Consider the following 55,823-nt stretch of genomic DNA (forward strand, 5'->3'; position numbering starts at 1 on the left):
CAGTTGCACCTGTCCAACGACGAGCACTTGGCTGCGCTGGTGGATGCCGAGCGGGTGCTGGAGCTGGGCAATGCCAGCGCCGCCGATTACCTGGCCCGGGCCAGTTTGTATCAGCGCCTGGATTGCCCGAATGCCGAGCGTTTTGACCTTGAGCATGCATTGATGCTCAGCGAAGACCCGATCCAGCGCCTGCGCCTGACCGAGCGGCTGGGGCATTTGCCGCCTAACTCTGTGGTGCATTGACCGGCTTGGCGTAAGCTGTACCGCCCCATGGATGAGGTTGTCATGCCCCTGCGCTCCCCCGCCGAACGTTACCTCGAAGATTTCCACCAGCGCCAGCCCGGCACCACCAGCGCGGCGTTCGCCGAACTGAGGGCGGTGAAATACAGCTCTTCCTATGCCGCGTTGACGGCGCACGTGCCGGCAACACACAGCCCACTCACCGTCCTGGACCTGGCCTGCGGCGATGGTTATCTGCTCAAGCTGCTGGCCGACCGTCAGCAACCCGGCTTGCAACTGATCGGTGTCGACATGAGCCAGGCAGAACTCGACGCCGCCCGCGAGCGTCTTCCAGTTGAGGTCACCCTGCTCAAGGAACGCGCCCAATCATTGAGTGTGGCTACAGCCAGTGTCGACGTGCTGCTGTCGCACATGGCGATCATGCTGATGGATGACCTCGACCAGGTGCTGCAAGAGGTGCAGCGAGTCCTGCGCAGCAGTGGCACATTGGCAGTGCTGATTGGCAGAAGCTTTCTACTGGGCCCAGTCGGCGTGGCGTTTCTGGAAGCCTTTCGTCCAATCGCCGAGGAAGACCGCCTGCCCAACCTGCAGATGGGCGACCCGCGCACCCGCAATGAAGCCGGCTGGCACACGTTGCTGGAAGACCACTTCAGCGACCTCAGCGTCGAAGATATCGACGTCCATTGGCAGCCTCAGCCAGAGGAACTATGGACGTCATTAAAAGAAACCTACGATATCGACCGGCTGACACCGCCCGCCAAGGCCCGCCTGAAAGAGCGTTTCCTGGCCACCATCACCCACCTTCGGCAGAGTGATGGCAGCGTGTCCACCGGGTGGGGGTTACGCGTGATCAGCGCCCGACGCCGCTAACGCATCAGCGCCTTGTGACACAGTGCTCTTTGGCGAGCGCACCTGGATAATCAACAACGCAGCAATCACCGCCGGAATCGCGCAGAAGAAGAAAATCTGCTGCACCGGAATGTGCATCGCCAGCAGCAGGCTGCCGAACAGCGGCCCCAGGATCGAACCAAACCGGCCGACGCCCAATGCCCAACCGGTACCGGTCGCTCGCACGTGAGCCGGGTAGAAGTTACTGGCGAACGCATTCAGGGTCAGTTGGCCGCCGATGATGCAGAAACCCGCCGCGAACACGCAGGCCACCAGATAGCGCGGATTGTCGTGGTTCAGGCCCAACAGAATGGTGCACACCGCGGCCGCCGCGAGCACGCCGGACAGCAGGCGCACTTTGCTTTTCAGCCGGTCGGCAAACCAGGCCATGCCGATGGCGCCCAAGGTCCCGGCGAACAGGAACATCGAGGTCACGAGGTTGGCTTCGTTCAGGCCCAGGCCGCTTTCCAGCAACAGCGAAGGCAGCCAGCTGATCATGAAATACAGCAGGATCAGGCTGACAAAAAACGTCGCCCACAGCAGCAAGGTCGGGCGCGCATAACCGTGGCGGAACAGCTCCACCACCGTCAGTTTGCTGCCTTGCTCCTGACGATTTTCTGCCTCGCTCGCCGCCGGCGGTTGCCAGCCCGGCAACATCCGCGCGGTGACTTTTTGCAGGCGCGCATACGGCGGTGCATCGCGCAGCAGGCGCGGCAGGGATTCGGGCAACATCCAGGCGAGAAACGGAAACAGCAGCAACGGCGTCACGCCGCCGGCCAGGAACACCGCCTGCCAGCCAAAGCTGTCGATAAACCCGGCGGCCACGAAACCGCCCGCCGCGCCGCCAAAGGAGAAACCACAGGCCGCGAGCGTCACCATCAACGTGCGCAGGCGCGGGGGCGAATATTCCGACATCAAGGCCATGGCGCTGGGCATCGCGCCGCCCATGCCGATGCCGCAGATAAAGCGGGCGGCCATCAAGGTATTCAGGGAATTGGCGAATACCATCAACACCGTGAGGCTGGCGTAGATCAGCACGCAGCACAGCAGGATGCGCCGCACACCAAAGCGATCCGCCAGTGGCGTGACGGCAAGGGAGCCGAGGGTCAGCCCCAGCAGGTTGGCGCTGAACACCGGGCCGAACGCGGCTTTTTCCAGGCCCCAGTCCTTGGCCAGCGCCGGGACCACGTAGCCCAGGACCTGGGCGTCGTAGCCGTCGGTGACCAGCAACAGAGCCAGCAACAAGAGAATCAACCACTGATAGCGCGACACCGGACGGGCGTCGAGTGCCGCACGAAAGCTGGCAATCTGATTGTGCATCGCAAGGGACCTGTGTTGTTTTTATATTTTTTTGGACACGCTGTAGTTCAACTGTGGGAGCTGGCTTGCCTGCGATGGCGGTGTATCAGTAACAGATACCTAACCTGACACATCGCTATCGCAGGCAAGCCAGCTCCCACATTGATTTATGGCGTGTCAGGGGTATCGGGTTGATTCGCCGGATGTGCCTGCATGAACGCCGGATGCTGCGCCGCCAAGGCCGCCACCCGCTGAATGCGCGGATACGCCGCCAACGACACCTTGAACCGCTCCGCCGCATACAACTGCGGAATCAAAAACGTATCCGCCATCCCCGGCTGGTCGCCAAAGCAATAGCCCTGATCACCGATCAACTGCTCCACCGCCGCCAGGCCCTGGCTGATCCAGTGCCCGATCCACTCCAGCACCTGCGCTTCATCGTGCCCCCATTGCTTAAGCAAGTTCTGGGTGCTGGAGTTGTGCAGCGGATGAATGTCGCAACCGATGATCGACGCCACCGCGCGCTCATGGGCACGGGTCGCCAGGTCCCTGGAAAGCAGCGGCACCTGTGGATAACGTTCCTCCAGGTACTCGATGATCGCCGGCGACTGAATCAGCACATCGCCGTCATCGGTACGCAAGGCCGGCACGCGACCCTGGGGGTTGATCGCCAGGTACTCCGGCTGGTGATTGGCGCCGCCCTTGGGCACCAGCAGGTTGACCGGCACCGCGGTGAAATCCAGGCCCTTCAAGGCCAACGCGATGCGCACCCGGTAAGACGAAGTGGAGCGGTAGTAGGTATAGAGTTCCATGGCCCAGCCCTCTCAGCGCGCCGCGACCACGGTACCCCGGCATTCGCCGAAGCCGATGGAGGCAAACCCGTCGCGGGTGCAGCGGGCACGCAGGATGATTTCGTCGCCGTCTTCAAGGAATTTACGCACTTCACCGGAGGCCAGTTCGATCGGCTTTTTACCGCCTTCGGTGATCTCCAGCAGGCTGCCAAACTGACCCGCCTCAGGCCCCGACAAGGTGCCCGAACCAAACAGGTCGCCGGCCTGTAACTGGCAGCCGTTGACGCTGTGGTGCGCCACCATTTGCGCCACGGTCCAGTACATGTGTTGGGTGTTGCTGAGGGTCAGGCGATGGGCCGGCAGGTTCTGCTCACGCATCGAGGCGGTGGTCAGCAGCACTTCCAGTTCGATATCAAAACCACCGGCAGCCTGGTCGCGCTTGTCCAGCAGGTAGGGCAGCGGTTGCGGGTCGCCTTCAGGGCGCGCCGGTTGTGCCTTGCGGAACGGCTCCAGGGCTTCAGCCGTCACCACCCATGGCGAAATGCTGGTGATAAAACTCTTGGACAGGAACGGGCCCAGCGGCTGGTATTCCCAGGCCTGGATATCCCGCGCCGACCAGTCGTTGAGCAGGCAGAAACCGGCGATGTGATCAGCGGCGTCGCCGATGGCAATCGAGTCGCCCATGGCATTGCCCTGGCCGATCCAGATGCCTAGTTCCAGTTCGTAATCCAGGCGGGCGCAGGGGCCGAAGGTCGGCTCGGTTTGACCGGCTGGCAGGGTCTGGCCTTTCGGGCGGCGGACGTCGGTGCCCGACGGGCGAATCGTCGACGCGCGCCCGTGGTAGCCGATCGGCACGTACTTGTAGTTGGGCAGCAGCGGGTTGTCGGGACGGAACAGTTTGCCGACGTTTTGCGCGTGCTCGATGCCCACGTAGAAATCGGTGTAGTCGTTGATTTTGGCTGGCAGGTGCATCTCGCAATCGGCCGCCAGGTGCAGCGCACTTTCCAGTTTGCCTTGCAGGCTGCTGCCTTCCGCCAGCAGTTCCAACAGGCGCTCACGCAGGGCCACGCGCGGGCCACGGCCGAGTTCGAAAAACGCATTCAGTTGACCGCCAGCAGTGGCTTCAACGGCACGCCGGGCTTCGCCCTCAAAGCATTCCACAGCGGCCTGCAGATCAAGAATCTGCTCGCCAATCGCCACGCCACTGCGCGGTGCCGAACCGTTGAGGCTGAACACACCCAGCGGCAGGTTTTGCAGCGGGAAATCCCGGTGACCGTTGGCGGAAGCCACCCAACTGCGGGTGAGATTAGGCTGAGTCATGGGTTATCTCCGATTCGGGTTGAAGGTTGCAGGCAGCGAGGCCCAGCAAGCGTCGTAGGAAGGTTGCAGTTGCGGGCATTCCAGCGCGAACTGTGTAGGACGCAGCACCTGGCTGGTCTCAAACATGAACGCCATGGTGTTATCAATCTTGTGGGGTTCAAGCGTCGCGTTGATGGCCTTGGTGCAGGTCTCGCCATCCGGGCCATGGGCGCTCATGCAACTGTGCAGCGACGCGCCGCCGGGCAGGAAGCCTTCGGCCTTGGCGTCGTAGGCGCCCTGGATCAGGCCCATGTATTCGTTCATCAGGTTGCGGTGGAACCACGGTGGCCGGAAGGTGTTTTCGGCGACCATCCAGCGGGGCGGGAAAATCACGAAGTCGAGGTTGGCCAGGCCGTGCACGCTGGTGGGCGAGGTCAATACGGTGAAGATCGACGGGTCGGGGTGATCGAAACTCACGGTGCCAATGGTGTTGAAGCGGCGCAGGTCGTATTTGTACGGCACGTTGTTGCCGTGCCACGCCACCACGTTCAGCGGTGAATGATCCAGCTCGCAGCCCCACAGTTCGCCGAGGAATTTCTGCACCAGTGTGGTCGGTTGCTTGAGGTCTTCGTAATGGGCGACGGGCGTGAGGAAATCCCGTGGGTTGGCCAGGCCATTGCTGCCGATCGGGCCGAGGTCCGGCAGGCGCAGCGGTGCGCCGTGGTTTTCGGCGACGTAGCCGCGGGCCTGGGCATCCAGCAGTTCGATGCGGAATTTCAGGCCGCGTGGCAGCACGACAATTTCCAGCGGCTCCACGTCCAGCACGCCCAGTTCAGTGGCGATACGCAGGCGGCCCTGCTCGGGAACGATCAACAGTTCGCCGTCGGCGTTGAAGAACACGCGGTCCATGGAGCGGTTGGCGCGGTAGGTGTAGATGCTGATGCCTGAGGGTTTTTCCGACCCGGCGTTGGCGACCATGCCGACAAGCCCGTCGATGAAGTCTGTCGGCTCATCCGGAATATCCAGCGGGTTCCAGCGCAAGCGATTGGGCGTCACGGCGCCCAGCGGGCCACCGGCCAGTTGCCGCTCCAGCTTGACGAACGCCGGGTGATTGGCCGACGGCTGGATACGATACAGCCAGGTGCGCCGGGCTTCGCTGCGGGCCATGGTGAAGGCGGTGCCGGAGAAGAGTTCGGTGTACAGCCCGTAGGGCGCTTTTTGCGGGGCGTTCTGGCCGACGGGCAATGCACCGGGCAAGGCTTCAGTGGCAAATTCATTGCCAAAACCCGATTGGTATTCGAGGGTCATGGATCATCCTCTGAGCGGAAGTTGTTTTTATCGTAATCCAGTTACGCATAACGTAATTTGATACCTGTTGACCGTCAAGCTATAAAGACGCCCATTCGTCTTTCGGATTCATGCCCTCCATGGAAAAGCCGCCCGCTCCCCGCGACACCGGTAAACAGAAAGTCCGCTCGGCTGAAGTGGGCACCGACATCCTCAAGGCCCTGGCTGAACTGTCGCCGGCCACCTCGTTGTCGCGCCTGGCCGAGCATGTGCAAATGCCGGCGAGCAAGGTCCACCGCTACTTGCAGGCGCTGATTGCCTCAGGCTTTGCCGAACAGAACACCGCCACCAACCATTACGGGCTGGGCCGCGAAGCCTTGCGTGTGGGGCTGGCCGCGCTGGGCAGCATGGACGTGCTGAAAGTCGCCGCCCTGCCCCTGGCGGAACTGCGGGATGAACTGAATGAAACCTGCTTCCTGGCCGTCTGGGGCAACCAGGGCGCAACGGTGGTGCATATCGAGCCGGCAGTGCGCGCGGTGACGGTAGTCACGCAATTGGGGTCGGTGTTGCCGTTGCTCAGTTCGTCCACCGGCTTGGTGTTCAGCGCCTTCCTGCCGTCGCGGGAAACCGTGGAGTTGCGTGAGCGGGAGATTCAGGCGGGCATCGCCCATGCGTTGGCGGATGACCAGGCGTACGCCACCACCTGCGCGCAGATCCGCCAGCGCGGCCTGCATTTTGTGCACGGTTTGCTGATGCCCGGCGTGGACGCGTTGTCGGCGCCGGTGTTTAACGCGGTCGGGCAAGTGGCGGCGGTGTTGACCGTGGTGGGGCCGACGTCGTTGTTCCATGCCGATGAAGACGGGCCGGCGGCGAAGCGTTTGTTGGCGGCGACCCAGGCGGTGAGTTGGCGCATGGGTTATCAGCTTCCCTGACACAACGCCGTTCAACTGTGGGAGCTGGCTTGCCTGCGATAGCGGTGCATCAGGTTAGCTATCTGCCACTGACACACCGTCATCGCGGGCAAGCCCGGCTCCCACATTAGCCTGCGTTGATTTCGAGATTAGAGTTCAAGCCATCAATCCCAGCGTCTTGGCCTTGGCCACTGCCTGGGTGCGCCGCTCCACGCCCAACTTGCTATGAATGCGCCGCGCATGGGTCTTCACCGTGTGCAGCGAGATAAACAATTGGCCGGCAATTTCCAGATTGGAATTGCCCTGGGCAATCAGTTGCAGCACCTCAAGCTCACGCTGGCTCAGGGGATTTTCTCCCGCCGCCGCCGGGCATTCCTGCGGCTCCAGCCCCAACGCGCTCAACAACCCCGGTTGCCTGAGCCGCAACTCGCGAATCGCCTGCTGCACCTGGCAACGCCCCGCCAGTTCCAACCCGGCTTCCAGCGAGCGCACGGCCAACGGTCGATCACCGACTTGCCAGGCCACTTCCCCCAGCACCAACTGCAACTCCGCTTCCAGGCACAGCATGCCCCGCTGCCGGGCGGTCTCCAGTAACGCGCTCAGGCGGGCGACGGGTTCTTCAGCACGGCGCAATTTCACTTCGGCCAACACCTGCAAATACTCAAGGCGCGGGATCAATTCAAGGGTGGCCGGCGGCGCCTGTTTGGCCTTGGGCCCACGGTAGTGGCGCAGCACGCGGGTCACTGCTTCCAGGGTCAGTTCGGCGCGGCCTTGTTGCAGCCAGAAATGCCCGCTGAGCAACAGCAGTACAGCGCGGTACACGGTGTCGGGCACCTGGCGTTGTTGCATCAGGCGCTCGGCGTCCCGCAACTGGATAAAGGCCTCGGCGTAATCGCCCTTGTTGGCCGCCAATAACGCCAGGCCGAGGTAGCCATAGAGCACGCGTTTGTCCTGGCTGTGCAGGCACATGCCCAGGCCGGATTCGAAGCATTCGGCGGCCACCGTATCGTGCCCCTGGCGCAGGGCCAAGTGACCACGTCGCAACGAAATCCGGCCTACCAACGGCCCGGCCTTGAGTCGCTGTTGCACCAGCATCCGCTGCACGTTTTCCAGCAGGCTCTGAGCCCGATAGGGCGCGCCACGTTGCTCCAGCAACTGCGCATGATCCAGCTCCAGCAACGCCTCCAGCAGCAATGAGCCATGGGACCGCGCCAGGCACAATGCCTCGCGGTTCAGCGCCTGGGCCACGTCCAGTTCGCCACGCAGCAGGGCCTGCTGGGTCAAGCCCGACAGGCACATCAGGCGCGAGGTCCAGGCGCTCTCGGGCAAGTCTTGCAGGGCTTCGAGAAAATGCTCGCGGGCCCGCACAGCTTCGCCGCCCAGATGCAGCAGCCAACCCCATTGCGCCTGCCAGCGGGCCAACAGGTAGCGCTGCAGGTGCGCGGTCGGTTGCGGGGTGAAACGTGCCAGTTGATCGATGCACAACGCCGCCTGATCGAAGCGCCCGGCAAACAACAACGCCGCCGTCACCAGCCCCACTAACTGTGCCGAACCCAGCATCAATTCATCGCCATGTTGCTCATGCAGGCGCAACAAGAGCACGGCGTTTTGCTGGCGGAACAGGTCTTCGAAACTGAAATGCTGCAACAGGCTCACGGCCACTTCGTACTCTTCGGCCAGCAGCGCCTGTTCAAACGCCGCCTGCCAGTCCTCGGCGGCGGTAAACCATTGGCAGGCGCGACGGTGCCAGGAGCGCTTGGCCGGCCAGGGTTCGTCGCGCAGCAGTTGCGCCAGCGGCGGGAAAATTTGCAGCCAGTCGGTGGCGTCTTCCCAGGGCTCGATAAAGGCGCCCAACGTCTGCAAGTCACGCAGGTAGGCGCCCCCGTCGCCAAAACCGAACAGGTGGTCGCACAGGCTCGGGTTGAAACGTGGCAGGTGCGCAAGCACGCGCCAGGCTTCGGCCAGTTCCGGGGCCAGGCCACTGAACAGCTCGTGCTGCAGGTAGTCGAGCAAGGTTTTGTCGGGGTGCCCGTCGCTTTCAAGCAAGGCGATACGCACACCGGCGCACCAGCCGGCGCTGAACGCCAGCACCTTGTCGGCGCGGGGCCCGGCCAGGTGCTGGAGCTCGGTGTGGTCAAACGCCAACTCGGCCGCGCTGCATTCCCACAGTTCATCGTCGAGCAACAGCCGGGGCCAGTTACACGCCGGGCGCCGCCGCGCGCCGATCCACCAGGTTAAAACGGGACTGCTGGCCGCCAGGATGCGATCGAGTAACGCATCCAGTTCAGGCGCCGGCGCCCGGCAAAAGTCATCGAGAAACAGCCAGGCAGGTGCTTGCCAGCGGTTCAGGGCCAGCAGCAGCGTGGGTTCATCGACAAAATCGAGGCCGAGGCTTTGGGCCAGGCGCTGACATAAATCCAGGGCCGCGCCGTTCAACGGCAACCAATGCACCTGGCAATCCGCAGGCGCTTGCAACGCGCACTCGGCGAGCAGCGCACTCTTGCCACTGCCAGCCGGGGCGCAGAGCAACTTCACCCGCGCGGGAGCGCTGAGCAATGGCCCGGCCAAGCGTGGGCGCAACAGGTGATGGGGCGACAAGCGTGGCATGAATCCAGGACGATCCAGACAACGGGTCATGGCGGTCATTACTGCGTCCCTGTTTTTTATTATTAGGCGGCGTGCCCCCTACCCTAGTCCTGTGGTTGGCGGTTGTTGAGGAGTATTCAGCAGGCTGATTGCCGGGCATAAAAAAGCCGGGAGCGCAAACAGCCACCCGGCAAGAGACTCAGCGTTGAAATGCGTTCCCGTGTGGGAGCTGGCTTGCCTGCGATAGCGGTGTGTCAGGTCAGGTATCTGTTACTGATACACCGCTATCGCAGGCAAGCCAGCTCCCACAGTTTGAGCGCATTTCAATCAGCTTTTAGCGCACGCCTTCAGAGCGCAAGGCTGCCGGCGTGTAGTCGGCCGCCTTGGCCGCAAAGCCGAACACGAAGCTGCTCTTCTCTTCGTTCTTCATGCCCAGCGCGATGTAGCGCCCGGCGATGATGTCGTACAGGGTCTCGACGGTGTAGGCCGGCACCTGGTGGTCATAGTAGAACTGCGCATGCCCTTCGGCGACGCGCCACAGTTGGCCGCGACCGTCGTAGTGATCCACCAGCGCGACTTGCCAGCTGTCTTCGTCGATGTACATGTGGCGCTTGGCGTAGATGTGCCGCTCGCTTGGCTTGACGGTACCGATCACTTCCCAGACCCGGTGCAGCTCGTAGCGGGTCAAATCCTGGTTGATGTGCCCGGCCTTGATGATGTCGTCGTACTTGAGGGTCGGCGAGTCGAGCTTGTAGCTGTTGTAGGGAATGTACATTTCCTTCTTGCCCACCAGCTTCCAGTCGTAGCGATCGGGGGCGCCGGAGAACATGTCGAAGTTGTCCGAGGTACGCAGGCCGTCGGCCGCAGTGCCGGGACCGTCATAGGCCACTTGCGGCGCACGGCGCACCCGACGCTGGCCCGCGTTGTAGACCCAGGCCAGGCGCGGCTCTTTCACCTGGTCGAGGGTTTCATGCACCAGCAGTACGTTGCCCGCCAGGCGCGCCGGGGCAGTCACCGATTGTTTGAAGAAGGTCAGTACGTTGGCGCCCTTGACCGGGTCCATGTCGGGGATCAGTTGCGGCACGGCCACTTCTTCTTCGAAACGGATCGGCGTGTAGCTGCCGTTGGTCTGCGGCGTAGCCTGGGTAATGATGCGCCGCAGGTTGCCCCCGTGGTAACGGGTGATGTGGTTCCACAGCACCTCCACGCCGTTCTTCGGAATCGGGAAGGCGTAGTAGCGATTGCCGGTGAAATTCTCCAGGCCGTTGCCGTCGTTGATCGCATGCACGTTGAGCGCGCTGCGCTTGATCGAGTCATAGATTTCCGGCGGCAGGTTGACCGTGCGGTGGGTCGGGTAGACCGGGATTTTGTAAGTCTCGGGGTAGCGCTTGAACATCGCCACCTGGCCTTCGGAGAGCTTGTCCTTGTACTTGTCGACCGTGGCCGCGGTGATCACGAACAGCGGTTTTTCATTGGCGAACGGGTCGGCGAGGAAGCCCTTGCTGTCCACTGCGCCGGCGTTTTTCGGAATGCCGCCGGTCCATGGAGGGATCGAACCGTCGGCGTTGCCGGCCTTCTCGGCGCCTACCGGGGTCAGGGTGGTGCCCAGCTTGGCCGCTTCTTCCGGCGACACCGCGGCCATCACGTTGGCGGCCAACAGGCTCAATGCCAACACGCCGCATTGCAGAATCATCTTGCGCATAGTCTCTTGTCCTTCTTTAAGCCAAATCAGAAGTTCACGCCAAAACTCAGGGCGATGAAGTCGCGGTCGGTGAGGGTGTTGTAATCCCCGCCAAAAAAGTCGGTGTAGCTCAGGCTCGCGGTGTAGGTGTTGCGGTAGTCCGCATCCACGCCCACGCTGATGGCCTTGGCCCCTTCGTTGAACAGGCCGTTGGGCCCGTAGCCGCTGACGTCCTGGGACCACGACACGTTGGGCTTGAGGTTGACCCCGGCAAACACGTTGTTGTAATCGAGGATGGCCCGGGCGCGATAACCCCAGGAATTGGCCGTGACAAAACCGTCGGTGTCGCCGCCGAAGCCGTATTGGCCGTAGACCGAATCGCGGCCGTAACGCAGCTTGGATTTCGCCTCCAGCCCGCCGACATGCACGAAGGCCGCTTCGCCCACCAACGTCAGGCGTTCAGCGCCCAGGACCTGGTCGAAGAACTGGGTCATGGTGCTCTGGATCTGGGTGATTTCCTTGCGGCGGTAGCCAGCGTTATCGGCACCGAAGGAACTGCTGATCGGTGAGGCGGCGTTCCCGGCAATCGGGTTGACCAGGGCCAGCGTCAGGTCGGTGGTGTTGAGCTGTACGGGCGCATTCGGGCGGTAGCTGATTTCGCCGGTCCAGGCCGTGCCGGTGGGCAAGGTGGTGGAGAAGCTGGCGCCGAACAGGCGGATATTTTCCGGGTAGTCGAGGTAGTACTGGCCACGGCCAAGCATCGTGCTTTGCGCCAGGCCGGAGCCGGAGCCCGGGGCGATACCATTGGCCGCGTTGACGATGCGGCCAATGGTTGCCAGGTTGGTGTTGGCGGTGATGGTACCGACCGTGGGCGTGCGACTGTGGTAGTTCATGAAGTACAGGCCGTACTCCGTGTCATCGCCCAGCCAGCGCAAGGCCATCCCGAACTGGCCGCCATCGCGTGCCTCGCGGTCTTTTGCACGCTGAACCACCACGCCTTCGTTGGTGACCTGGAAGCCCTGGCCAAACGCCGCCGCCACGGGTTGCAACGGTGCAATTGCCGGGCTGCCAACGGTGTAGTTGCCGTTACAACCGTGGGCCACCACGTCGTTACCGAAGAAGGTGCCGCAGTTATCCACCACGGTGTTTTCCCAGTTCAACTGGTAGAAACCTTCCACGCTCAGTTGGTTGGTGAGGCTTTGGGATGCAAACACCATGTTGACCGGAATCAGGCCTTCCTTGATCTCGGCACCGGGCCGGCGAAAGGCTGAGACGTCAATCGGGTTGATGCTGTTGATGGAGTTGCCGATGAACGTACTTTCGCCCCAGCTGACCACCTGTTTGCCGACACGCACGTTGCCCGGCAAATCACCGATGGAATAGTTGTGGTAGACGAACGCATCCAGCAACTCGTACCCGGAAGAGCGCGCGCCCTCGTCGCGGTGGTTGTTGCTGATCTGCTTGAATTCGCGGTCTTCGTCCTGCAGTTCGAAGTCGTACCAGTACTTGCCGCGCACGAACACGCCGCTGTCGCCGTACTTGAGCTCCAGGTCGTGGATGCCCTTGAAGATTTTGGAGAAGGTCTCGCCCTTCTTGAAGTTCAGGCGACCGTCATCACCGGTTGAGGCTTGCCCCGTGCCGCCGTTGGGAATGCCCACCAGCTTTTTGTCGGCGTCGCGCATGCCCCAGCTGGCACCGACCGACAGCGAGGAGTCGAATTGCCCTTCGATCTCGCCGATGTTGAATGAAACAGCCTGCGCCTGGGCACAGCAACCCAAAGCAACCGCAGCGGCCAGCGCCTGTGGCCTGAAGATGGCGCGCATTGTTGTTCTTGTCATGCGTCTTCCCCGGTGGTGTGACAGAAGGCCCCACCCTACTGCCCGCCATCAGGAGCGATAAGCGCACCAAGGAGGTATTCGTGTTGTCGCCCGAAAGGATGACGGGCCGCTCTGGGCGGGGTATTGGCGGAGGCATGGACGAGATGGATGAAGGGTTATCAGGAGGATGGATGAAGCGCTAACGTCACTGTTGCCGGTTTGGTAACAGTCCTTGTCCTGAATCGCTATTTTTCATTCTGTAACAAAAGCCTATTCTTGCTTGGCTTTCAGGGCAAACCGCCCGCTTCCCCACCCGGGAAGAACAGCCAGATTTTATGGATTGATCACTGTTTTCAATCTGTTACCGGTGTTCACTGACGTTGATTTATTGCTCCTTGATCAAACGTCTTACTTCAGCCGCTGCCTTTGCAGTGGCTTTTTTTTGCCCGAAATAAAGCGGGGCGCCATGGCGCCCCGGGTTGATTAAAACTTTTTCATGCAACGATCAGAGGCTGTACTTCTGCAGGTTGGCCATCATCTCCTTCAATGCCTCGATAGTGTCCTTGGGGTGAGCGGCCCCTTCAAAGTCGCAGATTTTCTGCCAGTGAGCGGCGACATCATCCGGCGAGAAACCGGCTTCAGGGTCGAACCCCACTCCCAGGCTGCGCTCCCAGCGGGTCTTGCCGATCCAGCCACCGCCCACCTCAAACAGCCCGGAGGTTTCCTGGCATGCTTCGCTGCCCAGGTACACCACCAACGGGCTGATCAGCTCCGGTTTGAGGCGCTCGAAGACTTGCGGCGGGATCAAGCCCTCGGTCATGCGTGTACCGCCGGTGGGGGCGATGGCGTTGACCAGGATGTTGTTCTTGCGGCCTTCCAGCGCCAGGGTGCGCGTCAGGCCGTACAGGCCGAGCTTGGCCATGCCGTAGTTGGACTGGCCGAAGTTACCGTAGATGCCCGAGGTGGAGGCGGTGAAGATCACCCGGCCGTAGGCTTGTTCGCGCAGGTGGGGCCAGGCGGCGCGAGTGACTTTGTAGGCGCCTTCGACGTGCACGCGGTAAACCAGGTCCCAGTCGCTGTCTTCCATCTTGTGGAAGGTTTTGTCCCGCAGGATCCCGGCGTTATTGACGACGACGTCGATGCGACCGAAGGCGTCGAGGGCGTTCTGGACGATTTTGTCACCGTCGGTGACGGAGTCGTGGTTGGCCTCGGCGATACCGCCGGCCTCACGGATTTCGGCCACCACACGATCGGCCGCCGAAGCGTTGGCGCCTTCGCCCTGGGTTGAGCCGCCAAGATCATTCACCAGCACTTTGGCGCCGTGTTTGGCGAACAGCAGTGCGTGGGCGCGACCCAATCCGCCGCCGGCGCCGGTGACGATCACGACCTTGTCTTGGAACTGCACAGGCTCACTCATTGGGAACTCCAGGGGCGGTTAGGGATAGATGAGTGGAGTGTCAGGCACGGGGCTTTTGGTCACAATAAATACGGTTGGGGGTGAATGGTGTGCGATAAGGCTGGGGGATGATTGGTGTGGCCTAGGGGTGGGTACATATCCGTTATTTGGGTGATGGCTGGTATGGGTTCCGCTCTTACAGCGGGTCACTTTTGAAAGGAGCCCAAAAGTAACCAAAAGGCTCTTGCCCCACCACTCGGCACCTCGCCTAGGCTCGGTGTGCCCTCACTCCGGTACTACTCCGCGGGCCGCCGCGACGGGGCGTCCCTGCCCCGTCGCGGCTAAACCGGCGTCCTGCCGGTTTACCCGCTCCGTACTACCTGCGTTCGGCCAGCGTGGTTTAACGGGGCGCCTAAGATCAAGATCAAAAGCAGATCAACAGCACAGCGGCCTACAGGCCGGCTTGAGTGGTGTGAAGCAAAGGCAACATCAAGATCAAAATCTACAGCGGGCACGGTCAAATGTGGGAGCTGGCTTGTCGGGTCGCCGCATCGCTGCGATAGCATCGCCTCGGTGTACCTGAAAGACCGAGGTGTCTGCATCGCAGGCAAGCCAGCTCCCACAGAAAAGCAGAGCCGCATCAGTTTCAGATTGGTTTTCGCTTTGGCTTTTGATCTGGCTTCTACCACTCAAGCCGGCCTGTAGGCCGCTGTGCTGTAGATTTTGATCTTGATCTGGCTCTGACTGCCCCAATAAGCCCGAGGCCGAACGCAGGGATTGAGGAGCGGGTAAACCGGCAGGACGCCGGTTTAGCCGCGACGGGGCAGGGACGCCCCGTCGCGGCGGCCCGCGGAGCAATGCCGGAGTGAGGGAACACCGAGCCTAGGCGAGGTGCCGACAGGCGGGGCAGAGCCCTTTGCTTACTTTGGGGCTTTTCCAAAGTGAGTCGCTGTAAGAGCGAAACCCTAAGTAGCCGTTACCTAAATAACGGATATGCACTCAAACCAAAATCAAGAATAAGCCACTCGGGAAACCCCTACCCCAAGCCCCTCCCGAAACGCCAAGTAATGCTTCAACACCTGCACCGGCGCCTCAATCTGCGGGTAGTGCCCAATATTCGCCAACACCACCGTATCCGCATGCGGCACCAACTCACGATATCGCTCCACCATATGCCCACCGGAAATCGGATCAACCTCCCCATCAATCACCCGCAACGGCACCTCCCCCCGCTGCATCGCAGCCACCCAGCGATCCCGTTGCTGCCGACGCTGAGGAATGTACGCAATCAACTTGTGCAAAATCCGTGGCCCATCCTGGCTCTCAATCAAACTCCAGAAATCATCCAGCGCACTTTCACTGGGCCGAGTCGCAGGCCCGAAAATTTGCCCAAAACTGTTGGCCAATGCATTGCGCCCAAACGTACGCCCGATCATCCAGCCCAACGGACTCAGCAACAGCTTCTGCACCAACGCCGGACGATGCGTCTCCGGAAACAACCCACCGTTGAGAAACACACCACTGGCCATCTGAAACCGACCTTCGTAATGCCGCGCCAACAACTCCTGCGCAACGCTGTCACCGTAATCATGGGCCAGCACATGCACCGGCTGCTGCACCCAAAGATGCTCCAGCAGCGCCTGCTGCAAATCCGCCTGCTCCAGCAGGCAATAGGTGTGATCCAGCGGCTTGGCCGAATCGCCAAACCCCAGCATGTCGCAGGCAATCACCTGGTAACGTTGGGCCAGCGGCTGCCACAGGTAATGCCAGTCCCAGCTGGCCGTGGGGAACCCATGGATCAGCAGCAACGGCTCGCCCTGCCCCGCCACCCAGTAACGAATGGTGCGGCCGCGGAACTCGAAACTCTGGGCGCGCTGGCGCCAGATACGCAGTGGGATCTCGGCGAGTGGCATCAGCTTTTATACCCGGGGTCGAGTGCATCGAGTTTGCGCAGCAACGCCGGCCATGCCAGCGCGCCGCCCATGCCTTGGGCGCTTTTGGTGACCCCGGCGATCATCGCCCGGGCACCGGCCAGTATCGGTGGTGCGATGCTGATCAATTCGGCGCCACCGTTCTGCGCCATCACCTGAATGTCGCAGGTGCGCTGGAAGATGAACATCATCAGGAAGGTGTCGGCGATGCTGGCGCCACAGGTCAACAGACCGTGGTTGTGCAGCATCAGGAAATTGTTTTGCCCAAGGTCGGCCTGCAAGCGGGCCTTTTCCTCGTGGTTCAGCGCCACCCCTTCGTAGGCGTGATAGGCCAGGCTGGAGAGCACGAACAAGGATTGCTGGCTGATCGGCAACACGCCTTGCTTCTGCGCGGAAACGGCGATGCCGGAAGCGGTGTGGGTGTGCAGTACGCAGACCACGTCGTGGCGTACTTCGTGGACCGCGCTGTGGATGGTATAGCCGGCCGGGTTGACCTCGTAGGGGCTGTCCATCAGCTTGTTGCCCGCCTGGTCGACCTTCACCAGGCTGGATGCGGTGATCTCGTGAAACATCAACCCGTAGGGGTTGATCAGGAAATCTTCGGTGCCCGGCACCTTGGCCGAGATGTGGGTGAAAATCAGGTCGTCCCAGCCATGCATCGCTACCAGCCGGTAGCACGCGGCGAGGTCGACGCGGGCCTGCCATTCGGCCGCACTGACCTGATCTTTTACGCTGTGTGTCGATTGAACTGTGGCTAGGCTCACGGCAATGACCTCCTTGGCGCGTTTTATTATTTTTTTAAGTGAAGGGGCAATCCAGGCAGAAGAGGCAGTCTAGTCAGACCTCGAGGCCGCCGTAGTTGCATTGGCAGCCAGCTTGATGACCGAGCGGGTCAGTCCTGAGGATAGTTCGATTTTGTTCTGTACGTGTCAGAGAAGCGACGCCAATAAAGGCGCGGCAAACAGGTTGAGCAACCCGGTCAGTACCATCACCAGCCCCGCCACAGAGCCTTCCTCGCCGCCCACTTCATGGGCCCGGCTGACGCCCGCGCCATGGGCGCCCACGCCGAATAACGCACCGCGTGCCAACGGCGTGCGCAGCGGCAACCACTTGAGCAGTACGCCGCCGAGCATGGCACCGAACACACCGGTAAACATCACGAACACGGCCGTCAGTTCCGGCACGCCGCCCAGGTCGGAAGACACCGGCATGGCGAACGGCGTGGTGATGGAACGGGGCACCAGCGACATCGTGACCGAACTGTCCAGCGCCAGGGCCCTGGCCAGGCCATAGGAGGTGGCGATAGACGCCACACTGCCCGCCACCATCCCCAGCAACAGGGCAGACCAATGGCGCATCAACAATTGGCGCTGTTGCCAGATCGGAATGGCAAACGCCACCGTCACCGGGCCCAGCACCAGCATCAGCCAGTGGGTGTCGGTGGAGTATTCGGCGTAGGCGGTTTTCATCGGCACGGCCACCGCCAGCAACAGTGCCGGGACCAGAATCAGCGGTGACAGCAGGTAGCGCCCGGTGCGCCGGTAGATCCAGCGGCTGAAGCCGTAGGCCCCCAGGGTCAGCGCCAGCCAGAACATCGGCATCAGTTCAAGCTTCATGGCGCAGCTTCCAGCGGCACACGAATTCCACGGTAAAGGCCGTCACCAGCATCACCGACAAGGTGCTGAAGCCGATCACCAACATGATCCGCCAACCGTCATGGCGCACCAGGCCGCCGTAGTCCAGGAGGCTCATCAACGCAGGAATAAAGAACAGCAGCATCTCCGCCATCAGCACGCCGGCGCCCAGTTGCAGGGCCGCCGGTTTCACCAGGCCAGTGGCGAAGGTCAGCAACAACAAGCCCAGCCCGACCACACCGCCAGGAATAGGCCAGCTCAGCCAGGCCGCCAATTGGCACCCCAGGAAGTAAATGGCCAGCAGGACGATCAGTTCAGCCAGCAACCGGCCGACGAGTTTGAAGGTGAAACGTTTCATGAGCTTTGGGTCCTCGCAGGGCTTCCATTTTAAAGAGGCCCCTGGCATCCCCACAGCGAATTGTTAGACTGCAAGCTATTCCAAACTGGAATCAGGTCAATGGAATTTAAACAGCTGCGCAGCTTTGTCGAAGTCATCCATCGGGGCGGTTTTACCCAGGCCGGCAAAACCCTGCACATCAGCCAGTCCGCCGTCAGCAAGCAGGTGGCCCAACTGGAGCAAAGCCTGGGCACGCCGCTGCTGGATCGTCTGGGTTCGCAGATTCGCCTGACGGCTGCCGGGCAGGTGGTGTTGCAGCGGGCAGAGGCGATGCTGCGCCAGCAAGCCGAGTTGCTCAGTGAGCTGGATGACTTGAATCAACTGACCCGTGGCGAGCTGCGCATGGGCCTGCCGCAATTGGGCGGCGACACGCTGTTCGCCGGGCTGTTTGCCGAATACCGACGGCGGTACCCGAACGTCACCATCCAGTTGCTGGAAGGCGGCAGTCGCAACATCGAGCAGGCGATCTTGAGCGGGGAGCTGGAAGTGGGTGGCAGCCTGATGCCCAGCGACCCGGCATTCGCCTGGCAAGCCTTCTGCGATGAGCCGCTCGACGCCCTGCTGCCGATGGACCATCCGCTGGCCGAGAACGCGCAGATCCGCCTGGAGGAATTGGCTGACACGCCGTTCCTGATGTACCAACGCAGTTTTGTGTTGAACGACCGCCTGCTACAGGCCTGTCAGCAACTGGGCTTTACCCCGAAGGAAAGCGGGCGCAGCGGCCAGGCAGATTTTCTCGCGGCCCTGGTGGCCGCCGGCCAAGGCGTGGTGTTGTTGCCCAGCGTGGTAGCCCGGGGCCTGGTGCGGCCCGGGGTGGTGCGCCTCACGCTCAAGGCGCCGGAATACCTGCGCTGGGACATTGCCTTTATCTGGCGTGAGGGCGCCTATCTGTCGAAAGCCGCCCAGGCCTGGCTGGCGTTATTGCGCGAATTCCCGGTCAACCGCGCAGTGCAGTGACCAACTCGGCCAGCCACGGTTCGGCGTCGGCTTCAGGGGTCACGCTTTCGCTGGCGTCCAGGCGCAGCATCGGCAGCACTTCACGTACGCCCAACTCCGCAAACAGCTCGCGCATTTGCTCGCCGCCGCCGCAGAAGGTGTCGCCATAGCTGGCGTCGCCCAGGCCGATCACCGCGCCCGGCAGCCCGCGCCAGGCGGCCGGCAGTTGGTCGCGAATGGTCGAATACAGCGGCTGCAGGTTGTCGGGCAGTTCGCCCATGCCGGTGGTGGAGGTCACGGCCAAAAAGGCTTCAGGGGCAAAGCCCTGTACGTCGGCGAGGGTTGCACGCGGGTTGTGCCAGGCGTCGAAGCCGGCCGCGTTGAGGATGCTGGCAGCGTGACGGGCGACTTCTTCAGCGGTGCCGTACACCGAGCCGGAAAGGATGGCGACTTTCATCAATCTGATCCTGTAGCTGACTAAAAGCCTGGGATATTAACAGCTGGGGCAAGTGGACAGGCGGCCGGCATGTCTTAAACTGCAAACTCCAACAATAAGCCATGGACCGCTCAATGATTAACGCCAAGCTGATGCAACTGGTGATCAACGCTTCCAACGACGGCATCGTGGTTGCCGAGCGCGAAGGCAAGGACAAGCCACTGATCTACGTAAACCCGGCCTTCGAACGGCTGACCGGCTACACCCTCGACGAAATCCTCTATCAGGACTGCCGCTTCCTGCAATCGGGTGACCGTGACCAGCCGGGGCTGATGGCGATTCGCGAAGCCCTGGACAGCGGCGGCGCCTGCCGGGAAATCCTGCGCAACTACCGCAAGGACGGCACCCATTTCTGGAACGAGCTGTCGTTATCGACGGTTTATAACCAGGCCGACAAGCAGACCTATTTCGTCGGCGTGCAAAAAGACGTGACGGTACAGGTCAAGGCCCAGCAGCGTGTGGCGCAGTTGGAAGGCCAATTGGCAGACCTCAGGGCGGAGCTTGCAGCACTCAAGGCGACGAGCGGATCTAACAAAAACTAGAAAACGCGGTCTTTAGAGAGATAATGGCGTTTTAATACCTCTCCCTTGAGCAAGATCAATGCAACGCGACGCGCTTTTGACGCAGGACGAGCTGGATTTTATTCAGACCATGCACCATAACCCGCAGCTCAACGTGCGGGATGCGTCGTCGAGCCTGACGGTCAACGGCGGTGCGCAGATTCGTGATCTGCTCACCCGCTTGGCCGCCCATGACCATGTCACCCTCCAGGCACAATTCGACAACCAGCAAATGACCTTTCCGCTGCAATTGGTGGAAGACGAGTTTCATGCCGTGCATTTGCGGCTGGGCGTACCGAGCATTTTCGAAGACGGGCCGATGATTCGACCGTGGCGCCTGGCGCTTGAAGAGCCGGTCGCGCTGGAAAATATCAAAGGGCAGCCCGGTGCACTGTGGGTGCATGAGGTGTCGTTCAAGGGGTTGCTGGTGGAAATCCGCGGGCGGATCAAGGCCCCAAAAACCTTTTCCCTGTGGTTCAGCCCGTCCGGCTACGAGCGCATCTCGGTGCGCGGCACCCTGGAACGGGAAAATGCCCGAGGGTTGTTCGCCTACCGTTTAAGCCAGAGTGATGTGGATGAAACCGAGCGCCTGCGCCAGTTTATCCTGCAGCAACACCGCTTGTTTCACCCCGAAGTCCACGCCTGAAGTCAGGTATCCAGGCTGCCGCGCAGAAACTGCTGCAGGCGGCGCTGCATCAGTCGACCTTCGTTGCCCAGGCAACCGACGGTCGACCCCCTCAATTGCTCCTGCGCCAACTCCGCCGCATCGCCCGCCAGCAAGAGCGGGCAATCCAGGGTCAAGGCCAGCCGCTCAAGGCGCCGGGGCAATTCCTGGGTAGGCGAGTGGTTGGAGAACACCACGAGGGCCTGTGGTCTGGTTTTTTCGCAGATCAGTGTCAATTCATCCATCGGCTGCCCCACGGCCAGGACCTTGACCGCCAAGTCGTCACCGCTCATCAGCAGGCCTGCGACAAGCAACTCCAGCTCTCGGCATTCCCCGGCGATGGCCGCCAGCAACACCCGCGGTGCGGCTGAGGCACAGCCTGTCTGCAGGCGCTTCCAGGTGCGGCTGCGCAGGAAGCCATCAAAAAACAGCCATTCACTGGCTTGGCCAAAAAGCCCCTGGTGCCGCAATAGCTGCTGCCAGAGAGGCATCAGGATGTCCTGGAAAACCACCGAGACTGGATAGGCCGCGAAAATCTGGCCATACAACCGGTCCAGCTGCCGGTCGTCGAAGGCTCCGACGGCCGTTCGCAATTGCTGCTGCCACTGATTCCATTCATGTTCAGCGCCTGTCGGCACAGCGGCAGCCACTTCCACTGGCTGATCATCACGGGCCAGGATTTTCCCGACCTTGCTCACCGCAACGCCACGCTCGATCCAGTCAAGAATGCGATGAACGGTCTCGATATCGGTGCGCGAATACAGACGGTGCCCACTTTCGGTGCGAACCGGCTGGATCAGCCCGTAACGACGCTCCCACGCACGCAGCGTGACCGGGTTGATGCCTGTCAATCTTGCCACTTCGCGAATCGGAAACAGTTCATCGGAATCAGCGGGGTTGCCAAGCGCCATATCAGGAGAGGGAGCAGTCATTACGGACATCTGGGCACTGAATCATCGATGAGAAGTTGGATCCCATTTAACGCCCATACAGCTGTCTGTTTCAAGTTCTGCGGCGAGCCGACCAATGCCGCTGGCGTATTTTTTCAAAACAGGAATAATCCTTGCCTGTTTTTTCAACGTGGCTGCTTACCCCGCAGCTTCGTTCGTGCGCCCCCTACCCGGCCCGGCGCACCTGATCCTTATGGAGATACACAATGTCTACCTCCCCTGTCACCCTGATGGTTGCGCGCCGCGTGGCCAAGGGTCGCTATGAAGAGTTGATGGCCTGGCTGCGCGAAGGCGAGCAATTGGCCACAGACTTCCCCGGTTACCTGGGCTCCGGCGTGCTTGCACCGCCGCCCAACGATGATGAATTCCAGATTATTTTCCGCTTCGCCGACGAAAAGACCCTGCATGCGTGGGAGTTTTCCGCATCCCGTGGTGCATGGCTCGGTCGTGGCAGCGAGCTGTTTGCCGCGCCGTCGGAACATCGCGTACGCGGCATAGACGGCTGGTTTGGCGCCGCCGCCGCACGACCACCGCGCTGGAAGCAGGCCGTGGCCATCTGGCTGGCATTTTTCCCGGTGTCGCTGCTGTTCAATTTCGGCCTTGAGCCGCTGCTCAGCGAGTTGGGTTTGTTGAGCCGCGTGCTGGTCAGCACCCTGGCGCTCACACCGCTGATGGTTTACTTCTTTATCCCGTTGTCGACCCACCTGCTGGCCGGCTGGTTGCATCCGGCTCCGGCCCGGGTAAAGGCCACCGAAGCCACCGCTTGAGTACAAGGGAGGCCGCTCGCTGGTATAGTTTTAGCCTGCCAGCGACCCGAGCCTCCCATGTCTTCCACTCCCGCCCCGATCCTGATCACCGGTGCAGGCCAGCGTGTCGGCCTGCATTGCGCCCTGCGCCTGCTGGACGAAGGGCAGCCGGTGATTTTCAGCTACCGCAGCGACCGTCCCGGCGTGCAGACCTTGCGCGAGCGCGGCGCGATTGGCGTGTTTGCCGATTTTTCTTCCGAGGCCGGCATTCTCGGCTTCATCGACGAACTGCAAAAGCACACCCAAAGCCTGCGGGCGATCATCCATAATGCCTCGGCCTGGGAAGCGGAAACGCCCGGCGACGAGAGCCGCGCCTTTGCCGACATGTTCAGCGTGCACATGCTTGCGCCGTACCTGATCAACCTGCATTGTGCGCACTTGCTGCAACGCTCCACGCCTGCGGATATCGTTCACATCAGTGACGACGTGACCCGCAAGGGCAGCCGCCAGCACATTGCCTACTGCGCCACCAAGGCCGGGCTCGACAGCCTGACCTTGTCGTTTGCCGCGCAGCTTGCACCGGATATCAAGGTGAACGGCATTGCCCCGGCGATGGTGATGTTCAACGAGGGCGACGACGCGGCCTACCGCGCCAAGGTCCTGGCCAAGGCGGCACTGGGCATCGAACCCGGCCCCGAGGTGATTTACCAGAGCGTGCGTTACCTGCTGGATAACCCTTATGTCACCGGTACCACCCTGACCGTCAACGGCGGGCGGCATATCAAGTAAGCCGTTTGCGAGGATGTTGTATGACTTTATCCCTGCCCCACCACTACCGCGAAATTCTCAAGGGCCTGGGTGAAGACCCGGAGCGCGAAGGGTTGCTCGACACACCAAAGCGGGCCGCCAAGGCCATGCAGTACCTGTGTCATGGCTACGAGCAGAACCTGGAAGAAATCGTCAACGGTGCGCTGTTTGCCTCCGACAACGACGAGATGGTGATCCTCAAGGACATCGAGTTGTATTCGCTGTGCGAGCATCACCTGCTGCCCTTTATCGGCAAGGCCCATGTGGCCTATATTCCGACCGGCAAGGTGCTCGGCCTGTCGAAGCTGGCGCGTATCGTCGACATGTTCGCCCGGCGCCTGCAGATCCAGGAAAACCTCACGCGGGAAATCGCCGACGCCATCCAGACCGTGACCCAGGCCGCCGGCGTGGCCGTGGTGATCGAAGCCAGGCACATGTGCATGATGATGCGCGGTGTCGAAAAACAGAATTCAACCATGAACACCTCGGTGATGCTCGGCGCCTTCCGCGAGTCGAACACCACGCGCATGGAGTTCCTGCAATTGATTGGACGGAGCAAGTAGCAATGCCACAACTTCAGCCAGGCATGGCGCGCATCCGGGTCAAAGACCTGTGCCTGCGCACGTTTATCGGGATCAACGAGGACGAAATCCTCAACAAGCAGGATGTGTTGATCAACCTGACCATCCTGTATGCCGCCCAGGAAGCCGTACGCGACAACGACATCGACCACGCGCTGAACTACCGCACCATCACCAAGGCCATCATCGCTCATGTGGAAGGCAACCGCTTTGCCCTGCTGGAGCGCCTGACCCAGGAAATCCTCGACCTGGTGATGGGCAATGCGTCGGTGCTGTACGCCGAAGTCGAAGTCGATAAACCCCATGCGTTGCGTTTTGCCGAATCGGTGTCGATCACCCTTGCGGCGAGCCGCTAACCCTATTGAATCCGTAGTGAGCCCCATGACTGATCAACAACGCCTCGAACTCGAAGCCGCCGCCTTCCGCCGGCTGGTGGCACACCTGGACAGCCGCAAGGATGTGCAGAACATCGACCTGATGAACCTCTCGGGCTTCTGCCGCAACTGCTTGTCCAAGTGGTACAAGGCCGAGGCCGACGAGCGCCAGATCGAGCTCAGCCTCGATGACGCCCGTGAAGTGGTGTACGGCATGCCGTACGCCGAGTGGAAAGCCCAATACCAGCAAGAAGCCAGTGCCGAACAGCAAGCGGCATTCGCCAAAGGAAAAAAACATGACTGACCTGAACACCCTGCGCGCCAGCCTCAACAGCGGCGAACACGTCTTCGCCGACACCCTGGCCTTTGTTGCCGCCGGTTATGACTACCAGCCACAAGCCTTCACCAACGGCAGCGTGGAAAACGCCGCCGGGCAGAACGAAGGTTCGTGCAAGACCCTCGGCCTGGCGTTGCTGGAAGGCTTGAACGACCAGGAAGCGCTGTTGGCGTTCGGTGAGCATTACCGTTCGGTGCAGGCCACGCCTGAGGGCAGTGACCACGGCAATATTCGTGCGCTGATTGAGCATGGGTTGGCGGGTGTGAAGTTCACTCAGCAGCCACTGACCCGCCGCTGATTCAATTGGATAACCCGGTTTAATGTGGGAGCTGGCTTGCCTGCGATAGCGGTGTGTCAGCCAACGCCGCTATCGCAGGCAAGCCAGCTCCCACAGTGATTGGGTTAACACTTCTGGACTGCGGTGCGGCATACATCGCGCGCATAAAAAAACCGGCCTCGCAGCCGGTTTTTTTGTTTCTACGGTTTAGAACGCAGCGTCCTTCAAACCGTCGAGGTAACGCTCGGCATCCAGTGCCGCCATGCAGCCAGCGCCGGCGGAGGTGATCGCCTGACGGTACACGTGGTCAGCCACGTCACCGGCAGCGAAGATGCCTTCGATGTTGGTGGCCGTCGCGTTGCCTTCACGGCCGCCCTGCACGATCAGGTAGCCGTCTTTGGCATCCAGCACGCCTTCGAACAACGAGGTGTTCGGGGTGTGGCCGATGGCGATGAACACGCCGTCGACTTTCAGCTCGTCGAAGCTGCCGTCGTTGTTTTTCAGGCGAGCACCGGTCACGCCCATGTTGTCGCCCAGGACTTCATCCAGGGTGGCGTTGAGCTTGAGGATGATCTTGCCTTCGGCCACGCGGGCATGCAGCTTGTCGATCAGGATCTTCTCGGCGCGGAAAGTTTCGCGGCGGTGAACCAGGGTCACGGTGCTGGCGATGTTGGCCAGGTACAGCGCCTCTTCCACGGCGGTGTTGCCGCCACCGACCACAGCCACCGGCTTGTTGCGGTAGAAGAAACCGTCGCAGGTCGCGCAGGCCGAAACGCCCTTGCCCATGAACGCTTCTTCCGACGGCAGGCCCAGGTAACGAGCGCTGGCGCCGGTGGCGATGATCAGCGCGTCACAGGTGTACACGCCGCTGTCGCCGGTCAGGCTGTAAGGCTTCTTGGAGAAGTCGACCTTGTTGATGTGATCAAACACGATTTCGGTTTCGAAACGCTCGGCGTGTTCTTTCATGCGTTCCATCAGCACCGGGCCGGTCAGGCCGTGGACATCGCCCGGCCAGTTGTCGACTTCGGTGGTGGTGGTCAACTGACCGCCCGCTTGCATGCCGGTGATCAGCAACGGCTTGAGGTTGGCCCGGGCAGCGTAGACGGCAGCGCTGTAACCGGCAGGGCCGGAACCGAGAATAATCACTCGCGAATGACGGGTATCAGACATGACTCACTCCTATCGACCGCCCGGACTACAGAACGGCTGGAATAAAAAAGGACCGCGAAGCACTTGGGGAAGGCTTGAACTCGCAGATCCTGAAAATAATGGGTGCAGCGTATAGAGGGAGGCAAGATTAAGGAAATACGGAATAACAATCCAGCTCATAGGTGGTCTCTATCCCGTGCCCTCTATTAATCGACACCTTTGTTACCGCTAATGTCGTGATGCGGGCCGTGCTTTCCCGGTCTTCGCAAAGCCGGTAAGGTCGGCGCGTTCGCCCCCATTGCCCGGAGTTACCCATGCCCGCCCCCGTTCTTTCAGGCCCACAATACCTGCGCGAAGGCCTCAAACTGGTGCTCAGCCCCGGCCTGCGCCTGTTCGTCCTGCTGCCGCTGGCAATCAATCTGATACTGTTCGTCGGGTTGATCTACTTCGCCGGCCATCAGTTCAGCCTGTGGGTCGACACGCTGATGCCCACCTTGCCGAGCTGGCTGAGCTTCCTCAATTATCTGTTGTGGCCTTTGTTCGTGGTGCTGGTGGTGCTGATGGTGTTTTTCACCTTCACCATGCTCGCCAACATCATCGCTGCGCCGTTCAACGGCTTTCTGTCGGAAAAGGTCGAAGTCGTGGTACGCGGCACCGATGATTTCCCGGCGTTCAGTTGGGCTGAGTTGGCGGCCATGGTGCCGCGTACCCTGGCCCGGGAAATGCGCAAGCTGGGCTACTTCCTGCCCCGGGCCATCGGCCTGTTTATCCTGTCGTTCATTCCGGTGGTCAACCTGGTGGCTGCGCCGCTGTGGCTGTTGTTTGGCGTGTGGATGATGGCGATCCAGTACATCGACTACCCGGCGGACAACCACAAGCTGGGCTGGAACGAAATGCTCGCCTGGCTGCGCCAGAAGCGCTGGCAGAGCATGAGTTTTGGCGGGATCGTTTACCTGGTGTTGCTGGTGCCGGTGGTCAACCTGCTGATGATGCCGGCAGCGGTGGCCGGGGCCACGCTGTTCTGGGTGCGTGAACAGGGCGCCGAGGCGATGCTCGTTAAAAAGCCCTGAGCCGTCACAAATCCATCATCCAAAAGACACAATGACGACATGGCCCGCGCCGACACTGTGGGTCATGACGACAGCTTCGCTCCACATCACCCTGATCACCGAAACCTTCCCGCCAGAGATCAACGGGGTGGCCAATACCCTTGGCCGCCTGTGTGATGGTTTGCGCGCGCGCGGGCATCAAGTCGAACTGGTTCGCCCGCGCCAGGGCAGCGACCAGAGCCGGCCCAGCGACGACGGCCTGATGCTCTGCCGCGGCTGGCCGCTGCCGGGTTATCCGGGGCTGCAATGGGGCCAGTCGTCGATGCACAAGCTGTTGCGGCGCTGGACCCGCCAGCGTCCGGATGTGCTGTATATCGCTACGGAAGGCCCGCTGGGTTTGTCGGCGTTGCGGGCGGCGCGGCGCCTGGGGATCAGCGTGGTGAGTGGCTTTCATACCAACTTTCAGCAGTATTCCAACCAGTACGGCCTGGGCATGCTGAGCCGGGTGCTGACCCACTATCTGCGCTGGTTCCATAACCGCTCCACCCTGACCCTGGTGCCCAGCGCCAGCCAGCGCCTGGAGCTGGAGCGTCGCCATTTCGAGCGCCTGGGCATGCTCGCACGCGGCGTCGACAGCCAGCTGTTTCACCCGGCCAAACGCGACAATGCGTTGCGTGAAAGTTGGGCACTGACCAGTGAGCAAACTGCCGTGCTGCATGTCGGCCGCCTGGCCCAGGAAAAAAACCTCGGGTTACTCAAGCGCTGTTTCGAGACGCTGCAGGACACCTATCCACTGCGCCAGATGAAACTGATCATCGTCGGTGACGGCCCGCAACGGGCAATGCTGGAAAAGGAACTGCCGGAGGCGATTTTCTGCGGCACCCTGCGCGGTGAAGAACTGGCCAGGCACTATGCGTCCGGGGACCTGTTCCTGTTCCCCAGCCTGACTGAAACCTTCGGCAACGTGGTGCTGGAGGCCATGGCGTCCGGATTGGGTGTGGTAGCGTACGACCAGGCAGCGGCGACTCAACACATTCGCCATGGCTACAGCGGCGTGTTGGCAATGCCGGGGGATGAGGAGGCGTTTTGCGATGCGGCCAAGTGGCTGCTGGAAGAGCGCGAGAGCTTGCGCCGGGTGCGCCTCAATGCGAGGCAACACGCCAGCCGTCAGGGTTGGCCGGCGATTATCGAGCAGTTTGAGCGGCAGTTACGCGGGGTGTGCGAGGACGAGCAACCGGTGCCCGCCCTGTCGCCCCTTACACCAACGTCGTCAACGCCTCACGACTGAACGGCAGGATGTCGCCTTCACGGCCTTCACGAACCTTCAGCGCCCAATCCGGATCCACCAACAGCGCACGGCCCACGGCGACCAGGTCAAACTCGTCGTTGTTCAGGCGCTCCAGCAGTTTTTCCAGGCTGGCCGGTTGCGCGACCTTATCGGTGTTGACCATGAACTGCAGGAACTCGCCATCCAGGCCGACGCTGCCCACAGTAATGGTCGGTTTGCCAGTGAGCTTGCGGGTCCAGCCGGCCAGGTTGAGTTCGGAGCCGTCGAACTCCGGCTCCCAGAAACGACGTGTGGAGCAGTGGAAAATATCCACGCCGGCGTCAGACAACGGCTTGAGGAATTCCCCCAGCGCTTCGGGGGTTTGCACCAGGCGCGCGGTGTAGTCCTGCTGTTTCCACTGGGAGAAACGCAGGATGATCGGGAAGTCCGGCCCAACGGCGGCGCGGATGGCCTGGATCAATTCGATGGCAAAACGCGAACGGTTGGCCAGGCTGCCGCCGTATTCGTCGGTGCGCTGGTTGGTGCCTTCCCAGAAGAACTGGTCCACCAGGTAGCCGTGGGCGCCGTGGATTTCCACGCCGTCCATGCCGATGCTCTGGGCATCCTTGGCGGCTTGGGCAAACGCGGCGATCACGTCCTTGATGTCTTGCACGGTCATGCCGTGGACGACGACGTTGCCGTCCTTGAGTTTTTCGGTGGGGCCGTAGGCCGGCACGCTGGCGTCCGGCTCGGTGCCGATGCGTCGTACGCTGCCCACGTGCCACAGTTGCGGAACGATCTTGCCGCCTTCGGCGTGCACCGCGTCGACCACTTTCTTCCAGCCGGCCAGGGCGGCTTCACCGTAGAAATGCGGGACGTTCGGGTAGCCGTTGGAAGCCGGGTGCCCGACCACGGTGCCTTCCGTGATGATCAGGCCTACACCGGCGGCGGCACGGCGGCGGTAGTACTCGATCACCTTGGAATTAGGTACGCCACCCGGGGAGAACGAACGGGTCATCGGCGCCATGACCACACGGGTCGGCAGTTGCAGTGCGCCGAGCTGGAACGGTTTGAACAAGGCTTGGACAGGCATGGGAGCACTCCATAAGAAAAGGAATTTATGATGTGGATAATATGGAGTGTGCAGCGTGCTGGATAGCACTATTGATTAGGGTGATTAAGGGGTAAAAGCGGGAAGACTTTGGTGACTGGCTTTTGTGGCAAGGGGCTTGTCCCCCGTTAGGCTGCGTAGCGGCCCCAGCAATGCCAAGAGGATAGCCAGATAGAGATCAGTGTCAGGTTTTAGGGCTGCTGCGCAGCCCAACGGGGGACAAGCCCCCTCGCCACAACAAGCTCTCTCACAACAAGAGAGCGTGTATCAGCTCAAGGCTTTTTCGATCGCCTGGATGATGGCAGGGTCATCCGGCGGCGTACGCGGCGAGAAACGCGCCAATACCCGGCCGTCTTTGCCCAGCAGGAATTTTTCAAAGTTCCAGGTGATGTCCCCGGGAAACTCCGCGCCCTCGCCCGCCAGCAACCGATACAGCTGGTGGCGATCGTGGCCATTCACCTCAAGCTTGCTGCCCAGGGGAAAGGTCACGCCATAGTTGAGGCTGCAAAATTCCTGGATTTCTTCTTCGGTGCCCGGTTCCTGCCCGGCAAATTGATTGCACGGCAGCCCCAGTACGGTAAAACCCTGGGCTTTGTATTGCTGATAGAGGTTTTCCAGCGCTGCGTACTGTGGTGTCAAACCACATTTGGAGGCGACGTTGACCACCAGCACGACTTGCCCCTTGAAGGGCGCCAGAGGCAGCTCCTGACCATCCAGGGCTTTGAGTTTAAGGTCGTGGAAAGCACTCATGACGAACTCCAGATATCCCATGTTCTTCGTAACGGCCATTCGAGATTACAGCCGCCAAGTCGGCAAGAATAGCCGCCAAATGAAAAAGGCGCCCGAAGGCGCCTTTTTCCAACTGACAGAGCGTCGCTCAGTCAATTAATGGTGGTGACCACCTTCGCCGTGCACGTGGCCGTGGGCCACTTCTTCCTGGGAAGCGTCACGGATAGCGACGATCTTCACCTGGAAGTTCAGGCGCTGGCCAGCCAGCGGGTGGTTGCCGTCGACGGTCACGTCGTCGCCGTCCAGGTCACGGATGGTGACGATTTGCATCTGGCCGTCCGGAGCGGAAGCGTGGAACTGCATGCCCACTTCCAGCTCGTCGACGCCTTCGAACATGCTGCGGCTCAGGGTGCTGACCAGTTCGGCAGCGTATTCGCCGTAGGCATCTTCAGGTTCTACGGCAACGGTCAGTTCGTCACCGACCTCTTTGCCTTCCAGGGCCTTTTCCAGGCCCGGGATGATGTTACCTGCACCTTGCAGGTAGACCAGCGGCGCGCCGCCGGCAGAACTGTCGATGACCTCACCAGCGTCGTTGGTCAGGGTATAGTCAATGGAGACAGCCTTATTGGCGGCGATCGGCATGGGGCGAGACCTTTTGCAGAAGAATGAAGAACGGACAAGTCTAAACAAGGATTTGCCCGAAAGCGAACACAACCCGGACGGACGGGGTCGAACAACTGACCCGACGGTCGTCGGATTTCACCAGGACGAAGACCGGCACTGGGTCGTCGAGCTTTCCTGCGGCCACACCCAGCACCTGCGCCACCAGCCACCGTGGCAATCCCGGGCGTGGGTCACGGACCCGGCGCAACGCCTTGAAAAAATAGACAAGCCCTTTACGTGCGGCTGGTGTGCGCAAGGCTCAGATAAAGATAACCTTGGCACCTGATTCCCGGTAGGCAGCCAGCCATAGGCCGCCACCGAAGCCATGCACCTCCAGAGAATTCGCATGCAGACTTTTTTTATCGCGCCCACCGATTTTGGTGTGGGTCTGACCTCCATCAGCCTTGGGCTGGTGCGTACCCTTGAACGGGCCGGGCTGAAAGTCGGCTTCTTCAAACCGATTGCCCAGCCGCACCCCGGCGACACCGGCCCCGAGCGCTCCACCGAGCTGGTGGCCCGTACCCACGGCCTCAAACCGCCCCAACCCCTGGGCCTGGCCCATGTAGAGCGGATGCTCGGCGACGGCCAGCTGGATGAGCTGCTGGAAGAAATCATCACCCTTTACCAGCAAGCCGCCGTGGGCAAGGACGTGTTGATCGTCGAAGGCATGGTGCCGACCCGCAGCGCCAGCTATGCGGCCCGGGTCAACCTGCACCTGGCCAAGAGCCTGGACGCCGAAGTGATCCTGGTCTCGGCCCCGGAAAACGAAGTGCTCACCGAACTCTCCGGCCGTGTGGAACTGCAGGCCCAGCTGTTCGGCGGCCCGAAAGATCCAAAAGTGCTGGGGGTGATCCTCAACAAGGTGCGCACCGACGAAAGCATGGAGGCGTTCTCGGCGCGGCTCAAAGAGCATTCGCCGTTGTTGCGCAGCGGCGATTTCCGCCTGTTGGGCTGCATCCCGTACCAACCGGAACTCAACGCCCCGCGCACCCGCGACGTGGCCGACCTGATGGGCGCGCAGATCCTCAACGCCGGTGATTACGAAAGCCGGCGCATGACCAAAATCATCATCTGTGCGCGCACCATGCGCAACACCGTGGAGCTGCTCAAGCCCGGCGTATTGGTGGTGACGCCCGGCGACCGCGACGACATCATCCTCGCCGTCAGCCTGGCCGCCATCAACGGCGTGCCGCTGGCCGGTTTGCTGCTGACCAGCGACACCCTGCCCGACCCACGGATCATGGACCTGTGCCGGGGCGCATTCCAGGCCGGGCTGCCGGTGTTGTCGGTGAGCACCGGCTCCTACGACACCGCCAACCAGCTCAACAGCCTGAACAAGGAAATCCCGATTGATGACCGCGAACGTGCGGAGATCATCACCGATTTCGTCGCCAGCCACCTCGACGCCCGCTGGCTGCACCAACGCTGCGGCACGCCGCGGGAAATGCGCCTGTCGCCGGCGGTGTTCCGTTATCAACTGATCCAGCGCGCCCAGGCCGCCAACAAGCGCATCGTGCTGCCCGAAGGCAGCGAGCCGCTGACCGTGCAGGCCGCGGCCATCTGCCAGGCGCGCGGGATTGCCCGTTGCGTGCTGCTGGCCAAGCCGGCCGACGTGGAAGCCGTGGCCCGCGCCCATGGCATCGAGCTGCCCGAAGGCCTGGAGATTCTCGACCCCGACCTGATTCGCCAGCGCTACGTCGAACCGATGGTAGCCCTGCGCAAAACCAAAAGCCTCAACGCGCCGATGGCCGAGCAACAACTGGAAGACACCGTGGTGATCGCCACCATGATGCTTGCGCTGGATGAAGTCGACGGCCTGGTCTCCGGCGTCATCCACTCCACCGCCAACACCATTCGCCCGGCCTTGCAGCTGATCAAGACGGCGCCGGGCTGCACCCTGGTTTCGTCGGTGTTCTTCATGCTGTTCCCGGAGCAAGTGCTGGTGTACGGCGACTGCGTGATGAACCCGCACCCCAGCGCGGCAGAGCTGGCGGAAATCGCCCTGCAAAGCGCCGACTCGGCCGCCGCATTCGGTATCACGCCGCGAGTGGCGATGATCAGTTATTCCAGTGGTGACTCCGCCACGGGCGAAGAAGTCGAGAAGGTCCGCGAAGCCACGCTGCTCGCCCACGAAGCCCAAAGCTCGCTGCTGATCGACGGCCCGTTGCAATACGACGCCGCCGCCAACGAAACCGTGGCCCGGCAACTGGCGCCCAACAGCCTGGTGGCGGGCAAGGCCACGGTGTTCGTGTTCCCCGACCTGAACACCGGCAACACCACCCACAAGGCGGTGCAGCGCAGCGCCGATTGCGTGAGCCTCGGGCCGATGCTGCAAGGCCTGCGCAAACCGGTCAACGACCTGCCCCGAGGGGCGCAGGTGGACGACATCGTGTACACGATCGCATTGACCGCGATTCAAGCCGCCAACCGACCTATGGATGTCTAAATGCTGGATTTTCTACCTGCCGCCGTGCGCGGGGTGATCGCCTCGCTGTTGCTGGCGTTGAACACGATCCTGCTGTGCTCGTTCCTGTTTATCGTGGCGCTGTTCAAGGCGTTGCCGTTTGCCAAGCGCTTCAGCGAGTGGCTGATGAACCAGACCCACGAGGCCTGGATCAGCAACAACAAGGCCTGGATGAACCTGGTGCGCCGCACCCGCTGGCACATCAAGGGCCTCGAAGGCCTGGACTACCAGCACTCGTACCTGGTGACCAGTAACCACCAGAGCTGGGTCGATATCATGGTGCTGCAATACGTGCTCAACCGGCGTATTCGCCCGCTGAAGTTTTTCCTCAAGCAGGAGCTGATCTGGGTCCCGGTGATCGGCCTGGCGTGGTGGGCCCTGGGCTTCCCGTTCATGAAGCGCTACACCAAGGCGTACCTGGAAAAACACCCGGAGAAGAAAGGCAAAGACCTGGAAACCACCCGCAAGACCTGCGCGAAGTTTCGCCACAACCCGGTGGGCATCTTCAACTTTGCCGAGGGCACGCGGTTTACCCCGGGTAAACATGCCCAGCAGAAGTCACCGTTTCGCTACCTGCTCAAGCCCAAGGCGGGCGGCATTGCGTTTGTGCTGGATGCCATGGGCGAGCAGTTGAAGTCGCTGGTGAACGTGACCATTCACTACCCTGCCGGGCGCCCGGGCTATTGGGCTTTGCTCTGCGGCAATGTGAAGGACGTTGTCGTGCAGTTTGAGGAAGTGCAGATTCCGGCCGGATTTATCGGCAAGAATTATGAGCAGGACGGGGAGTATCGGTTGGCGTTCCAGGGCTGGATCAACCGGTTGTGGGAAGAGAAGGACGAATTGCTCGCCAAATTGCACACAGATTATCCCGCCAGTCACTGATCAACCTGTGGGAGCGGGCTTGCTCGCGCCCACATTTGACCGAGTTGTTTTCAAGACCCCATAAAAAAGCCCGCCAACGTGGCGGGCTTTTTTGTGCGGATCTAAAGCTTAGATCGCGCCGCGCTGACGCAGCAGCTCCAGCACTTGCTTGACGCTGTCTTCCAGCGACAGGGCCTGGGTGTCGATCACCAGGTCGGCGTTCAACGGCACGTCATACGGGAAGGATTCGCCCGGGATGTTATCCCCGCCCGCCGCGTACAAACCTTGCGGATCGCGCTCGGCGCACACCAGCGGCGAAGCCTGCACGTACACGGTCAGCAAACGATCACCGCCGATCAGCGCCTTGGCCTGCTCACGGCCTTCGGCATCCGGGGCAACGAACGCAGCCAGGGTCAGCAAGCCCGCTTCGTTGAACTGACGCGCCACGTGGGCGGCACGACGCCAGTTCTCGGTACGCCCGGCACGGTCCTGCGGCAAGCCCTTGTTCAGGTCATGACGCAGGTTCTGGCCATCCAGCACAAACACCGCACGGCCCATGTCGAACAACTTGCGCTCGACCGCGTAGGCCAGGGTGCTTTTGCCGGCGCCCGACAAACCGCTGAACAACACGGTCGCCGGTTGCTGGCCGAAGCGCTGGGCACGTTCTTCGGTGGCCACGTGGGCCAGCTTGCCATGCTGAGCCGCGCTGCCATGGGTCACCGGCGGCGCGATGATCATGCCCGCGGCCACAGTGCCGTTGGTCAAACGGTCGATGACGATGAACGAACCGGTGGTGCGGTTGCTCGCGTAACCGTCCAGGGCGATGACAGCGTCGAGGCTGACCTTCACCCGGCCGATCTCGTTCAACTGCAAGGCGCTCGCCGGGCCTTCTTCCAGGGTGTTCACGTCCACGCGATGCACGATGCTGGTGATGGAACCCGGCACGTAGCTGGTGGCGCGCTTGATGTCGTATTTCTTGCCCGGCAGCATCGGTTCTTCAGCCATCCACACCAGCATGGCGTCGAAGGCGTCGGTCACTTGCGGCACGTTGTCGGCGTGTACCAACAGGTCGCCACGGGAGATGTCGATCTCGTCTTCCATGGTCAGGGTCACGGCCTGGCCAGGACCTGCGTTTTCCAGTTCACCTTCAAAGGTGACGATGGATTTGACGCGGCTGCTCTTGCCCGACGGCAGCACCACGACTTCGTCGCCCTTGTGCACGATGCCGCTGGCCAGGGTGCCGGCGAAACCACGGAAGTTCAGGTTCGGACGGTTGACGTATTGCACCGGGAAACGCAGGTCGGTGTAGTTGCGGTCGTTGGCGATCTCGACGGTCTCGAGGATTTCCATCAGCGACTGGCCGGTGTACCAGGGCGAACGCTCGCTCTTGTTCACCACGTTGTCGCCCTTGAGCGCCGACATGGGTACGAAGGCCAGGGTGCTCGGCTTGAACGCGATACCGTCGGCGAACTTCAGGTAATCGGCCTTGATCGACTCGAACACGCTTTGGTCAAAGCCGTTGATGTCCATCTTGTTGATGGCCACCACGATGTGTTTGATGCCCAGCAACGAGGCGATAAAGCTGTGGCGACGGGTCTGGGTCTGCACGCCGTAGCGGGCGTCGATCAGGATGATCGCCAGGTCACAGGTAGACGCACCGGTGGCCATGTTGCGGGTGTACTGCTCATGGCCGGGGGTGTCGGCGATGATGAATTTGCGCTTGGCGGTGGAGAAGTAGCGGTAGGCAACATCGATAGTGATGCCCTGCTCACGCTCGGCCTGCAGGCCGTCGACCAGCAGGGCCAGGTCGATATCGTCGCCAGTGGTGCCGGATTTCTTCGAATCGCGGGTGATGGCTTCCAGATGGTCTTCGTAGATCATCTTGGAGTCGTGCAGCAGGCGCCCGATCAGGGTGCTCTTGCCGTCGTCGACGTTGCCACAGGTCAGGAAGCGCAACATTTCCTTGCGCTCGTGCTGGCCCAGGTAGGCGAGGATGTCCTCGCTGATCAAATCAGATTGATGCGACATGACAGCCCCTTAGAAATAGCCTTGACGTTTTTTATCTTCCATCGAGCCTGCACCATCGTGGTCGATGACACGGCCCTGGCGCTCGGAAGTTCGCGTCAGGAGCATTTCCTGAATGATGTCCGTCAGCGTCTCGGCTTCGGACTCCACCGCGCCCGTCAACGGGTAGCAGCCAAGGGTACGGAAACGTACTTTCTTTTTGACGATTCGGGCTTTGTCTTCGTCGGACAGGTGCTCGAGGATCCGGTCGTCGTCGATCATGATCAACGTGCCGTTCTTCTCGATCACTTCGCGTTCGGCGGCGAAGTACAGCGGAACAATCGGGATACCTTCCAGGTAGATGTACTGCCAGATGTCCAGCTCGGTCCAGTTGGACAGCGGGAACACACGGATCGACTCGCCCTTGTTGACGTTGCCGTTGTAGACGTTCCACAGCTCCGGGCGCTGGTTTTTCGGGTCCCAGCGGTGCTTGCTGTCGCGGAACGAGTACACACGCTCTTTGGCGCGGGACTTCTCTTCATCACGACGGGCACCGCCGAATGCAGCGTCGAAGCCATGCTTGTCGAGTGCCTGTTTCAGGCCCTCGGTCTTCATGATGTCGGTGTGCTTGGCGCTGCCGTGGGTGAACGGGTTGATGCCCTGCGCCACGCCGTCCGGGTTGACGTGGGTGATCAGGTCCAGGCCCAGCTCTTCGACCATTTTGTCGCGGAACTTGTACATCTCCTGGAATTTCCAGCGGGTGTCGACGTGCATCACCGGAAACGGCAGCTTGCCCGGGAAAAATGCCTTGCGTGCCAGGTGCAGCATCACGGCGGAGTCTTTACCGATCGAGTAGAGCATCACCGGGTTATCGAACTCGGCGGCGACCTCGCGGATGATGTGGATGCTTTCCGCCTCCAGCTGTTTCAGATGCGTCAGTTTGTCGACCATGGTTACTCACGGAAAAACGATCTTATGGACGGCCAGCGGGCCGTGTTCGAGCGGGGCATGCTAGCACAGCGCCTGATTCTATTGAGGGAGCCAGCTAGATCGAAACGGTATATGAATATGCCCCGGGGTTTGGGGCACAGCTCCCACAAGGATTGGAGATTCCCCATTGTTTGGTGGTGTTTGTCAGATCGGGTTAGGGCAATCAATGAACAGATGTTCCAGGGCAAAACGCCGCGCCAGGTAATCACCCAACGCCTGCACACCATATCGCTCGGTGGCGTGATGCCCGGCCGCGATAAAGCTGATGTCGTTTTCCCTGGCACTGTGGAACGTCTGCTCCGACGCTTCGCCACTCAGGTACAAGTCCACCCCGGCGAGTACCGCCTGGTCGATATACCCCTGGCCACCCCCGGTGCACCAGCCGACGCGGCGGATCATCTCGCTGCCTTCGATCAGCAGCGGCTCGCGGCCCATGGCTTCCTGCACGCGGCGGGCGAAGTCGCGGGGCGACACCGGCTCGGCCAAGGAACCCACCAGCCCGACGACCTTGAGGTTGTCCGGGTCCAGCGGGCCTTCGACAGTGATGTCCAGTTGCCGGGCCAGTTGCACGTTGTTGCCGACTTCCGGGTGCAGATCCAGGGGCAAGTGGTAGGCCAGCAGGCTGATGTCGTGCTTGAGCAGGGTTTTCAGGCGGCGCTGCTTCATGCCGGTGATGCACGGGCTTTCGCCTTTCCAGAAATAACCGTGGTGCACCAGCACCAGGTCGGCCTGGGCTTCGACCGCCGCGTCCAGCAATGCCTGGCTGGCGGTCACGCCGCTGACGATGCGCAGCACCTGCGGCCGACCCTCGACCTGCAGGCCGTTGGGGCAGTAATCGGCGATTTTTGCACTATTAAGGTAGCGGTCCGCTTCCTCGACTAAGGTGCTCAGGGCTACGGCCATAAAAGACTCCTAAATATCCCGTTCAGAGGCGCTCACGGCCTCGTATAATGCGCGACATTATGGGCGCTCTCCCGTCCCCTGCAACCTGTCAGGATTTTTCTTAATGCTCAAGGCACTGCGTTTTTTTGGATGGCCATTGTTGGCTGGCGTGCTGATCGCGATGCTGATTATTCAGCGTTATCCACAACTGGTCGGCCTGCCGACTTTCGATGTCAACCTGCAACAGGCACCGCAGACCAGCGCGGTGGTACAGGGCCCGGTGACTTACGCCGACGCGGTGGTGATCGCCGCGCCCGCCGTGGTCAACCTGTACACCACCAAAGTCATCAACAAGCCGGCGCACCCGCTGTTTGAAGACCCGCAATTTCGCCGCTATTTCGGCGACAACGGGCCCAAGCAGCGGCGCATGGAATCCAGCCTCGGCTCCGGCGTGATCATGAGCCCGGAAGGCTACATCCTCACCAACAACCACGTGACCACTGGCGCGGACCAGATCGTGGTGGCCCTGCGCGATGGCCGGGAAACCCTGGCCCGTGTGGTCGGCAGCGACCCGGAAACCGACCTCGCGGTACTGAAAATCGATTTGAAAGGCCTGCCTTCGATCACCATCGGCCGCTCCGAAGGGCTGCGCGTGGGTGACGTGGCACTGGCCATCGGCAACCCGTTCGGCGTCGGCCAGACGGTGACCATGGGCATCATCAGCGCCACCGGGCGTAACCAGCTGGGCCTCAACAGCTACGAAGACTTTATCCAGACCGACGCCGCGATCAACCCGGGCAACTCCGGCGGCGCGCTGGTGGATGCCAACGGCAACCTGACCGGCATCAACACCGCGATCTTCTCCAAGTCCGGCGGCTCCCAGGGGATCGGCTTCGCCATCCCGGTGAAGCTGGCCACTGAGGTGATGAAGTCGATCATCGAGCATGGCCAAGTGATTCGCGGCTGGCTGGGGATTGAAGTGCAGCCGCTGACCAAGGAACTGGCCGAGTCGTTTGGCCTGACCGGACGCCCTGGCATCGTGGTCGCCGGGATCTTCCGCGACGGCCCGGCGCAGAAAGCCGGCCTGCAACTGGGTGACGTGATCCTCAGCATCGACGGCGAACCGGCCGGCGATGGCCGCAAGTCGATGAACCAGGTGGCGCGGATCAAGCCGACCGACAAGGTGGCGATCCAGGTGATGCGCAATGGCAAGGAAATCAAGCTGCAGGCAGAAGTGGGCCTGCGTCCGCCGCCTGCGCCGGTGAAAGAAGAAGAATAGCGGCTTCGGGAGCCCGCTCGCGGGCTCCTGTTACCTAATATTTCAGAAGAAAATTATTCTCATTAGAGATGTTATATTGTTTCAATATTGCTATTGGAACGCTCTATCATGCCGTCTCGAAGATTTGCCCCACTGGCCGGAATCGCCTTGGGTTTACTGGTAGAACCGGCCTACGCCGAAGACAACACCCCGCTTGAACTGGACGCCACCCGCATCACCAGCGAGGCATACGAATCGGCCACCGGCCCGGTCAAGGGCTATCGCGCCACCCGCTCCGCCAGCGCTACCAAGACCGACACCGCCCTGCGCGATATCCCACAGTCCATCAGCGTGATTCCCGCCTCGGTGCTCAAGGACCTGGGCAGCACCCACGTCGAGCGTGCCCTGGAGTTTGCCGGTGGCGTGTCCAAACAGAACAACTTCGGCGGCCTGACGCTTTACGAATACAGCGTTCGCGGCTTCACGACGTCAGAGTTCTACGTGGACGGTTTCAGCGCCAACCGCGGTTACCCGAGCACACCGGACGCGGCCAATATCGAACGCATCGAAGTGCTCAAGGGCCCCGCCGCCAGCCTGTATGGCCGGGGCGATCCGGGCGGCACGGTGAACATCGTCAGCAAAAAGCCGCAGCCCGAGGCCCTCACCACCGTGCAGACCAGCGCCGGCAGTTGGGACCGCTACCGCACCGCGCTGGACGTGAACACGCCGCTCGATAGCGAGGGTAACGTCTTGTCGCGGGTCAACCTGGCGGTGGAAGACAACCACAGCTTCCGTGATCACGTGGACGCCAAGCGGGTGTTCGTCGCGCCCTCCATCAGTTGGCAACTGGACCCGGACACCCGCCTGTTGGTGGAAAGCGAATTCGTGCGCCACCGCTCCACCTTCGACCGTGGCATCGTCGCGCCGAACAACCGCTGGAGCGGCGTTTCCCGCTCGACCTTCCTCGGCGAGCCCAACGACGGCGATATCCGCAACCACAACAACCGCCTGCAAGCCACCCTCGAACATCACCTCAACGATGCCTGGCAACTGCGCTTGGCCAGTCATTACAAACAAGGCAGCCTGTGGGGCGACGCTTCGGAAAACCGCCCACTGGATGCCGACGGCCACACCCTCAACCGCCGCTACCGGGAACGCTCCACCGGTTGGCACGACAGCATCACCCAGCTCGAACTGCGGGGTTTGTTCGACATCGGCAGTTGGCAGCACGAGCTGTTGATCGGCACCGAATACGAGGACTACCGCAAGAAAGAACGGGTGACCACCATCGCCGGCGGCCCCTATACCGTCGACATCTATAACCCGGTCTACGGCCAGTCAAAACCCAACGGCGAACGCTCCGGCACCAACTTTTTCGAGCAGGTGAAAAGCCAGGCGCTGAACCTGCAGGACCAGATTGTCTTCACCGATCGCCTGCGCGGGATGGTCGGCGCGCGCTTCGAACACTTCGAGCAGCACACCGACGACTTCGCCCGCAACCACGCCAAAAGCCGGCAAACCCACGACGCCCTGACCCAACGCGCCGGCCTGCTCTACCAGCTGACGCCTGAGGTGGGCCTGTTCGCCAATGCCTCCACCTCGTTCAAACCCAACAATGGCCTGGACGCCGGCGGCAAATCCTTCAAGCCGGAAGAAGGCGTGGGCTATGAAATCGGGATCAAGAGCGAGCTGTTCGACGACCGCCTGAGCACCACCCTCGCCGCCTTCCATATCGAGAAGGAAAATGTCCTGGCCCTGGACCCGGCCACCGACACCCAGCGCGCCATGGGTAAGGCCCGCAGCCAGGGCTTTGACCTGCAACTGACCGGGCAAGTGACCGACGCCGTACGGGTGATCGGCGCCTTAGCCTACATCGACGCCGAAGTGACCAAAGGCGACAAAGTCATCCCCACCGGCAGCCGGATTCTCGGCGTGGCCAAACGCAGCGGCAGCTTGCTGGGGGTGTATGAATTCCAGGATGGCCTGCTGCGTGGCTCAGACCTTGGCGCGGCTTTTACCTACGTGGGCGATCGCTCGGGTGAAGCCGGTGGCCGCTTTGAATTACCGGCCTACCACACCGTCGACCTGCTGGCCCATTACAAGGCCAGCGATAACGTCACCGTGGGCCTGAACCTCAACAACCTGTTCGATGAAAAGTACTACGAGCGCTCCTACAGCAATTACTGGGTCAACCCCGGTGAGCCGCGCAATTTCACCGTCAGCCTGACCCTCAACCTGTAAAAGGACGTCACCCATGCAAGCCTTCAAATCCCTGGCCGTGCTCGGCCTGCTGTTTGCCACCCAGGTCTCGGCCCACGGCCTGTGGACCGAACAACGACGGGGCAATATCGAAGTGATCTACGGCCACGGTGCCGAAGACAATGCGTTCAAGGCGCAGAAAATCAGCGGCGCCTGGGCTTATGACGCCAGCGGCAAAATGATCCCGGTGACCGTGGAACGCCTGCCCGACCATGCGCGCCTGAAGCCGCTCAAGTCGCCGGCCGTCTTGGCCGTGGCGCTGGATAACGGAATGTGGTCGCAGACCGCTGACAAGAAGTGGATCAACCAAGGCCGCAGCAAAGTGCCGGGGGCGATCGAGTCGACCCAGACCTTCAAGTACAGCCTGGCGATTTACCAGCCGGGGGCGAAGTTGCCGAAGCTGGATCAGATCAAGCTGCTGATCTTGCCGGAAGTTGATCCGCTGACCGTAGGACCGGGCAAGTCACTGCCGGTGCGGGTGCTGCTGGATGGCAAGCCGGCGGCGGGGATCAAATTGATTGGGGATTATCGCAATGCACCGAATACCTTGAGCACAGAGACCGATAAGGACGGCCGCGCCCAGGTGCTGGTGAGGAATGAAGGGTTGAATGTGATTGCGGCGCAGGTGGAGATCCCGCTGAAGGACAATGCTGATGTAGCGACTCGCGGACTGTTCAGTTCACTGACCTTCCTGGGCGAGCCGCATCACGAATAACCCCGGCTCCCACATTTGATCTCTATCGTTTCGACAATCGGATCACAGTGCAACCGGCGCTCTTTCACACAAGGTATTGAGCGCCACCGCCCACTGCGGGTCGTCATTCAAGCAAGGCACCAACACCAACTCCTCGCCCCCCGCCTCGCGGAACTGTTCCAGCCCGCGGTCACCAATCTCTTCCAACGTCTCGATGCAGTCCGCGACAAACGCCGGGCACATCACCAGCAGCTTCTTCACGCCTTGTTGAGCCAACGCTTCAAGGCGTGCCTCGGTGTAGGGTTCGATCCACTTGGCCCGGCCCAATCGCGACTGGAACGCCACCGACCACTTGCCCTCCGGCAAGCCCAGGCGCTCGGCAAAATCCCGCGCAACGCTGAAGCATTGGGCGCGATAGCAGGTGGCAAGCACCTCGGGAGAGGCGTTCTGGCAACAGTTGGCATCCTTGAAACAGTGTTGCCCGGTAGGATCGAGCTTTTTCAGGTGACGCTCGGGCAAGCCGTGGAAACTCAGCAGCAGATGATCGAAGTCCTGCTCCACGTAGGCCCTGGCACTGTTGGCCAGCGCATCAAGGTATTCAGGCTGATCGTAAAACGGCTGCAGAATCGAAAACTCGATCGCCAGCTTTTTGTCCCGCACCACGCGCCGGGCTTCTTCAATCACCGTGGTCACGGTGCTGTCGGCAAACTGTGGGTACAACGGCGCCAGGGTGACTTTCCTGATGCCCTGGCCGGCCAATCGCACAAGTACCGTTTCAATCGACGGTTCGCCATAACGCATCGCCAGTTCCACCGGGCCCTGGGTCCATTGCGAAGTCATTTGTTGTTGCAGGCGACGGCTGAGGACCACCAGCGGCGAGCCTTCGTCCCACCAGATCGAGGCGTAGGCGTGGGCCGACTGCTCGGGGCGCTTGATCAGGATCAGCGACACCAGCAAACGCCGCACCGGCCACGGCAGGTCGATGACGTAAGGGTCCATCAGGAATTGATTTAGGTAGCTGCGCACATCCGCCACCGAAGTGGACGCCGGTGAACCCAGGTTGACCAGTAACAACGCGTGATCCGTCATGCAACATCCTATTTCTAGAGGCGGCTGGACAAGTCGTCCAGGGCCGCGTGCAACTCAGTGAACTGGAAAGTGAAACCGGCTGCCAACAGCCGCTGCGGCAACGCCCGCTGGCCACCCAGCAACAAGCCCGACAACTCACCCAGGCCGATGCGCAAGGCAAACGCCGGCATGGGCATGACCGCCGGGCGGTGCAGCACCTTGCCCAGGGTCTTGGCGAACTCAAGGTTGCGCACCGGGTGTGGCGCGCAGGCATTATAAGGACCGCTGGCGCCTTCCTTGTGCAGAAGAAAATCAATCAGGGCGATTTGATCCTTTATATGGACCCACGGCATCCACTGCCGACCATTGCCGATAGGCCCGCCCAGCGCCAGTTTGAACGGCAGCAACAGCCGCGACAAAAAGCCGCCCTCGGCTGCCAGCACCAACCCGGTTCGCACCAGTACCACACGGATCCCCAATGCTTCGGCGCGCTGGGCCGTTTCTTCCCAGGCGATCGATAACTGGCTGCCAAAGTCGTCCTGCACCGGGCCACTGTCTTCGGTCAGCTCACGCTCGCCGCCGTCGCCGTACCAACCCACCGCAGAGCCGGAGATCAACACCGCCGGTTTTTGCTCAAGGCCCTCAAGCCAGGCCAACAACGTTTCGGTGAGACCGATACGGCTGCTCCACAGCAGCGCCTTGCGTTTATGGGTCCAGGGGCGGTCGGCAATCGGCGCGCCGGCCAGGTTGACCACGGCATCCACCGGCTCGTTTACATCTTGCAGGCGGGCAATGCCGTGCACCTGGGCACCGCACAATTTAGCCACTTGTTCGGGATGGCGGCTCCAGACCGTAAGGCGATGGCCCTGGGCAAGCCAGTATTGGCAGAGTTGACGGCCGATCAAACCCGTACCGCCGGTCAGCAAAATGTGCATGAGTTGTTCCTCGTGTAACGTTCGCCGACCACCGTTAGTCTATTTTATAGACAGGGATGTTTTAATCGGGCGCAACGCTGGTTAAACCTTCAGGTTTAACCATAGGTCACGCCAAACGATCAGGTACGCCAAAACTTATACCAAAAAACAATATTGTACAGCTATTGGTGTCGGCGTAGTCTGTACCCAACGGTAAAACGAGGCCTCCCATGACTGTTCCCATCGCGATCATTGGCACCGGCATCGCCGGTCTCTCCGCCGCCCGAGCGTTAAAAGACGCGGGGCACGCTGTACAACTCTTCGATAAAAGCCGCGGCAGTGGCGGTCGCATGTCCAGCAAGCGCAGCGATGCCGGGGCACTGGACATGGGCGCGCAGTACTTCACCGCCCGCGACCGGCGCTTCGTCAACGAAGTGCAACGCTGGCAGGCCCAGGGTTGCGCCGAGCAATGGAAACCGCAGCTGTACAACTTCAAGTCCGGGCAACTGACGCCCTCCCCCGATGAACAGATCCGCTGGGTCGGCACGCCGCGCATGAGCGCGATCACCCGCGCCCTGCTGGATGACTTGCCGGTGCACTTCGGTTGCCGCATCACCGAAGTGTTCCAGGGCAAACACCACTGGAACCTGCTGGACGCCGACGGTGAAAACCACGGCCCGTTCAGCCACGTAATCATCGCCACCCCGGCGCCGCAAGCCACCGCGTTGCTGGCCGCCGCGCCCAAGCTGGCGAGTGCCGCCGCCGGGGTGAAGATGGACCCGACCTGGGCCATCGCGCTGGCCTTCGACAAGCCGTTGGACACCCCCATGGAAGGCTGCTTCGTGCAGGACAGCCCGCTGGACTGGCTGGCCCGCAACCGCAGCAAACCCGGGCGCGACACCACCCTCGACACCTGGGTGCTGCACGCCACCAGCACCTGGAGCAAGCAACACCTGGACCTGTCCAAGGAAGCGGTGATCGAACACCTGCACGGTGCCTTCGCCGAACTGCTGCACAGCGCCATGCCGGCGCCGTCCTTCACCCTCGCCCACCGCTGGCTGTATGCGCGGCCGTCCACCAGCCACGAATTTGGCGTGCTGGCCGACGCCGACCTGGGCTTGTACGTGTGCGGAGACTGGTGCCTGTCGGGCCGTGTGGAAGGCGCCTGGCTCAGCGGCCAGGAAGCGGCACGGCGATTGATCGAGCACCTGCAGTGAACCGCATCAATCCCGCCAAATTGCTGCTGTCGAAGTGGACAGCAGCCCGCCCGCAGCACAAGGAAAAACACTTCCTGGTGACCCAGTTGCTGCGCGACGACGAAGGCGATGTGCAGGAAATCGAGCTGGAAGCCGTGATCAGCCATCGCGTGCAGCGCCTGCCCTGGCAAACCCTGCAAAACGCCGAAGACTGGAAAATCGGCTGGAAATAGTCATTCCGAAAATACCTGTACAAATTATTTGACTTGTACAGCTTCAAACCTATGATGAGATTAAGTTGTACAGGAATTTAACTCTGTACAGGATTTTCCATAGAGGTTTGGCCATGCCCAGCACCCTGCCCGCCACCGGCAAACCGAAAATCGCCATCAGCGCCTGCCTGCTGGGCGAGAACGTGCGCTTCAACGGCGGGCATAAACAATCCCAGCTGTGCAGCCAGACCCTCGCCGAGTACTTCGATTTCGTGCCGCTGTGCCCTGAAGTCGCCATCGGCCTGGGCATTCCCCGCGAGCCCATCCGCCTGGTGGGCGACCCGCTGAACCCTCAGGCCGTCGGCACCGTGCACCGCGAACTCAACGTGACCCGGCCGCTGCACGATTACGGCCAACAAATGGCCGCTGAACACACCGACCTCTGCGGTTACATCTTCATGCAGAAATCACCGTCCTGCGGCCTGGAGCGGGTCAAGGTCTATCAAGACAACGGCATGCCCATCGACGGCGGCGGGCGCGGCATCTACGCCCAGGCGTTTTGCGCACGCCACCCCAACCTGCCCGTGGAAGAAGACGGTCGGCTGAACGACCCGGTGCTGCGGGAAAATTTCCTGACCCGGGTGTTCGTCTACGCCACCTGGCAGCAACTGCTCGCCGAAGGCCTGACCCGTCACCGCCTGCTGGAATTTCACTCCCGCTACAAATACCTGCTGATGGCCCACAGCCCGGTGCATTACAAAAGCCTCGGCAACCTGCTGGGCGGCATGCGCAAGGACGTCGACCTCGATGCCCTGGCCACCGGCTATTTCAGCGAACTGATGACGGCCCTGAGCAAGTGCGCCACGCGCGGCACCCACACCAACGTGCTGCAACACATCAGCGGCTACCTCAAGCAAGCCATCAGCGCCGAAGACAAACAGGAAGTGCAGACCCTCATTGGCCAATACCGCCAGGGCATCGTGCCGCTGGTGGTGCCGCTGACCCTGCTCAAGCACCACTTTCGCCAGCATCCGGACCGCTACATCGCGCAGCAGGCCTACCTGCAACCGCACCCGGAAAACCTCAGCCTGCGTAATGCGATTTAACCCATGAATGTTTCCCTGCAAGACGACAATGACCCCGGCGAAGATTTCGCCCAAGCCCTGCAAGAAGGCTGGCTGCCGATCCGCGAAGTGGCGCGCCAGACCGGCGTCAACGCGGTGACCCTGCGCGCCTGGGAACGGCGTTACGGCCTGATCGTGCCCCAGCGCACGCCCAAGGGGCACCGGCTGTTTTCCGCCGAGCACGTGCAGCGCATCCATACCATCCTGACCTGGCTCAACCGCGGTGTGCCGGTCAGCCAGGTCAAGGGCCTGATCGACACCGCGCACAGCACCAGCGAACCGCCGGTGGAAAACGAATGGCACAACCGGCGCCAGCAGCTGTTGCAGGCTATCAGCGAACTGGCCGAGCGCCGGGTGGATGACGCCTTCAACCAGGCCATGGCGCTGTACCCGCCGCGCACCCTGTGCGAGCAACTTCTGCTGCCGTTGCTCAAGGAGCTTGAACTGCGCTGGCAAGGCCAATTCGGCGCGCAGATGGAACGGGTGTTTTTCTATTCCTGGCTGCGCAGCAAATTCGGTGCGCGGATGTATCACAACAACCGCCAGCTCAACGGTGCGCCGTTGCTGCTGGTCAATCATTCCGACCTGCCGCTGGAGCCGCACCTGTGGCTCACCGCCTGGCTGGCCAGCAGCGCCGATTGCCCGGTGGAAGTCTTCGACTGGCCCTTGCCGGCCGGCGAACTGGCCCTGGCCGTCGAGCACCTGCAACCCCGCGCGGTGTTGCTGTATTCGAGCAAGGCCCTGCATGTGCCGGCGCTGGGCAAACTGTTGAGCGGTTTCAGTTGCCCAAAACTGATAACCGGACCAACGGTATGCATCCACCAGGCCGAGCTGTCCGTATTAACCCAAGACATTCCTGAACTGCTCCTGGCCGAAGACCCGTTGTCGGCCCATCAGGTACTGATCCAGCGTGGACTTATTTAAATGCACTTGATCTGGCTGCGCACCGACCTGCGCCTACATGACAACACCGCCCTCGCCGCCGCTGCACAGCGCGGCCCGACAGCGGCTGTCTACCTGATCAGTCCCGGGCAATGGCTGGCCCACGATGACGCGCCGTGCAAAGTCGACTTCTGGCTGCGCAATCTGCAGAGCCTGAGCGTGGCACTGGGCGAGCTGAACATTCCGCTGTTGATCCGCCATGCCTCGACCTGGGACCAGGCACCGCAAGCCCTGGCAGACCTGTGCCAGGAGCTGTCGGTCGAGTCGGTGCACGTCAATGACGAATACGGCATCCACGAAGAGCGTCGCGACGCAGCGGTGGCCACGGCCCTCGAAGCCCAGGGCGTGACGTTCCACAATTACCTGGACCAATTGCTGTTCCAGCCCGGCAGCGTACTGACCAAGACCGGCACGTACTTCCAGGTGTTCAGCCAGTTTCGCAAGGTCTGCTACAACCGCTTGCACGGCGCGCTTCCCCGCCTGATCGCAGCCCCCAAGGCGCAGGCACCGCTCAAACTCAAAAGTGACCCTATCCCCGATCAGGTCGACGGTTTTGCTACCCCGAGCGAAGCCTTGCGCGCGCTGTGGCCTGCCGGTGAAACCGAAGCCCGGCGCCGTCTCGACCAGTTTGCCGACGCACAAATCAGCTACTACAAGGACGAACGCGACTTCCCGGCCAAGCCCGGCACCAGCCAGCTCTCGGCTTACCTGGCCGCCGGTGTGGTCTCGCCGCGCCAGTGCCTGCACGCCGCGCTGCAAAGCAACCAGGGCGAATTCGAAAGCGGCGACATTGGCGCCATCACCTGGATCAACGAGCTGCTGTGGCGCGAGTTCTACAAACATATCCTGGTGGGCTACCCACGGGTCTCCCGCCACCGCGCCTTCCGCCCCGAGACCGAAGCCGTGGCCTGGCGCAACAGTCCCGAAGACTTGAAGGCCTGGCAGGAAGCCCGCACCGGCCTGCCGATCATCGATGCGGCCATGCGCCAATTGCTGGAAACCGGCTGGATGCACAACCGCCTGCGCATGGTGGTGGCGATGTTCCTGACCAAAAACCTGCTGATCGACTGGCGTGAAGGCGAGCGTTTTTTCATGCGCCACCTGATCGACGGTGACCTGGCGGCCAACAACGGCGGCTGGCAGTGGAGCTCGTCCACCGGCACCGATTCGGCGCCGTACTTCCGGATTTTCAGCCCCTTGAGCCAGTCGGAAAAATTCGACGGCGAAGGCGTGTTTATCAAGCACTGGCTGCCGCAGCTGGCGGCGCTGAACAAAAAAGAAGTGCACAACCCCGACGCCGTGGGCGGCCTGTTTGGCGTGGCGGACTATCCTCGTCCTATCGTCGATTTGAAAAAATCCCGCGACCGCGCCCTCGCCGCCTTCCGTAGCCTGCCGCCACGCCAGGCGGCTGGAGGCAGCTATGAGTGATTTCCTGCGCCGCTTCGCCGAGGCCTTTGCCAGTGTGGACAAGCACAACCTGCACCTGCTCGACAGCCTGTACAGCAAGGACATCAGCTTCACCGACCCGCTGCACGAGGTGCATGGGCTGACGGCGCTGCACCGTTACTTCGCCGAGCTGTACGACAACGTCACCCAGCTGCGCTTTGACTTCCATGGCTTCGATCAAGTGGCTGAAGGCGAAGGCTACCTGCGCTGGAAAATGAGCTTCTGCCACCCGCGCCTGGCCAAGGGCGAAGTGATTCGCGTCGAAGGCTGCTCGCACCTGCTGTGGCGCGACAAGGTGTACCAGCATCGAGATTATTTCGACGCAGGTGCACTGCTGTATGAGCACGTGCCGGTCCTCGGCGGCGTGGTCAGTTGGCTGAAAAGGAGAATGGGATGAACCTTGTGCCGCCCCGTCGTTATTGGTTGACCGGTGCCAGCAGTGGCATCGGTGCCGAACTGGCCAAAGCGCTGCTCGACAGCGGTGCCCATGTGGCCGTCAGCTCCCGCTCCAAGGCGCCGCTGGAGCAACTCGCCCAGCAATATCCGGGGCAAGTGCTGGTGGTGGCAGGCGACCTGACCAACAGCCAGACCGTGCGCGAAATCGGTGAGCACATCGCCGTGGTCTGGGGCTCGCTGGACACGGTGATCCTCAACGCCGGCACCTGCGAATACGTGGATGCCAAACAGTTCGACGCCTCGATCATCGAACACGTGGTGCGCACCAACCTGTTGGCCAGCAGTTACTGCATCGAGGCCGCCCTGCCGCTGTTGCGCGCCGGTCATAGCCCGCACCTGGTCGGCGTGGCCAGTGCCGTGACGTACCTGCCGATGCCCCGGGCGGAAGCCTACGGCGCCTCCAAGGCCGGCCTGCGCTACCTGTTTGAATCCCTGCGTATCGACCTGTCGCCCGAAGGCATCGATGTGACCGTGGTCAGCCCGGGGTTTGTCGACACGCCGCTGACCGCCCGCAACGATTTCCCGATGCCCCTGAGCTGGCCCGCAGACAAGGCCGCGCGGCATATCTTCGCCAAGCTGCAAAACCGTCCACTGGAAATCGCCTTCCCGGCGCTGTTCATTGCTGCACTGTGGCCGCTGTCGAAACTGCCGAACCGCGCCAAGCTGATCATCGGCAAACGCATGCTGCGCAGCCCGCCACCGAGGAAGGACGACCTGTGAAGATCGCCATCATCGGCAGCGGCATCGCCGGGCTGACCAGTGCCTATCTGCTCAGTCGCCGCCATGACATCACGTTGTTCGAAGCGAGCGACTGCATTGGCGGGCACACCCATACAGCCAATGTCACGGTGGAGGGCAAAAGCTATGCGGTGGACACCGGCTTTATCGTGTTCAACAACTGGACCTACCCCAACTTCATCAAGCTGCTGGGGCAGATCGGCGTGACGTTCAAACCCACCGAGATGAGCTTTTCGGTGTGCGACCCGAGCGCCGGGTTCGAATACAACGGCAACAACCTCAACAGCCTGTTCGCCCAGCGCCGCAACATTCTATCGCCGGGTTTCTGGGGCATGTTGCGCGACATCCTGCGCTTCAACCGCCAGGCGCCGCTGGACCTGCAAGAGCAACGCATCAGCGCCGAGATGACCCTGGGTGAATACCTGCAAGCCGGCGGCTACGGCCAGCGGTTTATCCAGCACTACATCGTGCCGATGGGGGCGGCGATCTGGTCGATGTCCCTGGCGGACATGCTCGGGTTTCCCCTGCAATTCTTCGTACGGTTCTTCAAGAACCATGGTTTGTTGTCGGTGAGTAACCGGCCGCAATGGTGCGTGATCGAAGGCGGCTCCAGCCGCTATATCGAGCCGCTGACCCAGTCCTTCCGCGAAAAAATTCGCCTCAATTGCCCGGTTACCCGGGTTGAACGCTCAGCGATCGGCGTGGTTATCCACAGCGCCGCCGGCAGCGAGGTTTTCGACAAGGTGGTGTTCGCCTGCCACAGCGACCAGGCCCTGGCGCTGCTGGGCGACGCGAGCCCGGCCGAGCAACAGATCCTCGGCGCCCTGCCCTACGCCGACAACGACGTGGTCCTGCACACCGACACCCGTTTGCTGCCCGACCGCAGACTGGCCTGGGCCAGCTGGAACTATCGCCTGGACGGCAGCGCGCAAAAACAGGCTGCCGTGACCTACGACATGAACATCCTGCAGGGCATCGACAGCGCCACGACTTTTTGCGTGAGCCTCAACCAGACAGCGATGATCAACCCGCTCAAAGTCCTTGCCCGCTACACCTACGCCCACCCGCAATACAGCCTGGCCGCCGTGGCCGCACAAGCGCGCTGGGAAGAACTGCACGGCGCGCAGCACACCTACTATTGCGGTGCCTACTGGGCCAACGGTTTCCACGAAGACGGCGTGGTCAGCGCGTTGCGTGTAGCCAAGGCGTTTGGGGAAATCCTGTGAACAGCGCCCTCTACAGCGGCTGGATCGCCCATCGGCGGTTTACGCCCAAGGGCCATGCCTTTCGCTACCGGATCGGCCTGCTGTACCTGGACCTCAGTGAACAGCACGAAGTGTTCGGTTTGTCGCCACTGGCGGGCGAGCGCTGGGCGCCGTTCGCGTTTCGCCAGCAGGATTACCTGCGTGAATTGACCCGTCACGGCATGAGCTTGACCGATGCCGTACGCCAAGAAGTCGGCAAGGCCCTGGGGCGCATCCCTCTCGGCGCAATCTGCCTGCTGACCCAGGCTCGCAGTTGGGGCCTGGCTTTTAATCCGGTGAGTTTCTTCTACTGCTTCGAGGCCGATGGAACACTGGCCGCGATCCTCTGTGAAGTGACCAACACCCCGTGGCGCGAGCGCTATCACTACGTGCTGCCGGCCCAGGCGCTGCCTGCCGATGAGCACCAGCACTTCGCCGTGGCCAAGGCGTTTCATGTGTCGCCGTTTTTGCCCCGGGACCTGGAATACCGCATGAGCTTCAGCCCGCCCGCCGCGAAACTCGGCGTGCACATGGCCGACTGGCAGGGCGAGCTGAAAGTCTTCGACGCCACCTTGAGCCTGCAACGCGAAGCCTTGAACCGCGCCAGCCTGCACCGCTACCTGTGGCGCTTCCCGTGGATGACCGCCAAGACCTGCCTGGCCATTTACTGGCAGGCCCTGCGCCTTTTACTTAAACGCACGCCGATTTTTTCCCATCACGCCGCCGAAGGCGCTTCTCGCACCGCAGTCGGGTACACCAAGGATCGCCGCCATGAAATCCCCTAGCTTATCGGTCAAATCCAACCGCTTGAACGTCAACGGCATGACCGCCGCACTGCTGCGTAAAGCGGTGCTGCGCCAGCTCGGCCAACTGCGCCACGGCCAGTTGGTGGTGATTGAGGACGGCGAACGGCAAGTCTTCGGCGCACGGGAAGCGCACCTGCTGGGGGAAATCCAGATTCTCGACTCGGCGGTGTGGGGGCTGGTGGCGGCCAACGGTTCCATCGGCGCGGGCGAGGCGTTTATTCACGGTTACTGGAGCAGCCCGGACCTCACCGCCGTGGTGCGGGTGATGGTCAGTAACCTCGACGTGCTGGATGCGCTGGAAGGTGGCCTGGCCAAACTCGCGCGGCCCTTCACCCAAAGCCTGCACTGGCTCAACCGCAATACGCGCAAGGGCTCGCAGAAAAACATCGCCGCCCACTACGACCTGGGCAACGACCTGTTCGAGGAATTCCTCGACCCGACCATGATGTATTCGGCCGCGCAGTTCCTCACCGCCGACGACACCCTGGAACAGGCCCAGTTGAACAAACTGGAACGCATCTGCCAGAAACTCGCGCTGAAACCGTCCGATCACCTGCTGGAAATCGGCACCGGCTGGGGCAGCATGGCGATTTATGCGGCGCAGCAATATGGCTGCAAGGTCACCACCACGACCTTGTCCAAGGAGCAGTTTGCCTACACTGAAAAACGCATCGAGGCCCTGGGTTTGCAGAACCAGGTGACGCTGCTGCTGGAGGACTACCGCGACCTGACCGGGCAGTACGACAAGCTGGTGTCCATCGAGATGATCGAAGCGGTGGGCCATCGCTTCCTGCCCACCTATTTCAAGCAGTGCGCGCAGTTGCTCAAGGGCAACGGCCTGATGTTGCTGCAAGCCATCACCATTCGTGAACAACGCTACGAACAGGCCAAGAGCAGCGTGGACTTTATCCAGCGCTACATCTTCCCCGGCGGCGCGCTGCCCTGCGTACAGAAAATGCTCGAGATCGTCAGCCGCGACACCGACATGAACCTGCTGCACATGGAGGATTTCGGCCTGCACTACGCACGAACCCTGCGCCTGTGGCATGAGAACTTTCGCCGCGCCCACAGCCGCCTGACGGAAATGGGCTACGACGAATACTTCCTGCGGCTGTGGGAGTTTTACCTGTGCTACTGCGAAGGCGGTTTTATGGAGCGCACCATCGGCACCGCACAGATGCTGCTGGCCAAGCCGGCGGCGCTGACACAGCCGCTGCTCGGGCGTTTTGATGCTTAAACCGCTGGCGAATGCCGTACTGTTCCAGTGCGGCTGGTTTGCCTGTGTGCTGGGCGGCGACAGCCTGTGGCTATTGGTGGGAGTGGCCGTGCTGGCGGTCCACCTGCTGTGGATAAGTTCGTGGTCCGAGGAAGGCCAGGTGGTCCTGGCCGTCACCCTGCTGGGCACGGTGATCGACACCGCGCTGCGCGCGTTTGGCGTGTTTCACTTCAGCCTGCCCGGGCCGTTGGCGCCGGTGTGGCTGATCCTGTTGTGGGCATTGCTGGCGACCACGCTGCGCCATTGCCTGGCCTGGAGCGCACAGCCCTGGTGGCGTGCAAGCCTGCTGGGCGCGGTGGGCGGGCCATTGTCTTATTACGCCGGCAGCCAGTTGGCCGGGGTCAGTTTCGGCTATGGCACCGTGGCGACCCTCCTCGGCCTGGCGTTGCTTTGGGGCATGATCTTTCCATGGCTGCACTGGGTCGCCAGGCAGTTGGCACACTGACGTCCGTCAGGCCTTTCACACACGCATAAGCCGCTTGCCTTACACTGCGCGCCTATGACCAACATCCCCCACACCCAAATCGCCGAACCTGCCGTCACCTGCTCCACCTGCGCCGCATGCTGCTGCCAGTTGGAAGTCATGCTGATCACCGACACCGGCGTGCCTGATCGCTTTATCGACACCGACGACTGGGGCGGCGAAGTCATGCTGCGCCTGGATGACGGCTGGTGCGCGGCGCTGGATCGCGACACGATGATGTGCACGATTTATGAGAAGCGGCCGCTGATCTGCCGGGAATTCGAGATGGGCGCGCCGGAGTGCATTGATGAGCGCCAGGGGATTGCGACGGTGTATCGCTGATTTTGAAACCGATACAGATCAACTGTGGGAGCTGGCTCGCCTGCGATAGCGTCAACTCGGTGCAACTGATGCACCGAGGTGCTTGCATCGCTGGCAAGCCAGCTCCTACAGGGGTTTTGCGGTGTTCTTGAGAATTACAACGGCAGCGTGTAGTGCAGCGAATAGCTCTCGACACCATCGTTATTGCTGCTGATCCCGGCATTGGAGTAATGGGTGGCACGAATGCCCACTTCGCTCCCGCCGACAAAGCGCAAGCCAAAGCCCAGTCGGTCTTCAAACTGGAAAGCCTGGCCGATGTTGTTGTCTTCAACCCGCGTGCGGGAGAACACCGCCACGCCAACCCCAGCCTCGATGTACGGCTTCACCTTCTCCCCGGCAAACTCATACACAAACACCGGCGAGAACGACAAGCTGCTGACACTGGCGCGCTTGTCACCGTCCCAGTAGGTATAGGCGCCGCTCCAGTAACCGGTCACGCGGCCCGTATCGGTCTGCCACCAGCTTTTATCCCAATCCGAGGTCAGCCCCAACCGATAGGTCATGGTCGAATCGCTGGTACTCCCCACTCCAAATTCCAGGCCCGCGGCCTGCGCAGAAAAAGAGTGCCCCAACATTGCGGCCGCAATCGCAGCCAAACAGAACAAGCGCTTCATATAGAAACATCCTTTCCGAACGAAGTTGTATGATTTTGTACAGGCTAACTCGCTATAGAAGCTGTCGCACACGCGGAAGTTCAGCGAAAAACGAGCTATTTCACGTTTTTTTCACAGGCCAAAATTACGCACAACGCCGGGGGATTTCCATAGGGTCGGTAGGATATTTCTGAAGTGCTCTGGATCGCCGCTGGTCCAGAACTGTGCAGCCTCGGGATTGCCGGAGGCCAGCAGCTCGCGCTCGCTCAAAAGGCGCTGCAATTGACGCGCTACCGCAGCGCCGGTGTCGATCAGAATGATCGTCGGTGGGAGCATCTCGGCGAGCAATGGCTTGAGGAAGGGATAGTGGGTGCAGCCGAGGATGATGGTGTCGCAACCGGCCGCAATCAGCGGTTCGACGTAGCCTTGCAACAGCAGGCGCAACGCCGGGCTGTTCAAGTCGCCGGTCTCGATCAGCTCCACCAGGCCTGGGCACGGCTGGGTGATCACCCGCACATCGGTGGCGAAACGGTCGAGCAAGGCGGCGAACTTGGCGCTTTGCAGGGTGCCGGTGGTCGCCAGCACGCCGACCACGCCACTGCGGGTCGCGGCGGCGGCGGGTTTAACCGCAGGCTCCATGCCCACCAATGGCCAGTCGGGATAGTCCTGGCGCAAATCGGCGACGGCGGCGACGGTCGC

The 55,823-nt window shown here is 61.6% G+C and carries 57 protein-coding genes (2 of these 57 running past the window's edge); 32 read left to right on the forward strand and 25 right to left on the reverse strand.

All coding sequences use genetic code 11. From position 1 onward, the window contains the following. Both MUM_RS0131605 and MUM_RS0131610 read left to right on the forward strand, forming a co-directional pair. A protein-coding gene (locus MUM_RS0131605) for a SirB1 family protein (protein WP_010176964.1) crosses the window boundary here: on the forward strand, window positions 1-243 show its final stretch. The gene continues 561 nt to the left of window position 1, outside the view; only the last 243 of its 804 coding nucleotides appear in the window; its start codon lies beyond the left edge, outside the window; it ends in the stop codon at window positions 241-243. A 42-nt stretch (window positions 244-285) separates the two neighbouring features. Further along, a complete protein-coding gene (locus MUM_RS0131610; protein ID WP_010176965.1) occupies window positions 286-1,110 on the forward strand; it encodes a class I SAM-dependent methyltransferase in 825 nt (274 codons plus the stop codon). Here the strand turns inward: MUM_RS0131610 and MUM_RS0131615 are convergent. The 4 genes from MUM_RS0131615 to hmgA form a co-directional block, all read right to left on the reverse strand. Further along, entirely contained in the window at window positions 1,081-2,448 is a 1,368-nt protein-coding gene (locus MUM_RS0131615) for an MFS transporter (RefSeq protein WP_010176966.1), read from the reverse strand. The two genes, MUM_RS0131610 and MUM_RS0131615, sit on opposite strands and share 30 nt — an antisense overlap. Window positions 2,449-2,594: 146 nt before the next feature. Continuing rightward, on the reverse strand, window positions 2,595-3,239 hold the full coding sequence (gene maiA / locus MUM_RS0131620) for a maleylacetoacetate isomerase (protein WP_010176967.1): 645 nt from the start codon (window positions 3,237-3,239) through the stop codon (window positions 2,595-2,597). A gap of 12 nt (window positions 3,240-3,251) precedes the next feature. Then, complete coding sequence (gene fahA, locus MUM_RS0131625) at window positions 3,252-4,538, reverse strand: fumarylacetoacetase (RefSeq protein WP_010176968.1); 1,287 nt, start codon at window positions 4,536-4,538, stop codon at window positions 3,252-3,254. Between the two features lie 3 nt (window positions 4,539-4,541). Continuing rightward, window positions 4,542-5,825 carry a homogentisate 1,2-dioxygenase gene (gene hmgA, locus MUM_RS0131630; RefSeq protein ID WP_010176969.1) on the reverse strand — a complete coding sequence of 428 codons (1,284 nt, stop codon included), beginning with the start codon at window positions 5,823-5,825 and terminating at the stop codon, window positions 4,542-4,544. Between the two features lie 119 nt (window positions 5,826-5,944). On the opposite strand from hmgA, the gene MUM_RS0131635 reads away from it, so the two are divergent. Beyond that, entirely contained in the window at window positions 5,945-6,736 is a 792-nt protein-coding gene (locus tag MUM_RS0131635) for an IclR family transcriptional regulator (RefSeq protein WP_010176970.1), read from the forward strand. 135 nt (window positions 6,737-6,871) lie between these two features. Here the strand turns inward: MUM_RS0131635 and MUM_RS0131640 are convergent, their stop codons facing one another. From MUM_RS0131640 to MUM_RS0131675, 8 genes are all read right to left on the reverse strand, one after another. Next, a complete protein-coding gene (locus MUM_RS0131640) occupies window positions 6,872-9,361 on the reverse strand; it encodes a LuxR C-terminal-related transcriptional regulator (RefSeq protein ID WP_029616182.1) in 2,490 nt (829 codons plus the stop codon). A 274-nt stretch (window positions 9,362-9,635) separates the two neighbouring features. Then, window positions 9,636-11,003, reverse strand: a complete 1,368-nt coding sequence (locus MUM_RS0131645; RefSeq protein WP_010176972.1) for a DUF1329 domain-containing protein — start codon at window positions 11,001-11,003, stop codon at window positions 9,636-9,638. Between the two features lie 26 nt (window positions 11,004-11,029). After that, on the reverse strand, window positions 11,030-12,820 hold the full coding sequence (locus tag MUM_RS0131650) for a DUF1302 domain-containing protein (protein ID WP_029616183.1): 1,791 nt from the start codon (window positions 12,818-12,820) through the stop codon (window positions 11,030-11,032). Between the two features lie 484 nt (window positions 12,821-13,304). Beyond that, window positions 13,305-14,216, reverse strand: a complete 912-nt coding sequence (locus tag MUM_RS0131655) for an SDR family oxidoreductase (RefSeq protein ID WP_010176975.1) — start codon at window positions 14,214-14,216, stop codon at window positions 13,305-13,307. Between the two features lie 989 nt (window positions 14,217-15,205). Next, complete coding sequence (locus tag MUM_RS0131660) at window positions 15,206-16,108, reverse strand: alpha/beta fold hydrolase (protein ID WP_010176976.1); 903 nt, start codon at window positions 16,106-16,108, stop codon at window positions 15,206-15,208. Beyond that, complete coding sequence (locus tag MUM_RS0131665) at window positions 16,108-16,890, reverse strand: class II aldolase/adducin family protein (RefSeq protein ID WP_010176977.1); 783 nt, start codon at window positions 16,888-16,890, stop codon at window positions 16,108-16,110. The genes MUM_RS0131660 and MUM_RS0131665 overlap by 1 nt, the downstream gene beginning before the upstream one ends. A 165-nt stretch (window positions 16,891-17,055) precedes the next feature. Further along, complete coding sequence (locus MUM_RS0131670; RefSeq protein WP_010176978.1) at window positions 17,056-17,742, reverse strand: LrgB family protein; 687 nt, start codon at window positions 17,740-17,742, stop codon at window positions 17,056-17,058. Beyond that, the gene (locus MUM_RS0131675) at window positions 17,732-18,118 is read right to left on the reverse strand and encodes a CidA/LrgA family protein (RefSeq protein ID WP_010176979.1); all 387 of its coding nucleotides are present in this window, start codon (window positions 18,116-18,118) and stop codon (window positions 17,732-17,734) included. The genes MUM_RS0131670 and MUM_RS0131675 overlap by 11 nt, the downstream gene beginning before the upstream one ends. A 99-nt stretch (window positions 18,119-18,217) precedes the next feature. Here MUM_RS0131675 and MUM_RS0131680 point away from each other — a divergent pair, with 99 nt between their 5' ends. Beyond that, entirely contained in the window at window positions 18,218-19,114 is an 897-nt protein-coding gene (locus MUM_RS0131680) for a LysR family transcriptional regulator (RefSeq protein ID WP_010176980.1), read from the forward strand. Here the strand turns inward: MUM_RS0131680 and MUM_RS0131685 are convergent. Further along, a complete protein-coding gene (locus MUM_RS0131685) occupies window positions 19,095-19,550 on the reverse strand; it encodes a flavodoxin (protein WP_010176981.1) in 456 nt (151 codons plus the stop codon). The genes MUM_RS0131680 and MUM_RS0131685 overlap by 20 nt on opposite strands. 113 nt (window positions 19,551-19,663) lie before the next feature. On the opposite strand from MUM_RS0131685, the gene MUM_RS0131690 reads away from it, so the two are divergent. Continuing rightward, a complete protein-coding gene (locus tag MUM_RS0131690) occupies window positions 19,664-20,131 on the forward strand; it encodes a PAS domain-containing protein (RefSeq protein WP_010176982.1) in 468 nt (155 codons plus the stop codon). Between the two features lie 58 nt (window positions 20,132-20,189). Then, on the forward strand, window positions 20,190-20,795 hold the full coding sequence (locus MUM_RS0131695) for a hypothetical protein (protein WP_010176983.1): 606 nt from the start codon (window positions 20,190-20,192) through the stop codon (window positions 20,793-20,795). A gap of 2 nt (window positions 20,796-20,797) precedes the next feature. Here the strand turns inward: MUM_RS0131695 and MUM_RS0131700 are convergent, their stop codons facing one another. Further along, complete coding sequence (locus MUM_RS0131700; RefSeq protein ID WP_029616184.1) at window positions 20,798-21,754, reverse strand: MerR family transcriptional regulator; 957 nt, start codon at window positions 21,752-21,754, stop codon at window positions 20,798-20,800. Window positions 21,755-21,969: 215 nt separating this feature from the next. Here MUM_RS0131700 and MUM_RS0131705 point away from each other — a divergent pair, with 215 nt between their 5' ends. The 6 genes from MUM_RS0131705 to MUM_RS0131730 are packed head-to-tail and all read left to right on the forward strand — an operon-like array spanning window position 21,970 to window position 24,906. Further along, on the forward strand, window positions 21,970-22,530 hold the full coding sequence (locus MUM_RS0131705) for an antibiotic biosynthesis monooxygenase (protein WP_010176986.1): 561 nt from the start codon (window positions 21,970-21,972) through the stop codon (window positions 22,528-22,530). A 57-nt stretch (window positions 22,531-22,587) separates the two neighbouring features. Next, the gene (gene folM, locus MUM_RS0131710) at window positions 22,588-23,298 is read left to right on the forward strand and encodes a dihydromonapterin reductase (RefSeq protein ID WP_010176987.1); all 711 of its coding nucleotides are present in this window, start codon (window positions 22,588-22,590) and stop codon (window positions 23,296-23,298) included. 20 nt (window positions 23,299-23,318) lie between these two features. Next, window positions 23,319-23,879: a GTP cyclohydrolase I FolE gene (gene folE / locus MUM_RS0131715; RefSeq protein ID WP_010176988.1), complete on the forward strand. Its 561-nt coding sequence runs from the start codon at window positions 23,319-23,321 to the stop codon at window positions 23,877-23,879. A 2-nt stretch (window positions 23,880-23,881) separates the two neighbouring features. Beyond that, window positions 23,882-24,253, forward strand: a complete 372-nt coding sequence (folX, locus tag MUM_RS0131720) for a dihydroneopterin triphosphate 2'-epimerase (protein ID WP_010176989.1) — start codon at window positions 23,882-23,884, stop codon at window positions 24,251-24,253. Window positions 24,254-24,278: 25 nt separating this feature from the next. Then, window positions 24,279-24,575 carry a DUF1244 domain-containing protein gene (locus MUM_RS0131725; RefSeq protein WP_010176990.1) on the forward strand — a complete coding sequence of 99 codons (297 nt, stop codon included), beginning with the start codon at window positions 24,279-24,281 and terminating at the stop codon, window positions 24,573-24,575. Further along, window positions 24,568-24,906: a HopJ type III effector protein gene (locus tag MUM_RS0131730; RefSeq protein WP_010176991.1), complete on the forward strand. Its 339-nt coding sequence runs from the start codon at window positions 24,568-24,570 to the stop codon at window positions 24,904-24,906. Before MUM_RS0131725 ends, MUM_RS0131730 begins: the two co-directional genes overlap by 8 nt. Before the next feature lie 186 nt (window positions 24,907-25,092). Here MUM_RS0131730 and trxB read toward each other — a convergent pair whose 3' ends face one another. Further along, window positions 25,093-26,055, reverse strand: a complete 963-nt coding sequence (trxB, locus tag MUM_RS0131735) for a thioredoxin-disulfide reductase (protein WP_010176992.1) — start codon at window positions 26,053-26,055, stop codon at window positions 25,093-25,095. A 293-nt stretch (window positions 26,056-26,348) separates the two neighbouring features. Here trxB and cysZ point away from each other — a divergent pair, with 293 nt between their 5' ends. Next, window positions 26,349-27,104: a sulfate transporter CysZ gene (cysZ, locus tag MUM_RS0131740; protein WP_010176994.1), complete on the forward strand. Its 756-nt coding sequence runs from the start codon at window positions 26,349-26,351 to the stop codon at window positions 27,102-27,104. Window positions 27,105-27,168: 64 nt separating this feature from the next. Next, the gene (locus MUM_RS0131745; protein ID WP_010176995.1) at window positions 27,169-28,371 is read left to right on the forward strand and encodes a glycosyltransferase family 4 protein; all 1,203 of its coding nucleotides are present in this window, start codon (window positions 27,169-27,171) and stop codon (window positions 28,369-28,371) included. Here MUM_RS0131745 and MUM_RS0131750 read toward each other — a convergent pair. The 3 genes from MUM_RS0131750 to MUM_RS0131765 form a co-directional block, all read right to left on the reverse strand. Then, entirely contained in the window at window positions 28,340-29,443 is a 1,104-nt protein-coding gene (locus tag MUM_RS0131750) for an NADH:flavin oxidoreductase (protein ID WP_010176996.1), read from the reverse strand. The genes MUM_RS0131745 and MUM_RS0131750 overlap by 32 nt on opposite strands. Before the next feature lie 285 nt (window positions 29,444-29,728). Then, window positions 29,729-30,211 carry a glutathione peroxidase gene (locus tag MUM_RS0131755; RefSeq protein ID WP_010176997.1) on the reverse strand — a complete coding sequence of 161 codons (483 nt, stop codon included), beginning with the start codon at window positions 30,209-30,211 and terminating at the stop codon, window positions 29,729-29,731. Between the two features lie 135 nt (window positions 30,212-30,346). After that, on the reverse strand, window positions 30,347-30,832 hold the full coding sequence (locus MUM_RS0131765; protein ID WP_003208457.1) for an FKBP-type peptidyl-prolyl cis-trans isomerase: 486 nt from the start codon (window positions 30,830-30,832) through the stop codon (window positions 30,347-30,349). Between MUM_RS0131765 and MUM_RS0131770 the strand changes: the two genes are divergently transcribed. The 3 genes from MUM_RS0131770 to MUM_RS0131780 are packed head-to-tail and all read left to right on the forward strand — an operon-like array spanning window position 30,801 to window position 34,199. Then, entirely contained in the window at window positions 30,801-31,139 is a 339-nt protein-coding gene (locus tag MUM_RS0131770) for a DUF3565 domain-containing protein (protein WP_003208456.1), read from the forward strand. The genes MUM_RS0131765 and MUM_RS0131770 overlap by 32 nt on opposite strands. Window positions 31,140-31,199: 60 nt before the next feature. Continuing rightward, entirely contained in the window at window positions 31,200-33,299 is a 2,100-nt protein-coding gene (gene pta / locus MUM_RS0131775) for a phosphate acetyltransferase (RefSeq protein WP_010176998.1), read from the forward strand. Further along, the gene (locus tag MUM_RS0131780) at window positions 33,300-34,199 is read left to right on the forward strand and encodes an acyltransferase (protein ID WP_010177000.1); all 900 of its coding nucleotides are present in this window, start codon (window positions 33,300-33,302) and stop codon (window positions 34,197-34,199) included. Between the two features lie 108 nt (window positions 34,200-34,307). Here MUM_RS0131780 and cysN read toward each other — a convergent pair whose 3' ends face one another. The 3 genes from cysN to MUM_RS0131795 all read right to left on the reverse strand — a co-directional run bounded on the left by cysN (window position 34,308) and on the right by MUM_RS0131795 (window position 38,075). Next, window positions 34,308-36,206: a sulfate adenylyltransferase subunit CysN gene (cysN, locus tag MUM_RS0131785; RefSeq protein ID WP_010177001.1), complete on the reverse strand. Its 1,899-nt coding sequence runs from the start codon at window positions 36,204-36,206 to the stop codon at window positions 34,308-34,310. A gap of 9 nt (window positions 36,207-36,215) precedes the next feature. Further along, a complete protein-coding gene (gene cysD, locus MUM_RS0131790) occupies window positions 36,216-37,133 on the reverse strand; it encodes a sulfate adenylyltransferase subunit CysD (protein ID WP_005784641.1) in 918 nt (305 codons plus the stop codon). Window positions 37,134-37,316: 183 nt separating this feature from the next. After that, window positions 37,317-38,075, reverse strand: coding sequence for a Nif3-like dinuclear metal center hexameric protein (locus MUM_RS0131795; RefSeq protein ID WP_010177002.1), 759 nt, complete (start codon window positions 38,073-38,075; stop codon window positions 37,317-37,319). 103 nt (window positions 38,076-38,178) lie between these two features. On the opposite strand from MUM_RS0131795, the gene algW reads away from it, so the two are divergent. The 3 genes from algW (at window position 38,179) to MUM_RS0131810 (ending at window position 42,286) form a co-directional block, all read left to right on the forward strand. Beyond that, window positions 38,179-39,333, forward strand: coding sequence for a Do family serine endopeptidase AlgW (gene algW, locus MUM_RS0131800; RefSeq protein WP_010177003.1), 1,155 nt, complete (start codon window positions 38,179-38,181; stop codon window positions 39,331-39,333). 108 nt (window positions 39,334-39,441) lie between these two features. Beyond that, complete coding sequence (locus tag MUM_RS0131805) at window positions 39,442-41,553, forward strand: TonB-dependent siderophore receptor (RefSeq protein WP_029616185.1); 2,112 nt, start codon at window positions 39,442-39,444, stop codon at window positions 41,551-41,553. A gap of 13 nt (window positions 41,554-41,566) precedes the next feature. Further along, window positions 41,567-42,286: a DUF4198 domain-containing protein gene (locus MUM_RS0131810; protein WP_010177007.1), complete on the forward strand. Its 720-nt coding sequence runs from the start codon at window positions 41,567-41,569 to the stop codon at window positions 42,284-42,286. A gap of 42 nt (window positions 42,287-42,328) precedes the next feature. On the opposite strand, the gene hemH is transcribed toward MUM_RS0131810, so the two are convergent. Both hemH and MUM_RS0131820 read right to left on the reverse strand, forming a co-directional pair. Beyond that, window positions 42,329-43,354, reverse strand: a complete 1,026-nt coding sequence (gene hemH / locus MUM_RS0131815) for a ferrochelatase (protein ID WP_010177008.1) — start codon at window positions 43,352-43,354, stop codon at window positions 42,329-42,331. A gap of 14 nt (window positions 43,355-43,368) precedes the next feature. Next, window positions 43,369-44,268: a TIGR01777 family oxidoreductase gene (locus MUM_RS0131820; protein ID WP_010177009.1), complete on the reverse strand. Its 900-nt coding sequence runs from the start codon at window positions 44,266-44,268 to the stop codon at window positions 43,369-43,371. A 209-nt stretch (window positions 44,269-44,477) separates the two neighbouring features. On the opposite strand from MUM_RS0131820, the gene MUM_RS0131825 reads away from it, so the two are divergent. From MUM_RS0131825 to MUM_RS0131880, 12 genes are all read left to right on the forward strand, one after another. After that, on the forward strand, window positions 44,478-45,464 hold the full coding sequence (locus tag MUM_RS0131825; RefSeq protein WP_010177010.1) for an NAD(P)/FAD-dependent oxidoreductase: 987 nt from the start codon (window positions 44,478-44,480) through the stop codon (window positions 45,462-45,464). Continuing rightward, entirely contained in the window at window positions 45,461-45,676 is a 216-nt protein-coding gene (locus MUM_RS0131830; protein ID WP_010177011.1) for a TIGR02450 family Trp-rich protein, read from the forward strand. Before MUM_RS0131825 ends, MUM_RS0131830 begins: the two co-directional genes overlap by 4 nt. A gap of 113 nt (window positions 45,677-45,789) precedes the next feature. After that, window positions 45,790-46,761: a DUF1722 domain-containing protein gene (locus tag MUM_RS0131835; RefSeq protein ID WP_010177012.1), complete on the forward strand. Its 972-nt coding sequence runs from the start codon at window positions 45,790-45,792 to the stop codon at window positions 46,759-46,761. Window positions 46,762-46,764: 3 nt separating this feature from the next. Then, window positions 46,765-47,703 carry a MerR family transcriptional regulator gene (locus tag MUM_RS0131840; RefSeq protein ID WP_010177013.1) on the forward strand — a complete coding sequence of 313 codons (939 nt, stop codon included), beginning with the start codon at window positions 46,765-46,767 and terminating at the stop codon, window positions 47,701-47,703. Then, window positions 47,704-49,149 carry a deoxyribodipyrimidine photo-lyase gene (gene phrB, locus MUM_RS0131845; RefSeq protein ID WP_010177015.1) on the forward strand — a complete coding sequence of 482 codons (1,446 nt, stop codon included), beginning with the start codon at window positions 47,704-47,706 and terminating at the stop codon, window positions 49,147-49,149. It begins immediately after the preceding gene. Beyond that, on the forward strand, window positions 49,142-49,564 hold the full coding sequence (locus MUM_RS0131850; protein ID WP_010177016.1) for a nuclear transport factor 2 family protein: 423 nt from the start codon (window positions 49,142-49,144) through the stop codon (window positions 49,562-49,564). Before phrB ends, MUM_RS0131850 begins: the two co-directional genes overlap by 8 nt. Next, window positions 49,561-50,343 carry an SDR family NAD(P)-dependent oxidoreductase gene (locus MUM_RS0131855; protein ID WP_010177017.1) on the forward strand — a complete coding sequence of 261 codons (783 nt, stop codon included), beginning with the start codon at window positions 49,561-49,563 and terminating at the stop codon, window positions 50,341-50,343. The genes MUM_RS0131850 and MUM_RS0131855 overlap by 4 nt, the downstream gene beginning before the upstream one ends. Then, a complete protein-coding gene (locus MUM_RS0131860; RefSeq protein WP_010177018.1) occupies window positions 50,340-51,587 on the forward strand; it encodes an NAD(P)/FAD-dependent oxidoreductase in 1,248 nt (415 codons plus the stop codon). The genes MUM_RS0131855 and MUM_RS0131860 overlap by 4 nt, the downstream gene beginning before the upstream one ends. Further along, the gene (locus tag MUM_RS0131865) at window positions 51,584-52,390 is read left to right on the forward strand and encodes a DUF1365 domain-containing protein (protein WP_010177019.1); all 807 of its coding nucleotides are present in this window, start codon (window positions 51,584-51,586) and stop codon (window positions 52,388-52,390) included. The genes MUM_RS0131860 and MUM_RS0131865 overlap by 4 nt, the downstream gene beginning before the upstream one ends. Then, on the forward strand, window positions 52,377-53,648 hold the full coding sequence (locus MUM_RS0131870) for an SAM-dependent methyltransferase (protein WP_010177020.1): 1,272 nt from the start codon (window positions 52,377-52,379) through the stop codon (window positions 53,646-53,648). Before MUM_RS0131865 ends, MUM_RS0131870 begins: the two co-directional genes overlap by 14 nt. Continuing rightward, on the forward strand, window positions 53,641-54,132 hold the full coding sequence (locus MUM_RS0131875; protein ID WP_010177021.1) for a DUF2878 domain-containing protein: 492 nt from the start codon (window positions 53,641-53,643) through the stop codon (window positions 54,130-54,132). The genes MUM_RS0131870 and MUM_RS0131875 overlap by 8 nt, the downstream gene beginning before the upstream one ends. Before the next feature lie 54 nt (window positions 54,133-54,186). After that, entirely contained in the window at window positions 54,187-54,492 is a 306-nt protein-coding gene (locus MUM_RS0131880; RefSeq protein WP_003208416.1) for a YkgJ family cysteine cluster protein, read from the forward strand. A gap of 134 nt (window positions 54,493-54,626) precedes the next feature. On the opposite strand, the gene MUM_RS0131885 is transcribed toward MUM_RS0131880, so the two are convergent. Next, window positions 54,627-55,145, reverse strand: a complete 519-nt coding sequence (locus MUM_RS0131885; protein WP_010177022.1) for an acyloxyacyl hydrolase — start codon at window positions 55,143-55,145, stop codon at window positions 54,627-54,629. Window positions 55,146-55,256: 111 nt separating this feature from the next. Further along, on the reverse strand, window positions 55,257-55,823 hold the 3' portion of the coding sequence (gene murI, locus MUM_RS0131890; RefSeq protein WP_010177024.1) for a glutamate racemase. The gene runs 228 nt beyond the window's last position; only the last 567 of its 795 coding nucleotides appear in the window; its start codon lies off the right edge, out of view — the gene reads right to left on this strand; it ends in the stop codon at window positions 55,257-55,259.

The organism is Pseudomonas sp. PAMC 25886 (genome assembly GCF_000242655.1).
Lineage (GTDB): Bacteria > Pseudomonadota > Gammaproteobacteria > Pseudomonadales > Pseudomonadaceae > Aquipseudomonas.

Bases quoted from the DNA above. Each gene is read 5' to 3' on its own strand.
- MUM_RS0131610 (WP_010176965.1), top strand. From the start codon at position 286: ATGCCCCTGCGCTCCCCCGCCGAACGTTACCTCGAAGATTTCCACCAG.
- MUM_RS0131615 (WP_010176966.1), bottom strand. From the start codon at position 2,448: ATGCACAATCAGATTGCCAGCTTTCGTGCGGCACTCGACGCCCGTCCG.
- maiA (WP_010176967.1), bottom strand. From the start codon at position 3,239: ATGGAACTCTATACCTACTACCGCTCCACTTCGTCTTACCGGGTGCGC.
- fahA (WP_010176968.1), bottom strand. From the start codon at position 4,538: ATGACTCAGCCTAATCTCACCCGCAGTTGGGTGGCTTCCGCCAACGGT.
- hmgA (WP_010176969.1), bottom strand. From the start codon at position 5,825: ATGACCCTCGAATACCAATCGGGTTTTGGCAATGAATTTGCCACTGAA.
- MUM_RS0131635 (WP_010176970.1), top strand. From the start codon at position 5,945: ATGGAAAAGCCGCCCGCTCCCCGCGACACCGGTAAACAGAAAGTCCGC.
- MUM_RS0131640 (WP_029616182.1), bottom strand. From the start codon at position 9,361: ATGACCGCCATGACCCGTTGTCTGGATCGTCCTGGATTCATGCCACGC.
- MUM_RS0131645 (WP_010176972.1), bottom strand. From the start codon at position 11,003: ATGCGCAAGATGATTCTGCAATGCGGCGTGTTGGCATTGAGCCTGTTG.
- MUM_RS0131650 (WP_029616183.1), bottom strand. From the start codon at position 12,820: ATGACAAGAACAACAATGCGCGCCATCTTCAGGCCACAGGCGCTGGCC.
- MUM_RS0131655 (WP_010176975.1), bottom strand. From the start codon at position 14,216: ATGAGTGAGCCTGTGCAGTTCCAAGACAAGGTCGTGATCGTCACCGGC.
- MUM_RS0131660 (WP_010176976.1), bottom strand. From the start codon at position 16,108: ATGCCACTCGCCGAGATCCCACTGCGTATCTGGCGCCAGCGCGCCCAG.
- MUM_RS0131670 (WP_010176978.1), bottom strand. From the start codon at position 17,742: ATGAAGCTTGAACTGATGCCGATGTTCTGGCTGGCGCTGACCCTGGGG.
- MUM_RS0131675 (WP_010176979.1), bottom strand. From the start codon at position 18,118: ATGAAACGTTTCACCTTCAAACTCGTCGGCCGGTTGCTGGCTGAACTG.
- MUM_RS0131680 (WP_010176980.1), top strand. From the start codon at position 18,218: ATGGAATTTAAACAGCTGCGCAGCTTTGTCGAAGTCATCCATCGGGGC.
- MUM_RS0131685 (WP_010176981.1), bottom strand. From the start codon at position 19,550: ATGAAAGTCGCCATCCTTTCCGGCTCGGTGTACGGCACCGCTGAAGAA.
- MUM_RS0131690 (WP_010176982.1), top strand. From the start codon at position 19,664: ATGATTAACGCCAAGCTGATGCAACTGGTGATCAACGCTTCCAACGAC.
- MUM_RS0131695 (WP_010176983.1), top strand. From the start codon at position 20,190: ATGCAACGCGACGCGCTTTTGACGCAGGACGAGCTGGATTTTATTCAG.
- MUM_RS0131700 (WP_029616184.1), bottom strand. From the start codon at position 21,754: ATGTCCGTAATGACTGCTCCCTCTCCTGATATGGCGCTTGGCAACCCC.
- MUM_RS0131705 (WP_010176986.1), top strand. From the start codon at position 21,970: ATGTCTACCTCCCCTGTCACCCTGATGGTTGCGCGCCGCGTGGCCAAG.
- folM (WP_010176987.1), top strand. From the start codon at position 22,588: ATGTCTTCCACTCCCGCCCCGATCCTGATCACCGGTGCAGGCCAGCGT.
- folE (WP_010176988.1), top strand. From the start codon at position 23,319: ATGACTTTATCCCTGCCCCACCACTACCGCGAAATTCTCAAGGGCCTG.
- folX (WP_010176989.1), top strand. From the start codon at position 23,882: ATGCCACAACTTCAGCCAGGCATGGCGCGCATCCGGGTCAAAGACCTG.
- MUM_RS0131725 (WP_010176990.1), top strand. From the start codon at position 24,279: ATGACTGATCAACAACGCCTCGAACTCGAAGCCGCCGCCTTCCGCCGG.
- MUM_RS0131730 (WP_010176991.1), top strand. From the start codon at position 24,568: ATGACTGACCTGAACACCCTGCGCGCCAGCCTCAACAGCGGCGAACAC.
- trxB (WP_010176992.1), bottom strand. From the start codon at position 26,055: ATGTCTGATACCCGTCATTCGCGAGTGATTATTCTCGGTTCCGGCCCT.
- cysZ (WP_010176994.1), top strand. From the start codon at position 26,349: ATGCCCGCCCCCGTTCTTTCAGGCCCACAATACCTGCGCGAAGGCCTC.
- MUM_RS0131745 (WP_010176995.1), top strand. From the start codon at position 27,169: ATGACGACAGCTTCGCTCCACATCACCCTGATCACCGAAACCTTCCCG.
- MUM_RS0131750 (WP_010176996.1), bottom strand. From the start codon at position 29,443: ATGCCTGTCCAAGCCTTGTTCAAACCGTTCCAGCTCGGCGCACTGCAA.
- MUM_RS0131755 (WP_010176997.1), bottom strand. From the start codon at position 30,211: ATGAGTGCTTTCCACGACCTTAAACTCAAAGCCCTGGATGGTCAGGAG.
- MUM_RS0131770 (WP_003208456.1), top strand. From the start codon at position 30,801: ATGGAGACAGCCTTATTGGCGGCGATCGGCATGGGGCGAGACCTTTTG.
- MUM_RS0131765 (WP_003208457.1), bottom strand. From the start codon at position 30,832: ATGCCGATCGCCGCCAATAAGGCTGTCTCCATTGACTATACCCTGACC.
- pta (WP_010176998.1), top strand. From the start codon at position 31,200: ATGCAGACTTTTTTTATCGCGCCCACCGATTTTGGTGTGGGTCTGACC.
- MUM_RS0131780 (WP_010177000.1), top strand. From the start codon at position 33,300: ATGCTGGATTTTCTACCTGCCGCCGTGCGCGGGGTGATCGCCTCGCTG.
- cysN (WP_010177001.1), bottom strand. From the start codon at position 36,206: ATGTCGCATCAATCTGATTTGATCAGCGAGGACATCCTCGCCTACCTG.
- cysD (WP_005784641.1), bottom strand. From the start codon at position 37,133: ATGGTCGACAAACTGACGCATCTGAAACAGCTGGAGGCGGAAAGCATC.
- MUM_RS0131795 (WP_010177002.1), bottom strand. From the start codon at position 38,075: ATGGCCGTAGCCCTGAGCACCTTAGTCGAGGAAGCGGACCGCTACCTT.
- algW (WP_010177003.1), top strand. From the start codon at position 38,179: ATGCTCAAGGCACTGCGTTTTTTTGGATGGCCATTGTTGGCTGGCGTG.
- MUM_RS0131805 (WP_029616185.1), top strand. From the start codon at position 39,442: ATGCCGTCTCGAAGATTTGCCCCACTGGCCGGAATCGCCTTGGGTTTA.
- MUM_RS0131810 (WP_010177007.1), top strand. From the start codon at position 41,567: ATGCAAGCCTTCAAATCCCTGGCCGTGCTCGGCCTGCTGTTTGCCACC.
- hemH (WP_010177008.1), bottom strand. From the start codon at position 43,354: ATGACGGATCACGCGTTGTTACTGGTCAACCTGGGTTCACCGGCGTCC.
- MUM_RS0131820 (WP_010177009.1), bottom strand. From the start codon at position 44,268: ATGCACATTTTGCTGACCGGCGGTACGGGTTTGATCGGCCGTCAACTC.
- MUM_RS0131825 (WP_010177010.1), top strand. From the start codon at position 44,478: ATGACTGTTCCCATCGCGATCATTGGCACCGGCATCGCCGGTCTCTCC.
- MUM_RS0131835 (WP_010177012.1), top strand. From the start codon at position 45,790: ATGCCCAGCACCCTGCCCGCCACCGGCAAACCGAAAATCGCCATCAGC.
- MUM_RS0131840 (WP_010177013.1), top strand. From the start codon at position 46,765: ATGAATGTTTCCCTGCAAGACGACAATGACCCCGGCGAAGATTTCGCC.
- phrB (WP_010177015.1), top strand. From the start codon at position 47,704: ATGCACTTGATCTGGCTGCGCACCGACCTGCGCCTACATGACAACACC.
- MUM_RS0131850 (WP_010177016.1), top strand. From the start codon at position 49,142: ATGAGTGATTTCCTGCGCCGCTTCGCCGAGGCCTTTGCCAGTGTGGAC.
- MUM_RS0131855 (WP_010177017.1), top strand. From the start codon at position 49,561: ATGAACCTTGTGCCGCCCCGTCGTTATTGGTTGACCGGTGCCAGCAGT.
- MUM_RS0131870 (WP_010177020.1), top strand. From the start codon at position 52,377: ATGAAATCCCCTAGCTTATCGGTCAAATCCAACCGCTTGAACGTCAAC.
- MUM_RS0131875 (WP_010177021.1), top strand. From the start codon at position 53,641: ATGCTTAAACCGCTGGCGAATGCCGTACTGTTCCAGTGCGGCTGGTTT.
- MUM_RS0131880 (WP_003208416.1), top strand. From the start codon at position 54,187: ATGACCAACATCCCCCACACCCAAATCGCCGAACCTGCCGTCACCTGC.
- MUM_RS0131885 (WP_010177022.1), bottom strand. From the start codon at position 55,145: ATGAAGCGCTTGTTCTGTTTGGCTGCGATTGCGGCCGCAATGTTGGGG.